Raw genomic sequence first — 57,671 nt, forward strand, 5'->3', positions numbered from 1 at the left:
CCGTGGTGTGGTAGAGGCTGGTCTTGCCGAAGTTGGCGATTCCGCCCCCGACCCCGCCAGCGACGTTGTGCTCCAGAAGGGACTTCTTGAATTCAGCGGAACCCCCCGCCTGCACCAGGACACCGGCGCCGTCGTTGACATTCGCGTCCCCGAAGGCATTGGTGTCGGCGTCGTTGCTGTCAACGTCTGCGTTGACGTCGGCTGCGTCGTTGCCGTTGCCGTTGCCGTTGCCGTTGCCGTTGCCGTTGCCGTTGCCGTTGCCGTTGCCGTTGCCGTTGCCGTTGGTGTCGGCCGTGTCGGTGGTGTCGGCGTCGGCCGTGTCGGCGTCCGCTGTGTCGGTGGTGTCAGCGGCTGCGTCGGTGGTGTCGGCGTCGGCCGTGTCGGCGTCCGCTGTGTGGGTAGTGTCAGCGGCTGCGTCGTTGCCGTTGGCGTCGGCCGTGTCGGTGGTGTCGGCGTCGGCCACGTCATTGTTGTAGCCAGCGTCGTCTGCGTTGGCGTCGGCATCCGCCGCGTCGCTGCTGTTGGCGTTGGCTGCGGCGGCGTCCGCGCCGTTTCCGTTGTCGTTGGTGGCGGCGGCGCCGGCGCCGTTGCCGTCGGCGGTGCCATTCCCATTGGTGGCACCAGTGTCGGCCTGGTCTGTCTCGCCCGCCGCGGTCCAGTTCGAGAAGCGCGCCCACACCGCCTCCGGTGTGTTCTCGCCCAGCTCGACATCGACGGTCTTGCCGCCCTTGATGGTCAGGCCCTCGACCTTCAGGTGGCCGCCACGGCCGACATTGAGGATCCGGAAGGACTCGGCCTGGGTGTCCCGGACGATCTTGGTGTTGTGGCCGATGAGCTTGATCGGTTCCTCGATCACCGGCAGGCCGTTGCCGAGGCCGTCGGAGCGGGTCAACGTGTAGGTGCAGTCCTTGGCCAGCCTGAGGGCGCCGCCCTGGTTGTCGTTGGCATAGATGATCGCCTGGATCAGCTTGTCGGTCTTGCAGGGCACCTCCCTTTCGCGCTCCCTCTTCTCGCGGTCCTTCTGGTCGTGCCGGCCGTCCCAGTCACCCTCGCGGCCCATGTCCCGGTCTTCGGCGGACTGCTCGCCGTCCTTGGTGACCTGGGCGGTGTTGCCGCCGGTCAGGTCCTCGGCGCCAGCGCCGACGCCGGTAAGGCCAACCATGGCGATGCCGACCGCGCCAGCGACGCCGCTGGCGAGCCAGAGCTTGCGCCGTCGCTTTGACGTCGCCTCCGGTTCGGCCGCGTTGTTATTCGGTAGGTAGTTGTACATCGGAGCTCTCTGCCCTCTCCTCGTACCAGACAGGGACGGTACGGTGCAAAACCGGCATCCCTACTACAAATCGGTTGTAGCTCCCAGAAGCACCGTATGAGAATCCTCTTCACCTTGAGGCTGTATCTGAGAAAAGTCCGTATTTGTGGTGCTGATGGCTGGATCGGGACGAGGTTCGGTCTCGGGGCTAGTGCGGCCAGGCATGGAGAGGCAGCTGACTTCAGGGCGTCGCACCCTGGGTGGCGCTGTTTGTGCGATTCAGGACGTTCGGAGACGGTGCGGGCTCCTCCGACCGGGTGGCGGTCGGAGGAGCCCGCTCTATGTGGTGGTGCTCTCAGCGGGAACTCAGCCGAAGCAGCGTTCCGGAGTGGCCGGGCTGCCCAGGTGGTTCGTTCGTTGGTTCTGCTCGACCGCGGACTTCCGATCGATGTCGACGTCGCCCTTGGTGCGGGTCGGCGCGCCGCCATGGTTGGTTGGCGTGGAGGATGGCCTGGGCCGGGGCCGACGTTGGCCCCGGTTGGTTGTGATCTCGGTGGACATCAGAGCACTCCCCTTCGACTCCCAGAAGGCCCGCACCGGCTGAAGGTGGTGTGACCTGCTACAAATCGGGCTCCAGCCTCTGATAGCCACTGTAAGTGAAGATCTGTCCTGGATGAGGATGTATCCGAAAAAGCTACTTATTCAAGGCGCGTGGGAGTGGGCGGCGCGATTGGAGCAAAACGGATGAAACGTGACATTAAGGAAAAAGGCCGCACCGATTCCGTTTCAGAGCCTAAAGGTCCAAACGAAAACGGTGCGGCTCGGGCTTGGCTGGCTAGGTCAGCCCGGCAGGTGTGGGCCCGCCTCCCGCTGCTCAGCCAGCCAGGTTTCCACGTCGTCAGCGGTCCGGGGGAGCCCGGCGGAGAGGTTCATCGTGCCGTTCGCCGTGATCAGGACGTCGTCCTCGATCCGGACGCCGATGCCGCGCAGCTCCTCCGGTACCAAGTCGTCCTCGGGCTGGAAGTACAGGCCCGGCTCCACGGTGAGCACGTAGCCCTCGCCCAGGATGCCGTCGCGGTACGCCTCACCGCGCGAGTTGGCGCAGTCGTGTACGTCGATGCCGAGCATGTGCCCGAAGCCGTGCAGGGTCCACCGTCGGTATACCGCCGACTTCTCGTCCATCGCCTCGTCCACGCTGATCGGTAGTAGGCCCAGCTCAGCCAGGCCCTCGGCGAGAACCCGCATACAGGTCAGGTGCACCTCCTTGAACGCCACGCCCGGCCGGATGAACTCGATGCCGGCCTGCTGCGCGGCGTACACGATGTCGTAGATCTGACGCTGTAGCGCGGTGAACCGGCCGCTCACCGGGAGCACCCGGGTCACGTCAGCGGTGTAGAGGTGGTCGTTCTCCACGCCCATGTCCATCAGCAGCAGGTCACCCGGACGGGTGGTGCCATGGTTGTGCACCCAGTGCAGGATCGTGGCGTGCTCGCCGGCGCCGACAATCGAGCCGTAGCCGAGGTCGTTTCCGTCGTGTCGGGCCCGCAGCGCGAAGATGCCTTCGAGTAGCCGCTCGGAAACTCCCCGGTCGGCCGGGAGCGCCCGCGCCACATCCTCGAAGCCGCGAACCGTGGCATCCACCGCGTCCTGAAGCTGGGCGATCTCCCACTCGTCCTTGACCAGCCGGAGCTCGGAGATCGCGCTGGCCAGCTCCTGGTCGCGGGGCGGCTGGCCCCGCTCCCGCCGGCCGTCGTACGGGCGTAGGGCCGCGTCAACCCGGGCGTCGAAGCCGCGCAGCACTCGGGTTCGGGCCGGGGCGAGGTCGGCCAGGGCGGCATCCAGGTCGGCGAGGTCGGCGGTGGGCATGCCCAACTCGTTCGACTTCTCCGCAAGGGTGGGCCGCCGACCAAGCCACAGCTCGCCGTGCCGGCTCCGGAAGAACTCGTCGGTCTGCCGGGACGCGTGTGGCCGCAGGTAGAGGAGGGGCTCGTGGCCGGAAACGGTCGGACGGAGTACGAGCACGCTGTCCGGCTCGTAGTCGCCGGTCAGGTACGCGAAGTCGCTGCCGGGACGGAATCGGTGGGCGGTGTCGTTGGCGCGTACCTGCTCGCCGCCGGTGGGGATCACCAGGGTCTCGCCGGGGAAGGCCGCGGAGAGGGCCGCCCGGCGCTTGGCGTAGTTGGGTGCCGCCGGGTGCGGGACGACCGGCAGCGCGCTGTCTCGCCAGCCCTGCCGCATGAACGCCAGGAGCGCCGCCGGGAATTTTGGATCATGCGACTCGGTGCCCCCTGGATCGCGGTGAATGCGTTCTTCGGTCATCTCCGCTCCCTTCGCGTTGTCGCTGGTCCCGACGGTAGCCGACATGGCCGGGCCAGCGGCTGAGGCTTGTTGCGCAGACGGCCGCTACGGCCGCGACGGGGGCGTGAAAAGATGACGACCATGTGCGGACTCCTGGCCTTCTTCAGCGCACGCGGGGACGCCGCGGCTCACCGCGACCACATCGCCAACGCGTTGGAATGCCTGCACCATCGTGGCCCGGACGAGACCGGGGTGGAAGTTGTCGGCGACGCATCTGGTCAGTACGCGGATGGGGTGTTCGCCCACAAGCGGCTGGCGATCATCGATGTGGCGTCTAGCCAGGAGCCGCTGCCCTACGCGAACGGGCGCTACCTGCTGACCTTCAACGGCGAGATCTACAACTATATCGAGCTGCGGGAGGAGCTGGCCCGCAACTACGGGGCGCAGTTCGCCACCTCCGGTGACGGGGAGGTGATCGTCGCCGGCTACCACTACTGGGGTGAGCAGGTGCTCACCCGGTTGCGGGGGATGTTCGCCTTCGTGATCTGGGACCGGCAGGAGCGGCGCGCCTTCGGCGCGCGCGACTACTTCGGGATCAAGCCGCTGCACTATCTGGAGTCGGCCGACGGCCTCTACCTCGCCTCGGAGAAGAAGGCCCTGCTGCCGTTCGCGCCGGCCAACTACCAGGGTGACGCCGGTATCGACACGGCCAGCCTCAGCCACTACCTGACGCTGCAGTACGTGCCCGAGCCCAGCACCCTGCACCAGGGGATCCGTCGGATCGGCTCGGGGGAGTACCTGACCTGGAGGCCCGGCAGCCGGATTGATGTCCGCCGGTGGTACCGACCGATGTTCCGGCCTGCTCCGGTGCCGGACGAGCAGAAGCTCTACCACGAGATCCGGGAGACGCTGCGGGACAGCGTCCGGATTCACATGCGATCGGATGTCCCGGTCGGTTCGTTCCTGTCCAGTGGGATCGACTCCACCGCGGTGGTGGCGCTGGCCCGGGAGTTCAACCCGAACATACTGACCTTCACGGTCGGCTACGACGTGCCCGGCTACTCGGAGATCGATGTGGCCCAGGAGTCGGCCCGCCACCTCGATGTCACCACCATTCCCACCAAGATCGGGCCGCAGGACATGATGGCGGCGCTGCCGAAGATCGTCTGGCACCTGGACGACCCGGTCGCCGACCCGGCGTTGGTGCCGCTCTACTTCGTGGCGCGCAAGGCAGCCGAACACGTCACGGTGGTGCTCTCCGGCGAGGGCGCCGACGAGTTTTTCGGCGGCTACACGATCTACCGGGAACCGCTCTCGCTGAGCTCGGTCAACGGCCTGCCCGACGGGGTGCAGAAGGGGCTGCGGGCGGTGTCGAAGGCGATCCCGCAGGGGGTCAAGGGCAAGAGCTTCCTGGAGCGCGGCACCACCCCGATCGAGGCGCGCTACTACGGCAACGCCCGGATGTTCACCGAGGAGGAGAAGCAGCACCTGCTGCGCCGCTACGACCCCTCGGTGCGCTACACCGACATCACCGCCCCGATCTACGCCGAGTGCACCGAACTCGACGATGTCACCAAGATGCAGTACGTGGACCTCTACACCTGGCTGCGCGGGGACATCCTGGTCAAGGTCGACCGGATCTCGATGGCGAACTCGTTGGAGGTACGGGTGCCCTTCCTGGACCGGGCGGTCTTCGACGTGGCGTCGAGGATCCCGGTCGAACTGCGACTGCCCCCGCGCTCCGACGCCACCAAGTACGCGATGCGTCAGGCGTTGCAGGGGGTGGTCCCGCCGGCCATCGTGAACCGCCGGAAGCTGGGCTTCCCGACCCCGACCCGGGTGTGGCTGCGGGGGGAGATGTACGAGTGGGCCCGGCACATGCTGGCCACCTCGGGCGCAGGTGACCTGATCGACCTGCCGTACGCGCTGCGGCTGCTCGATGAGCACAAGCGGGAGGAGGCCGACCACTCCCGCAAGGTCTGGACGCTGCTGATCTTCTGCATCTGGCATGCGATCTTCATCGCCAAGACGTTGGACCCCGGCATCCAGCGCAACCAGTCGGCCCTGCTGACGAAGCCGGTCGTCGGCAGTATGGTCCGCTGAGCGGGCTGGGCGTCGGGGTCGACCGCCCGGGTGCACCCGCGCGGGGCGCGCTTCTCCGGGCTCGTCGGGGCGGCTCCACGAGCCGCCCCGACGCCCTTCCGGGATGAGCTGCCCTCCTCCGCGGGGTCTCAGTAGGACAGCCCGGGGCAGTACACCCCGCCCTCTGGTGGGGTGTAGCTGCCCAGGGAGATCAGCGTCTCCAGGCGGAGTAGCGAGACCCCTCGGGTGCGGGCAGCCCAGCTGAGCAGGTCTGGTGCCAGCCGGCCCGGGATGCGCAGCCGGGGGGCCAGACCATGGGGATCCTGGCGGCGCATCAGCTCACCGGCCCCGGCGTACAGCGCCCGCGCCGCCGCCTCCGACGTGGCGGTCAGGTGGCCCAGGTCGGCCAGGCCGGTGGTGTAGCCGGCGAGCTCCCCGTTGGTCTTGTCCAGCACCACGTACGGCATTGACCACTCGAAGGCCCGCTTGGCTGCCATGTGGATCTCACTGTCCCGGGAATGCCCGTTGACTTTGCGGTACAGGGTTTGGCAGCTCGGAACATCCGCCTCGGTCATGGGACGCACCTCGAAGCCCGCCATGTTGCCGGGAGTCGGCGGGGCGTACCCCACCATCAGGGAGAGCTGTTCCTGCGGCACAAAGCCGAGCGATGAGTACAGCCGGTAGCCCCACGTGTTGTTGGTGACCTGGACGCCGCGCACGGAGGGCCAGCCAAGCCGGTCACTGGCGGCGATCATCGACTCCATCAGCTTCCGGCCCACCCCACCTCCCTGCGTGTCGGGGGCGACGCTCAACGGTCCGATGGCGGCGACCTCCTCACCCAGCACCAGGAAGTTGGAGCCCACTACCGATCCCGTCGCGTCGACCGCGACCTCACTCACGCAGCTCGGGGAGGCGAGTCGTCCCTGGAGCATCTCCAACACCGCCTGCTCAGACGACCATTCGGGTGGTAGGCCCAGCGAGGCGTTGGTGTCCTCGAATGCCTGGTAGCAGATCTGGGCCAACCGCGGCAGGTCGGCGGTGGTCGCCGGCCGGATGTGGAGGCGACCGCCGGCGGAGGCCGTCGCCGGGTGTGCCCCGGGCGGCGGGAAGTAGCCCACCCGGACGAAGAAGTCGACGTACTTCTCGAACAGGTCCTGGGTCATGGGCGGGCAGTCGATGCCGGTGCCGGCCAGCAGAGCGCGGGTCTCGGAGGTGTCGACCGTCAGGTAGTGATTACGTCCGCTGTAGATGGTGGACTCGAAGCCGTCGACCATCGCCACCATGGTGTTTTCGGGGTTGGACCGCACCCGCCTGACCCAGGGGTCCCAGCCAAACTCGTCGAGGCGATAGCCGCGCGCCCGCAACGTCTCCATCATCTCGACGAACGGCAGATGCGTGCCGTTGGCGAGGTGGTGGTTGCGGTTGACAGCGGCCGGGTTCCGGGACAGCCTAAGGATCGCCGAGCTGACATAGTCGACGGGCACGAGGTGGAAGATGCCGGCCGGGTCCGCCGGAACCGCCTCCGCCTGCAGGATGCCCTTCATGCTCAGCCACACGAAGTCGTGCCGCTGGCAGCGGCCCAGCTCCGAGTCGCCGGAGATCTCATCGATTCGGTAGATCGACACCGGCAGCCCGCGTTCCCGGGCGATGTCGATGATCTGCTCCGCGACCAGCTTGGTCTGTCGGTACCCGGAGGAGAGGGCCGCGGCGGGCCCCGGCGGGTCGGTTGACTTCAGGGCGACCCCGGGTACGACCTCGGCGGAGAAGACACCCGTGGACGACACGTGGTGGACCGGAACACTGCGATGCCGGGCGGCGAGCCGCAGTATCTCCTCGGTGCCGGTCACGTTCGCCGCCTTCAGCGAGGAGTAGGGGTAGAGACTGTTGACGGTGGCAGCCGCGTGGTAGACCGCGTCGATGCGGCGGGACAGCTCGTCGTACCGCTGCTCCGACAGGCCGAACCCAGGAGTGGCCAGGTCGCCGACCACCACGGACAAGCGGTTCGGATCGATCTCGTCCCAGAGTTGGTACCACTGGAGGTTGTCCCGCAGCCGGTCCAGCGCCGGCTTCTCGTCGGTGGACCGAACGAGGCAGTGCACCACGGCGTTCGTGCTCCGCATCAGGTCGCGGAGCAGGAAGGCGCCGAGGAAGCCGGTCGCTCCGGTGAGGAGGACCTCTCGCGGCTCGGTGGCGGCGGTGACGACCTCGTCCGCGCAGACGATGTCCGCAGCCAGGGTTACCTCGGCGGCGAAGTCCACCCGGTCCGCATCGTCGTCGGCCGCGTGGAGCACCCGGCTCAGCAGGTGGTCGGCGAGGACTGCCACGGTGGGGTACTCGAAGACCAGCGAGGCAGGGAGGTTGACCCCACTGAGGTCGCGGATCTGGTTTCGCAGCTCCACCGCGGTGAGGGAGTCGAAGCCCAGATCCAACAGGGACTCGTCTGGATCGAGCTCGTCCGGGTCGGCGTGACCGAGTACGGCGGCGACCAGAGTCTGGACGGTCCGGACCAGGTGCAGGAACTGCTCCTCCTCGGACAGGGCGCCGAGTCGGGCGGCGAGCATGGCGCCGCCCGCCACCTGCATGCCATCGGCTGCCGGCGCGGCACCGGCCGACGGCACGGTGTCGGTTGACCGCCGGGTGGCTGCTGGGCGGCGGGGCGAGTCGCCCCCACCGACCAACTCGCGGGGGGCCGGGCTGGTCGGCGGTGGCACGGCGGCCGGTGGTAGCCAGTAGCGCCGTCGTTGGAACGGGTAGGTGGGCAGGTCGACCTCGGGTTCGCCGGCCGGTGGGAAGAAGCCCTCCCACTCCACCGGCACACCGAGGGCGTGTAGGGCGCCCAGGGCAGCGACCTCGGCGCCCGACCGGCTGCGACGGCACAACGGCACCGCGTGGTGCTCCTCCGCGCCGAGGATCTCCCGCACCAGCACGGTCAGTACCCCGTCCGGTCCGAGCTCGACGAAGGTGTCGGTCCCCTGCGTCCGAATCGCGTGTACCGCAGGTGCGAACCGAACCGGCTGGCGGAGCTGTCCGACCCAGTACTCCGGCGTGAGTAGCTCCGGCCCGGCGGTCGCGCCGGTCACGGTGGAGACGATCGGGATGGCCGGTCGCTGGTAGGTCAGCGACTTCGCGACGGCGCGGAAGTCGTCCAAGACGGGATCCATGTGCGCAGAGTGGAAGGCATGGCTCACCCGGAGGCGGGTAGCCCGAACCCCGTGCTCGGCCAGCCGGGTGGCGAGCGCGGTCACGGCCTCCTCGTCGCCCGAGACGACGACCGACCGGGGTGCGTTGACCGCGGCGACTCCGATCCGCGCCTGCGCCCCGGCGAGCAGGGGCAGTAGCTCCTCCTCGGTGGCTTTGACCGCCAGCATCGCTCCGCCCGGCGGCAGCGCCTGCATCAGGGCGCCCCGGGCGTTGACCAGGTGGGCGGCATCCGGCAGCGAGAGCACCCCGGCCACGTGTGCCGCGGTGAGCTCGCCGATGGAGTGCCCAACGAGCACGCTCGGGTGTACCCCCCAGGAGCGCAGCAGGGCGAACTGGGCTACCCCCAGCGCGAAGAGGGCCGGCTGGGCGAGACCGGTTTGGTGGATCGCTTCGTCATCCGTCGTCCCGGCGGGCGTCAGTAGGGCCGACCGTACCTCCGGCGTCAGATAGCGGCAGACCTCGTCCAGCTTGTCGGCGAAGACGTCGAAACTGTCGTAGAGGTGGCGGCCCATGCCCTGGTACTGCGCGCCCTGGCCGGTGAAGAGCGCGGCGACGGCTCGACCGGGGACCGCGCGTGCCATCGTCAGCCCGGCCGCCGGGGTATCCGCGGCGAGGGCCTCCAGGCCGGCCAGGAGCTGCTTGGTCTCCGTACCCACCACGGTTGCCCGATGCTCCAGACCCGCGCGCGAGCGAGCCAGCGCGCGGCCCACGGCCACCGGGCTGAACTCTGGCGCGGAGCGCGTCATCGTGGCCAGCCGGGCGGCCTGTGTCCGCAGCGCCACCGGCGACTTGGCGGAGAGCAGCCAGGGAACGACGGCGGGGCTCCGGGACTCGGCAACGCTCGCCGACACCGGCGCCTCGACCGGGCTCTCCTCCACCACCACGTGCGCGTTGGTGCCGCTGATCCCGAAGGCGGAGATCCCGGCCCGCCGGGGCCGGCCGGCCACCTGCCAGGGCTGGGGCTCGGTCGCCAGGCGAACCTGGCCGGAGGCCCAGTCGACGTGCGGCGATGGTTGGTCGACGTTGAGCGTGGCCGGGAGAGTCCGGTGGCGCATCGCCTGCACGATCTTGATGAGACCGGCAGCGCCGGCAGCCGCCTGGGTGTGAGTGATGTTGGACTTGACCGATCCGAGCCAGACCGGCTGATCCGGTGCCCGCCCCTGCCCGTAGGTGGCGAGAATCGCCTCGGCTTCGATGGGGTCACCGAGCGCGGTTCCCGTGCCGTGCGCCTCGACCAGGTCGATGTCGGCGGGACCGAGTTGGGCGGCGGCGAGAGCCTGACGGATCAGCCGCTGCTGCGCCTGGCCGTTGGGGGCGGTGAGCCCATTCGACGTGCCGTCCTGGTTGACCGCGCTGCCTCGGATGACGGCGAGCACCTTCCGCCCCGCCCGGCGCGCGTCCGAGAGGCGCTCCAGCAGCACGACCCCCGCACCTTCGCCGAAGGCGGTGCCGTCCGCGGCCGCGGCGAACGCCTTGACCCGGCCATCCGCGGCGAGACCACGCTGCCGGCTGAACGTGATCAGATCGTCGGGGGTGGCCATCACCGTGACCCCGCCGGCGAGGGCGAGCCGGGACTCTCCGGAGTGCAGCGACTGACAGGCCAGATGGAGCGCCACCAACGAGGCCGAGCAGGCGGTGTCCACGGTGATGGCCGGACCCTCCAACCCGAGGGTGTAGGCGACCCGTCCAGACAGCACACTGCCGGAGGTGGCGAAGCCCAGGTAGCCCTCGTACTCCGAGGCCGGAGCGGCGAGGGAACTGTACGTCTGCCCCTTCGTGCCGATGAAGAGACCGGTCGGTGAGCCCGCCACCCGGGTGGGGTCGATTCCGGCGCGCTCGAACGCCTCCCACGCGATTTCCAGGAGGATCCGCTGCTGCGGGTCCATCGCGGTCGCCTCCCGCGGGCTGATCCCGAAGAAGGCGGCGTCGAAGCCGGCGGGGTCGGCGAGAAACCCGCCCCGGGCCACGTAGCTGGTGCCGAGGTGGTCCGGGTTCGGGTCGATGAGGGTGTCCAGCGGCCAGTTCCGGTCCTCCGGGAGCTCCGAGGTGGCGTCCCTTCCTTCGGCGATCAGCGTCCAGAGCTGGTCGGGATCCTCGACTCCGCCCGGGAAGCGGCAGGCCATCGCGACGATGGCGATCGGCTCGTCGGCGTTGGTCCAGCCGGCCCGCTCCGGAGTAGCGGTGCGTTCGGCCGGCGCGTTCGTTCCGCTCACCTCGGCGACCAGCCGGGCCGTGAGGGCGGTGGGCGTCGGATGGTCGAAGACGACGGTCGCCGGCAGCCGTAGCCCGACTCGTGCGCAGAGCCGCTGACCAACTCCGACGACGGCGAGGGAGCCGAGCCCGAGGTCGACGAAGGGCTGGTCCGGTCGGATCTGCTCGGCGGTGTCCAGCCCGACGGTGCGGGCTACCTCGCTGCGAACCAGTTCCAGGACGTTTCGGGTTCGCTCGCTCGGCGGCATCTCCCGCAACTGCGCTGCCAACGCCGTACCGTCGATCGGCCCGGCCCCGTCGGCCGTTCCGTCGGCCGTTCCGTCTGGGGTGGCTACACCCAGCAGCTGGGGGCTCGCCTCCGCCAGCAGGTGTCGGGTGATCTTGCCAGTGCTGGTCCGGGGGACGCGGTCGATGGCGTAGAGCTTCTCGGGCACCTTGAAGAAGGAGAGCAGCCGTCGGCAGCGCGCGAAGACCGCCGCCGTGTCCACGCCTTCCGGGCCCGGCACCAGATAGGCCACCGGCACCTCACCGAGCACATCGTGTGGCTCGGCGCCCACCGCCACGTCGGCTACCCCGGCGACAGCCCGCAGCACCTCCTCGACCTCGGCGGGGTGAATGTTCTCGCCCCCACGGATGATCAGCTCCTTGCGTCGGCCGGTCAGGGTCAGGTGCCCCCGGGCGTCCCGTCGCCCAAGGTCACCGGTGCGGTACCAGCCGTCGCGCAGGACCGCGGCGGTGGCATCAGGCTGCCGGTGGTATCCGAGCATGAGGTTCGGTCCGGCGACCCAGACCTCGCCCTCCTTCCCGGTCGGCACCTCCTGGTCGGTGTCGGGGTCGACCAGGCGGATGTCCACGCCGGGCAGCGGCGGCCCCACGGAGCCGGGGACCCGCTCCCCGAACGGTCGGTTCGAGGTGATGGCGCCGGTCTCCGAGGAGCCGTACTGGTCCACCAGGGGCACGCCGAACGCCTCCTCGAAGCGGCTGCCCAGCGCGGCGCCGCTCGCCGATCCCGCCACGAAGCCGAGTCGTAGCGCGGAGAGGTCGGTGGTGGCGTCGGTGCCCTGGTCCAGCAGGTAGTGGTAGGTGGTCGGCACCCCGGCCAGGAACGTGATCGCCTCCTCGCGCAGGAGGTCGCGCACCTCGGACGGCGCGAAGCCGCTCATCAGCCGCGCACTTGCCCCAACCGCCGTCACCCCCAGCACGCACAGGTTCTGCCCGAGGCCGTGGAACAGCGGCATCGGCCACAACAGATGGTCTTGCTCCGACAGCCCCAGTACCGGCGCATGGCCCGCCGCTACCAGCCACAACGAACTGCGCAGCGAGTACAGCACCCCCTTTGGCCGGCCGGTGGTCCCCGACGTGTAGAGCATCCACGCCGGGGCGTCCAGTGGGGCCTCGTCGGGAGCCGGCCCGCTCAGCTCGGCGCCCATCAGCTCCTCGTAGCCCACCGTCCCCGCCGCGGCGTGCTCTGCTGCCTCGGCCTCGCCGGTGCGGATGATTCGTGGCGGCTGACCCGGGTGGTGCCGCCGGCTCACCTGGTCGAAGCGGGCCGGGTCGCACACGATGACCGTCGGTTCGGCATCGTCGAGGAGGTGGTCGATCTCAGCCGCGGAGGACTGTGGGTTGAGCGGCACCGCGATGCCGCCGGCCCGGATCACCGCGAGGCAGCTCTCCACCGCCTCGACGCTGTTACCCATCAGGATCACGGCTCGCCCACCGGTCGCCAACCCCAGGGCGGCCAGGTGCCCGGCCAGTCGGGCGGTCCGCCGATCGAGGTCGGTGTAGCTGACGCCACGCTTGCCGTCGGCGAAAGCGATTTTGTCTCCGCGCTGGACGGCGTGTCCGCCGAGTAGCTCGGACAGCGGCCGGATCAACTCGCTACGCATGTCTTCGTACCTTTCGGCTTCGTACTCTGGGGGTAGGTGTGGGGCGGATGACATCGGCCAACGGAGGGCACCGGTCCAGGTGGGGCGCCGGTCAACGGACGGTGTCGGTCAACGGATGACGTCGGTCAACGGATGGCGCGGATCGTCCGGGTCGGGCAGGAGAACTCCAGCGAGCCGTCGGTGCCCGCCAGGCTCCGCAACGCGCTCCGGGCCACCTCGGTCGCCTCGGCCCGCCGCTCCTGCGGCACCAGCTCCCACAGCATGCGCGGGGTGACCGTCCAGGTCCAGGCGAGATAGTCGTCGATCGACTCGAAACGGGACTCCGCCGGTACGTGTCGAATCTCGACGTCGGTGAAGCCCGCCGCCAGCACCGCTGCGGCGGTCGACTCCTCGGAGACCAGCGGTCCGTTGAGGCCGAGGACCAGCCGCCACGGATTGTCCACGCCCGCCGGCAGATAGGCGGACAGCACCTCGGCCAGAATCTCCGCCGATTCCCAGCCGGCGGCGAGTCGGCCGTTCTCCGTGGGGAAGGTCGTCGCGACCAACCGTCCACCGCTGCGCAGCGCCGCCGCGGCAGCGGCCAACGCCTGCTGCGGCGCCGGTAGCAGGAACAGGACCATGCCGGTGCTGACGGCGTCGAAGGGCTGGTCAACAGTGAAGCTCTGGGCATCACCGAGCCGCACCTGCGCCCGGTCGGCCAGGCCGCGGGCCGCGAGGTCGGCCCGACAGGCCTCCACCATGCCCGGTGCCTGGTCGATGCCGAGCACGAAGCCCTCGGCACCGACCTGGGCGGCGATGGGAAACAGGCAGGCGCCACGGCCGCAGCCGAGGTCGAGCACCCGCTCACCCGGGTTGAGCTCCAGCCGGTCGGCGACCATCTTGCCCAGTGGGTGGAAGACGACTTTGCCCGCGGAATCGTACTGGTCAGCGGACTTGTCGTAGGCGTCCCGGACCCGGGCGGTGAGGTCGCTCTCCTCGGTCATGACTTTCTCCTTGTCACTGGCGGTGGCTACGGGCGATGGGGGATGGCATCGTCCTCATCCGCGCGGGCCGAGGCCATCGGTCGCACCACCGTGCCGAGACGGAGCTCCGCGCAGTGCGGCTGGTCGTCGGGTCGCCACCACAGCTGCTCCGGCGTGGGCAGCATCTCGGAGACCACGACGTCGGCCGAGGTGAGACGGGCGAGGTCGAGCACCGCCATCGGGTCGGCGAAGTCGACATACAAGGGCTTCGGTTCGGCGGGATGCCGGACATAGACGTGGCGTGGCAGGCGGTGCTGCGCCCGGACGCGGTGGAGCGCCAGCCACTGCCCGTACGCGTCGTCGGCGCGTTCTGGGAGCCGTACCCGCCACCGGGCGCGTTGCAGCACGACGCCGGCGACGACGATGCGCGGCGTGTAGGTGCCGAGGTCGATCGAGACCGGGCCGAGCGCCGGGCGGGAGAGTGCCCGGTGCAGGGTGGAGGAGAGATCTCCGGGCCACAGCAGCCGCCGTTCGCCATTGATCAGGACGGCGTCTGCCGTGGCAGGGACGTGTGCCTCGGCGATCGGCACCACCTCGGCACGGTCCTTACTGGACAGACCGCTGAGTTCGATCGCCACCCCCGGTAGCTCCGGGGTGACGTGGGCGCTGCGGCGGCGGGAGACGATCGTCGCGGCCGTCTGCGGCGAAACCGCCTGTTCGACCCGGGCCACGAAGTCCGCCCAGAGCCCGTCCGGATCGCTGTGCAGGGGTCGCTCCAGCCCGCCGAAGATGGAGCTGCAGTCGTCGTGCAGCTCCGAGAGCACCCAGGTGGCGGTGGCGGGGTCCGGGCCGGCGACCATCAGGTCGGGGCTGGGCAGGCAGGCGTCATCCGGGTCGAGGGAGACCAGCTCCCACAACGGGGCGAGGGCCTCGGCGAGTTCGTGTGGGTCGAGCTCGACGACCGGTGGACGGTCGGCGACCACCGTCAGGTCGCCGACGGCCTTCGTGGTCAGCTCGTGCAGGATGGCATCCAGCTGGTCCCGCCGATCGGTACGGGCGGGAATCTCCCGGACGGCGAGGGCCGCGAGCGGGGCCGACGTGCCCCGCAGCGCGGTACACAGCGCGTCCCGGGCGTCCTCCCGGGCGAGCAGGGCGGCCAGGAAGGTCAGCGGGAAGACGGCCTCGGTGACCTGACGGATCCGGTCAACGATGGGCGCGCCGAGGCTGACCTGCTCACTCAGCGGACTGGACCGGTCCTCGTGGAACAGTTCCCGGTCGGCGTAGTGCTGTCCACTGTTGCGGGAGGCATCCCCACCGGCCCGGGCGCTGGCCTGCTGCGCCGCGGCGAGCTGCGGGGCGCGGTCCGGCCACCCGGCCTGGGCGTATCTGTCCCGACAGTCGGCGAGCTCGACAACCGTGGGGGTGGGGTGCTCGCCGGCGAGCCGGGTCAACGCATGGAGCTCGGTGGCCGGAAGACGCCAGGGCGAGACGGTCAGCGCCGGCCCCAGCGCCCGTACCAGCCGCGCCAGGCGTTCGTCGGACTGGTCCGTGGTCCCGGTGGCGGCCAGTAGGTCGGCCAGGTGGGATCCGGGGCTGGCCGTTGCCGCCTGCCACAGCGCCAGCGCGGCGGCGGCGACGGTGAAGCGGCGGCCGTCCACGACCCGTTCCAGCACGTGCTCCGGGCCGGGCTGGCGGAACAGGGGACTGGGCCAGGCGCGCTGGGTCCGCAGCGGAGTGTCGCCGGCGGCCTGCTCGCGGAGCTGCTCGACCAGCCAGGCGCTGGCCTCCACCACGACGCGCTCGGGCCCGGGTGTCCCAATCCGAATCGGCTGGTCCTGTTCCGGACGAAGCTTGCTGAACAGCACCGGGCCGAAGAACGAGACCGTCTCGCACTTGGTGGCGAAGCGGCGAAGGTAGCGATGCAGGGTGTCGAGCCGGCGGCGCAGCGCCCGCGGTAGGTCACCACCCGCCGCCGAGCTGTCCCAGCCGGAGTGCTCCAGCGGCGGCGTCCGCAGCGCGGAGTGGAAGAAGCCCGGATTCGACACGAACACGGCGTGCCGGAAGGCATCGGAGCTGGCGGTCTTCGCGGTGCCCAGCCGAGCCTGGCGCAGCGCGGCGTCGAACTCCGCGCGGACGGTCGCCAGGTGTTCGGCGTGGGTGTCGACCAGGGTGTTCCACCGCGAAGCCCACTGCGGCATTCCCGTGGCCGCCAGGATCTCGACGCCCCGCTCGTCCAGCCGCGCCCCGGCCGCTATCCGCCGCCGACAGCTCTGCAACGCGCGCAGGGACCGCTGGCGGGGCTCGAGCTCCCGGACGGCCTCGCGCGCGGCGGGCCAGTGTTCGTGCATGAAGTGGAGCCGGGCCGCCTCGACCTCCTGCTCTGCGGCGAACACCCGGTCGCCCGCGGCGATGAGGGTCGCGGTGGCGAGCCCCGCCACCAGCTGGACCGGAAAGCCGGTGCTGCGGAGCAGCGCCGACGGTACGGCCTCGACGGCCAGCTCTCCTCGCCCGGCTGGCACCGTCCAGGTCAGTGCTGCCATCTCGAGCCTCCTGACTGGTCTCGCTTTCGGTTGCCGGCTCGGGTAGGAACGAAGGGAGCCGGGTACGTCACCGCGGCCCGGCCGGTGCGACGGGAGGGAACATGCCGCGGATGAGGCTCAGCCCCGAGATCCGACGTCGGTGTTCGGACGCTGTTGACCAAGCCGAGGATCGTCTGCTCGCTCTGTCGCGCAGCTTGCACGCGGAGCCGGAGACGGCGTTCCGGGAGCATCGCAGCGCGGCCAAGGTGAGCGGTCTGCTGCGCGACGAGGGCTTCGCGGTGGACATCGGGGTCGGTGGCCTCGAGACCGCCTTCACCGCCCGCTACGGCGACGGTCCGCTGGTGGTCGGGCTGTGCGCCGAGTACGACGCGCTGCCAGAGCTCGGCCACGCCTGCGGACACAACATCATCGCCGCCTCCTCGGTCGGCGCGGCCCTGGCGTTGCGTGCGGTCGCGGCGGAGCTCGACCTCACGGTCGTCGTGGTCGGCACGCCCGCCGAGGAGGACGGGGGCGGCAAGATCACTTTGCTGGAGGCCGGCGTCTTCGACGAGGTCTCGATGGCCATGCTGGTCCACCCCGCGCCCGAGGACAACTGCGCACCTCGTCCGTTGGCGCTGGTCGAGTTGGAGGTCACCTACACCGGGCGGGAGTCCCACTCCGCGCTCGCACCGCAGCTGGGCGTCAACGCCGCGGACGCGTTGACCATCGCCGAGGTCGCCGTGGGGGTCGGGCGTCAGCACCTCGAGCCGCGCCAACAGGTGCACGGCATCGTCACCCACGGCGGTGATGTGCCGAACGTGGTCCCGGCGCACACCCGTGCCCGCTACAACCTGCGGGCGGCCGACATGGAGTCCCTGAGCCGGCTGGAGTCGCGGATCCGGGCCTGCTTCGCCGCGGGCGCCGTCGGCAGCGGCTGCACCCACGAGGTCAGCGCCACCCCCGCCTACGCGGAACTGGTGCACGACCCTTTCCTGTCCGAGGCCTACCGGTCGGCGGCGACCGAGCTGGGCCGCCCGCTGGTCTCCCCCGAGCAGGAGCGGGAGATGCCCACTGGCAGCACCGACATGGGCAACGTGAGTCGCGCCCTGCCCAGCCTGCACCCGAGCATCGGCATCGACAACGGCGACGCCGTGAACCACCAGCCCGAGTTCGCCGCGGCCTGTGTGGCCCCCGGTGCTGATCGGGCACTGCTGCAGGGTGCCGTCGCGCTTGCCTGGACCGCCGCCCAGGCCGCCCAGGACCCCTCGGCCCGGCAGCGACTGCTGGACCTGCACCGGGCGCGTGGCATGTCGACGGCGAGCCCACGGTAGCGGCGGGCACCCACGAGCGGATCGACTTCGGCTCATGGCAGTCGCACCACCGTGTCGCCCGCGTCGGTTTCGACCCGCACTGTGGTGATCTCGGGGCCCGCGTCGTTGTGGACCGCTACCGCGAGCCCCGCCAGGCCGGGCCACCGTGGCGCCCACTCCCGCTCCCGCGCCGGGCCCGTCACCAGACCCGCGAGCGCGGTCGGCCGCACCCGGTGCCCGGCTGCCCGCAGGTCACCCGCCACCCGATCCGCCCGATCCGCGGGATTGCCGTAGCTCAGGAAGAACGGCAGCACCCGGCTGCGCCAGGACAGGTCGAACGCGGCCTCCGCCCACGGCACCCGCTGGCCGTCAGCGCGTACCGACTCGCCCCGCAGCAGGCCGGGGTCGGTGCCGGTGACCTGTTCCACCCGCTGCGCGGTGGCGGCGATGTCGTCGGTGAGCACCGCCCAGTTGAGGAAGGTCGGCCCGTCTGCGGTCCGCTCCAGGAAGGCCCGGCCGAAGTCAGTGCCGCCCAACTCCCCCTCGTTGTCGGTGACGAGAAGCTCCAGATACTGGACGTCGGGGGTGTCGAACGGCACGACCCAGCTCGCGGTGCCGTCCGGGTTGGGGCTGCCGTCGGTGACACCGAAGCCGTACCGCTCCCACAGCAACTCCCTAAGCGGGGTGATCGTGCGGGCGCCGAGAATCACGTGGTCGATGCGCATCACGCGGTGCCTCCCTGTGCGTGCGTCGGGCACATGCGGTACGGCAGCGCGTCCCAGTCGGCGTCGAGCAGCCCGGCCGCCATCCCCTTCGCGGTGGTACGGGCCGAGAGCAGCCCGTGGCCGGCGTGTCCGGCCGAGATGAAGATTCGGTCCTGACCCGGCAGTGCCCCGGCCAACGGTCGGCCTGTGTCGGATACCGGCCGCAGCCCCGCCCGCAGCTCCAGTGGGACGGAGGCGGCGAGGCTGGGCATGGCGGCGGTGGCGAACCGCAGCAGCGCTCCGACGCCCTGGGCGGTGACGTGGTCGGCGAAACCGGCATCCTCCTCGGTTGCGCCAACGAGGATGTCGTCGCCAACCCCCGGGGCGAGGTAGTAGGCGGAGGAGAGGATGCTGGTCAGCTTCTCGTCGGTGCGCAGCACCACCATCTGACCCCGTTGCGGCCGGATCCCGGTGGACTCGGCCAGCCCGGTGCCGGAGCTCCACGCGCCAGCGGCGATCACCACCCGGTCGGCGTGCAGTGTCTCCTGGTCCGTGCGAATCACCACCCGGTGCCCGTCCTCGCGCACCGCGCGTACCCGGCACTCCTGTCGCCAGCTGACCCCCTGCTCTCGGCAGCGGCCGCGGACCGCGGCCAGATACCGCCGTCCGTCGATCATGAGCCCGCCCTCGGCGTGCAGGTAGTGTCGGCTGGCGGGGAGCTTCAGGCTGGTCGCGACAGCGGCGAGGTCGTCGCCGCTGACCCGCGCCCCGGCCCCCGCCTCCGTCAGGAGGTGGCCGTAGGTTTCGATGTCCTGCTCGCGCAGGGCGCGCAGAATCGGCCGTACCATGCTGAAGGTGCCGAACTCCGGCTCCAGGCGGGCCACGTCAGCGTCCAGGTCCAGCTTCGCGCTTCGCAGCCAGGAGTAGAACTCGTGGTCGTCCAGGTAGCGGAGGGAGGGCACCGCCACCCCGGCCGCGCGATGGGTCGCGTGTCCGGGCTCGGCGCCGGCATCCAGCACCAGGACCGAGGCACCCTGGCTGCTCAACTCCTCCGCCAGGCACGCACCGACTATTCCGCCGCCGACGATGGCGAAGTCAGGAGTTGACGGTAACGACTGCATGTCCGGCACCTTCCAGTTCGGCTGCGCTGGCGAGTACCAGCGAGCGGGTGGTCACGTCGCTGTCGCCGTAGACAGCCGTTCGGGGGCCCGTCAGACCGTGGGCATGACGGAGTAGGTGGATGGGCTTGCCGTGCAGCACGACCACGAAGCTCTCCTCGGGGCGGTCCACCGGCCGGGCCACACAGTGGACCCGGATCGTGCCGTCGCCGTGGTAGCGCTGAAGCCCTTCGACACACCACTGCAGCTCGATGGCGTCCGGCGGTGTTATCGCAGCGGGTCCGTCGAGTTCGAGCCGGACGATCGGGGGCGGGCCGCAGGCGGCGGTGTCGTGATCCCAGACCGCCCGGCCCGGCGGCACACCGTCGCGCCACTGCCCGGGGGGACAGATCCGGCCGGCGTCCACCAGCGTGCTGGCCTTGGCCGGGTCACCGAGGTCGTCCCGGTCGTACCCGGACGGCACCACGGGGAGATCTCGGATGGTCAGCGCGGGTAGCACCCGGCGCCCGGCGAGTTGCGCCGCGGTCTGCCGGCCCTTGCGCGAGGAGAGGGAGAACGCTGCCCCGGCCACGAGCACGGCCGCGGGCGCGGGGCGCAGGATGAGCGGGCGACCCCGCCAGTCCGCTGGCGGTGCGGCGGCGGGTGGGTGCGCCAGCAGCGCCAGGTCCTGCCCCGCGACGGCCGAGACCAACTCCAGCGGTGTGCCGGGACCGGCGGTGCCGAGCACAACCGGCCCGCCCGCGGTCTCGATCCGGACCAGCAGGTCGCTGCGGCCCGGCACCGGCAGGTCGGCATCGGTTCGCCACTCGTGGATCGTGGCGACGGCGCTCTGTAGCCCGTCGAGGGCGCCACCGATCCGGGCGGTGGCGTCGGTGAGCAGCAGCGCTACGTTCTTGGCTGCCGCATCGGCGGCGGATCCGCCCACCCGCTCCGAGCAGAGCACCCGTCCGGAGGTGTCCCGGCGAAGCTGCACGAGGTCCAGCGACACGGTCAGCCGGGGGCCGGCGGAGGTGGGGGTGAGCAGCCCGGAGGCGCGCAGCCGAAGCTCAGGCATGACGCACCGCCCGGATCCCGACCGATCCTGCGGGCAGCCGGAGGCCCGCGTTGGCGAAGGACACCAGGACCGGATACTGGCCCAGCTTGCCGCAGCCACCGGTGGCCCGGAGGTACCCCTCTACCTGGTGTGCGTAGGGCCGTAGGCGTGCCAGCGCCCGCGCGCCGTCGCCGACGATGCGGAGGGGGCCGAGCCGGGCGGTGGTGCCGTCGGCCCGGTGCAGTACGGAGATCGGCGCGTGGAAGACGAACGCACCCGAGGCGATGTTCATCATCTCCAGCCGCAGCCCGCGGGGAGCGATCCAGTCTCCGGCCGGCTCCTCGACCTCGACCCCGGGCTCCAGTACCGCCGCGGTGTGCGTCATACGTGGGATCGCGGGGTGTCGGTAGTTCTGTCGGCGTCCGTGGCCGGTTCTGGTGGTGTTCAGGCGCTGGGCCAGGGCCAGATCGTTCATCGGCCGACCGACCACGCCCCGGTCGATCAGGCGGGTGGTGACCGAGTCGGCTCCCTCGTCGTCGAAGGCGCTCCGATAGCCGCCGGCGGCGAGGTGGCCGCCGTCGAGGAGGGACAGCCAGGGTGGGGCAACCCGTTGCCCGAGCTGTTGGCCCAGGTAGCTGGTGCCGGAGGCGACGACGTCGGCCTCCATTGGGTGTCCGACGAGCTCGTGGAAGAACGCCCCGGCGAACCCCGGCAGCAGGACGAGGTCGGCGTTCGCGGGTAGCTCCTCGGCCAGCGGCAGACCGAGCCGGCCGCGCATCTCGGTGGCCGTCTGCCTCGCCGCCCGCGCCAGCGTGCCGGGATCGTCGATCGGATTCCACCGGACAGACTGCGTGTGCCGGGTGCCGTCGTCGCTGGTCAGGGTGAGCAGCAGCGTCGCGACGAAGCGGTGGGTGGAGCGGACCTGGTCCGGGTCTCCGGCCGCGACGTGCTGCTCCGCGACGCCGAGAACGAGCTCGGCGCCGGTCTCGGCGGCGATTGTGGTAAGCAGGGCGCGGTGCTGCGCCGTCACCTCGAACACCGGTCGGCCCTGGACCTCGCGCAGGACATCGGCGGCCGGCGCGGTCGGCCCGGCGCAACCGGTCCCGAGCAGCGCGTCGCCGTCGGTGAACCGGTGTTCGGTGCAGCCGTCCCCGAGGTGCCGCTCCACACTCATCCCGCGGACGGCCGAGCGTTGGCTCGGGAACGAGCCGTCCGGTCGTACGTCGACCCGCAACCGTAGGGAGTGTTCGCTGAACCAGACCGTCGGCGTCATGCCTGCCCACCTTCGCCGACGACCTGCATCCGCAGCTCGCTGGTGTAGCGCCGCCCCTCGGCGTCGCGGAGCCACAGCCCCTCCGGTCCCGGTGCCATCCGCTCCACGTCGATCTCGTCGCAACCCCGGGTGATGTGGTTGACCAGGTCGGCTGCGAGTGGGGAAGCGAGATCGATCAGGTATGGCTTGCGTTCGTGGGCGCTGCGGCCAAAGAGGAACCGGACGTTGGTGTCGCGGGCCAGCCGACGTAGCCCGAGGAACCGGGTGTGCGGCTCCGCCGCCGCCAACGTCTGGGTCGGTACCCGCCAGCGGGCGCGTTGCAGGGTCACCGCCCCCAGTACGACCTCGGGCAGTGCGCCGCCGGTGGCGGTACGGAAGGTGGGGTGCAGGACCTGCGGGTGCGACAGCGCGGCGATCGGCGCGTACTTGACGAAGTCGCTGAGCGGAACGTACGCGGTGACGTTGCGACCGTCTGGATCCCGGAGGGTGACCGCGTCGGAGGTGATTGAGACCCGGAGGTCTTCGGGTTTGAGCAGGTCCGCTCGGCCCTCGTCGGTCCAGGAGAGCGGACGCATCGCGACCTCCCGGCCGGGGAACCGGTAGTAGCCCTTGTTCCGGCGACCGAGGTCGAGGCCGACCAGGTCGTCGGCCCGCCGGGCGACCCATTCGGCGGCGGCTGCGCCGAACCGTCGCGGATCCGGATGCATGGTGGCGAGCCAGCTGTCGACCAGCAGGTGGTGGTGGGCGCGGGACAGCACCAACGGTGCCTCGTCCAGCCCCGCCACGTCCGCCGCCGCAGGGCAGAGGTCGATGACGGCGTACCGCTCGCCGGCGAGGGCGTTGGCCTGACCGATGAGCTGGGCCAGCTCGGACCGCCAGTCCTCACCCGGGTAGCTGGGCGCGTAGGTCGCCTGGTAGGTGCTGGTGGAGTCGGATTGATCCGCGGCGGCCCGGGTCGCGTACTCGAGGAGGTTCAGTTCGATGTCCTGGCCGTTGCCGGTGAAGCTTTCGCGGACGGCCTCGGCCGCCGCGGCCTGGGTGGCTTGACCGTGCGTGACGCAGGCCTCCAGGAGCGGGGTGAGCTGCTCCTCCCAGCGCCGAATCAGATCGGCCCCGATGGTGAGGGCGAAGGGGGAGGCGCACTCCTCGAAGAAGACCGCCCGGTCGGCGTAGGCGGCACCCGCACCTCGGCGGGCCGGCCTGCCGGTGATCTCGGTGAACCGGGTCTCCAGCGCCGCGACCGTGGTGACCTTGCTTTCCAGCGGCTGTTGGACCAGCTCCGCGAGGAGCGCGGCGAGATCGTCGAGGCGGGCGAGCCATTGGGCTCGGGCGGGTGTGGCCGGTAGCGCGGCGAGTTGTTCGCGCAGGGTCGTGAGGGGATCCAGGTCGTAGTCGCCGCCGCCGAGTCCGATCGTGAGGTGCTCGGTCGCCACCAGCTTCATCAGCGTCCGTACCACCTCGACGGCGGGGCGGCCCGAACGGTGGATCAGCTGCCGCACGGTCGTGCCGCCCGGGAGCACCTGGGCCAGGATCGGCTCACCCGGGTCGGTGCCGCGGCCGGTGCGGTGGAATCGGAGGTGCGGCAGGATCGCGGAGTCCCGGGCGATGGCCAACGCCAGGGCCCGCGCCGCCCAGTGGGACAGAAACACCCGGCGCGTACGGGGAACGTCTCGGCGGAGCTGGGCGTCGCCTCCGGGGCTCACCGCGCCGTAGGCCATTGGGCCGAAGAAGCTGACCGTTTCGTTCTTGGCGCAGAACCGTTGCACGTAGGTGTACATCTGTCGGCGTACCCGCCGCCAGCGTGAGTTCAGTGCGCCCTGGTACGCCAAGAACGGTTGCAGCATGTTGCGGTAGGCGTCCGGGTTGGACAGGAAGACCGCCTCGGATACCTGGGACGTTGCCAGCAGCTCCCGGAGTTCTTTGCCGACCTGCTCGTCCGCTGCCTGGTAGGCGCGGACGTACTGGGCCAGTGCCTCCCCCCAGGCATCGACCGCCGCCCGCCAGTCCGGCCCGGCAGCCCGGGGCAGCTGAGCGACTCGGCCGTGCAGCACGTCTGCCCGGATCCCGGCGGCTCGATCGCCGGCGAAGTGCGTCGAGACGCCGGCCAGGAGGACCTCCTCCCGCCGGACCACCTCGTCGGCCAACTCCAACAGGTCGCCGGAGGCGCCCAGCTCCTCCAGCCAGTCGAACGGCATTCCCGCGTGGCGCACGATGAACTCGCGGCCAATGCGCCAGTTTCTTGTCATTGTGGACTCCGGATTGCCCCGGCCCGGACCAGCTGACCGGACAGTTTTGTACGGACCGTGTCACTGAGGTGCTGCCATACGGCAGCGTCGCCGCTCGCCAACCGCCGTACGACCGGCGTCAGTCTCGGGTGCAGCCGAAAGGCGCTACCCGTGCGCAGGTTCACCACGAAGGATCCGGGTCCGCGCCCATCTGGCCCGGCCCCGCTGGCCTCGACGACCGCGGCGGAGGGTTCCCATGTGGTGGGGGGCTGGATTCCGGGCGCGAGCGCGCAGCAGGCGAGCCGACCGGGATACAGCTCGGTTTCGGCGCCGAACTCGGCGGTCAGGGTGCTGGTGATGCGCTGCCGGTCGGTGTCGTCGAGCGACCCCGGCCCGTGAAAGCGATCCCAGCGCGGGAGATCGTGCCGCGGCGAGTCCTGCCGGGTCAGCGGCACCCCACCCCACGTCGTCGATCTGCGCGGACCGTTCCGGCTGGTCAGCCGGAACGGGCTCAGACCCGCCAACCGGGGTCCGGGCCCGGAGTGCAGCCGCCGGGCGGCGGTCGTGGTCGCGTCGGCGTCCAGCCCGGGAGCGCCGACCAGTAGCTCTACGGCCAGCCGGTCGTCGCCGACGAACCGGCGTACCGTCTCCAGGTCGGTATCGATGCCACTCACCCCCGTCACCGCCGACCAGGCGGAGAAACGGGCCACGGTCAGCGCCACCCCGCGGCAGTCCCGCCAGGCCCGGGCCGGCAGCAGCACGGCCTGCTCGGGGGCGAGCCAACCCGCCCAGGCCTGCCCGGGGTGCCACTGGTGGGCGTCGCGTACCCAGCGGATGTCTTCGCCCACCGGGGCCCACTCTCGCCGTAGGCGCCAGGACGGCGTCCAGTCCTCGAACTCGGCGCCGGCGAACGGTGCGAGCGCACGCAGTGCCTTCCGGTGCGCGGCGGCGAATCGCCCGCAGAGGGTGACTCGGTGCGGACCCAGTGCCACCGCCAACGCGGCGGCGGCTGGAAGCTGCTGGTCGGTTTCGACCAGCAGGTGCACCCGAGCCCCCGGTGCCCAGGCTCGGGCCCGGTCGGCCTCCGGTGCGAACAGGGCGGTCCGGGCCGCGGCGGACACCACGTCGGCGCCCGACTCGGTGGTTCCGTTGACCAGTTCGACATCGTCTACGGCCAGACGGATCGTCGGGTCTGCTTCGGCGGTCAGTCGCAGGGCCAGACCCGTGGCCCGGAGCCGGCCCCAGTCGTCGCGCCCGCGGCCCAGGATCGTCGCGGCGGCGGCGGCGAAGAGCGCCTTGGTGGCCGCTTCCGCGGCGGCCACTCCGGGTGTTGGCCGTGCCGCGGACTCGACCAACGCGTGTAGGCTCACCGGAGCGCAGAGCCGGTCGAGGAATTCGGCATTGGCGTCGAACAGCTCGTCCCCGGGCCCCAGGACCGGTTCGAGGCTCAGGTCGTACAGGGGAGGCAGGATCACTCGGCGCATCACTGTCCACCACCTCGCAGGTAGACGCAGCGCAACTCCGAGGCGAACCGCAGCTCACCGTCGCGAAGCCAGGCGTCGGTCGGCGCGGGCAGGGCCTCGGTGACGGCGAGGTGGTCGTCGGTGGCCGCCAGCCGCGCCATCCCCTTCAGCAGGTCGGGGCTCGCGGTGTCGACATACACCGGCTTGCGCTCGGCCGGCGACTTGACGAAGAAGCGGTTCGGCAGGGCGCGTTCGGTGACCAGCCGGGCGGCACCGAGCAGCAGGTCCAGGTCCCGCTGGCCGCGGAGCGACGTCTGCACCTCGGCGCTCGGCACCAGCCAACGGCGCCGGGAGAAGACCGCGTTGCCCCAGCGCAGCCGGGGCAGGTACGGCAGCGTCGGTAGGACGGCGCGACGAATGCGGGGCAGTGCGAGCGCGGTGTGCACCGCCGTGTCGAGCTCGCCGTTGTGCAACAGCAGGCTTCGCCCGGGGAAGCTGGCTCCCCGAAGCACCACCTGCTCCCCGTCACTGTCGAGCCAGAGTTCGTCCAGGCCGATCCGGTGCCGGCCGGCCGTCGCGGAGCCACCCAGCTCGAGTACGACGCCGGGGAACTCCAGCGGCGGTAGCCCGGTCGTCCGCCGGGAGATCACGTTGACGGCTATCTGGTCGCCGAGAGCTCGCCGGACGGCGGCGTCGCGCTCGGCCAGCAGCGTCGCCGCATCCGGGTGAAACTGAAGGGCCCACGGGGTGAGTAGCGCCGCGTCGTGGATGTCGCCGAGCACCAACGGAGTCGTACCCGGGTCGTAGTCGGCCAGGTTGGCCGTACCGATCAGGACGTCGATGGAGCACAAAACTGGTGCGGCGGGGGCGGGCACGGTGGGCACGGTGGGCAGCAGGCCGGCGACGTCAAGCTCACTCGCCTCCGGTCCGGCTTCGCCGACGACGCGGGCCAGTTCCGTGCTGAGCTGACCGCCGTACTCGATGGACATGTCCGCGCAGATGCTCAGCGCTCGCAGCAGCGGAGTGCGGCCGGGGCCGAGCCGCCGCGCCACCGCCCGGTTGGTTTGCACCCGGGTCAGCTCCGCCTCATGTGCGAGCAGGTCGAGTACGGGGGCTGCCGCCGCCCGCAGGTCGTGGGCGAGCTGCCCACGCAGCTCCAGTTGGGCGGTCCCCACCGCGGCCTCGTGGATGATCACCCGGTCGTTGTAGAAGCGGCTGCGGTTGGTCGGCCCACCGGTGGGGAGCAGGGCCTCCACCTCGGCCTGGATGGCCAGCTTGCGCTCCGGCGCGGTCCAGGGATAGCTGTCGAGGAGGTCGAGCACCTTGACCAGCAGCGAGCGGACGGCCGCCGCCCGGCTGGCGGCCTCGGCGCCGGCCTCGTCGATCCGCTCCAGGGTCCAGCGCAACGGGTCCACCGTCGTCGCCGGCGGGCACCAGGAGTGCGTCAGCACCCCCTTGGCCACGGCCGTGCGGAACAGCCCAACCGTACGGGTCACCTCGTCGCCGGCGGCCGTGGCGAGCTCAGCGATTGTGCGGTCGCCGTCCACCGCCCGGATCAACTCGGCCGACGGGTCGTCTCGGCGCGGGGGACGTGCCGTGGTCTTGCGCATGGGGACCAGGTGCGTCACCAACGCGTCATCACCGATGATCATCGTCTGGACGGCGTCGTTGACCCGGGCGGCGCAGTGCGCCTGGCGAACCCGGATCTCCCGGTGGCCCGCCCACGACAGGGTGGTTGGAGCGTCCGAGTCGGCGTCCACCCGGCCGTAGTTGATCGGCCCGAAGAAGCTCATTGTCTCGCTCTTCGCAGCCAGGCGCTGCGCGTACGCGGCGAGCTGGCGGCGGATCCTGCCCCCGGTCGCCCCCCGGACCAGATCCCGGTGGACGGCGGGGGAGGAGCAGACGATGGCATCGTTGATCCGCGGGTCGGTACGGATCTCCGCGAGCGCGGCATTGACCTTCGCCGCGTCCGCTGCGACGGTCGGCTCCAGTTGGTCTCGGGTCCGTGTCACCTGCTCGGCGATATCGTTCCACTCGGCGAGCCAGTCGCGGTCGAAGACGTCCGACGGGGGTAGCGGGCGGACGTTGCGTAGCTTGCTCTGCTGGCCTCGGGTGAGGCGAGCCGAAGCCCGCATCCGTGCGGCCACCTCGGCGGCCCGCCGCTCCAGAGTGGCCAAGTCGCCGAGCAGCGCTGCGGTCTGGAGATAGGTCAGGGACTCGATCAGTTGCCAGGGGAAGCCGGCGCTGCGCAGCACGAGGGTTGGCAACAGTTCCCAGCTGGGATCGGCCGGGCCGGCACTGGTGGGGACGGTCACGACGAAGCCCTTCTCATAGCGATCCGGAACTCGGCGGTCACAGGTTTGTCGCCGTGGCGCAGCCACAAGGCGTCTGGCGCGGGCCGCATCTCGGCCAGCGAGACCTTCCCGTCGCCGGCCAAGGTCAACGCCAGCAGCGCGTCCACGGCCAGCGGATTGTCGAGGTCAACCCCGACCGGCTTGGGTTCGTGCGCCGCTGAGACGAAGCAGAAGCGGGGAAGTCCGTGCCGGGCGCGTAGGGACTGCACCGCGAGGAAGGCCGTTGCGGCGTCCCGGACCTCGGCGACGCCAAGGTCAGCGGCGCTGAACCACCAGCGGGCCCGCTGCACGATGACCTCCCCCACGCGGATTCGGGGCGCGAAGTCACCGAACCGGATCAGGGGCAGGGCCACGCCCGGTGCGGCGAAGGCCCGGAGGTGGACGTGGTCGTCCTCGCCGGCGTAGAGGGTCAGCTCACCGTCGGGTGCGCGCAGCCGCGGCACCCCGTTGACCAGGACAGCGGTCAGGTCGGAGAGCGCCACGGTGCGCTTGCGGTCGTCGGTGGCCACGGAGGTGACCTCGACGAAGCGTCCCGGAAACCAGTCGGCGACCAGGCCCTTGTGCCGCCGTCGACGGATGACCGTGGCGAGCTGGTCGGCGCCGCCCCACGGCTGGAGCCCAGCGGTGAAGTCGGCCAGCATCCGCTCCTGATCGTCGCAGAAGAGCCCCTGCGACCCCCAGGCGAAGACGTAGGGGTGCAGCTCCCCCAGGACCAGCAGGTCGCCGCCGTCCGGCTGCCGTTCCAGCATGAGGTCCGGGCTGACGAACCGGTCCCGGCCCGGGCTGGGCGCCAGTGCCGCCAGAGCGGCGGAGGACAACCGGGCCTCCTGCCCGCGCAGGCCGGCGCGCACCAGCTCGGTGTAGGTCTGGGTGAACTCCCGCACCGGGTCGGAGAGCGCCGTCAGCGCCCCCGACTCAACCGCTGGTAGCACCCGGCGGATCAGCTCGTCATAGGGCAACGAATCGGTCCCCGTCTCGCTGATGACCGTCGCGCACAACCGTGCGGCGACGTGTTGCTGGAGCTCGCCATAGCGGGCCGCGACGTCCAGCACCGGGGTGAGCTGCTCCTCCCACCGCCGGGCGACGTCGCCGCCGACCAGCACCGGAGACTGGTCACCCTTGGCGTCCAGCGACACCACCAATCGGTCGGCGTACATCTGGCCGCCGGCCCGACGGGCCTCGGTCGCCGTCAGCGTCGAGAAACCCGCCTCCACCTCGGCCAGCACGGCCGCCCGGTGGTGGTGGCCGGCAGCGGCCGCGTACCGGTCCGCCAGGGCGGCGAGTTCGCGCAGCCGCGCCGGCCACTCGGTGCCACCGGCGTGCTGCTGCGCGAAGCCCACCAGCCAGTCCAGCGGACGGGCGGTGGTGGACGGCGGCTCGGGCCACAGCCGTACGGCGCCGACCTGCCGAAGCCGATCCAGGATCGCGCGTGCCTCGGTGACCTCCATGCCGGCGAGGTCCGCGAGGTCCCGTACCGAACGGTGGTCGTTGACGTCGCGAACGAGTCTCCAGTGAGTGCCGGAGAGCCGGATCCGGCGCCCGGCACTGGTCTGCACGGTGCCGGTTCCGGCTGCGGCGTCCGCTAGCCGACGGCAGGCCGGCACCCAGGTCACCGGCAGCTGGTCGCGGACGGCGGGATCGGCGCCGAGGTTGCGGGCCAGTTCGCACACGGCCCAGAACGCGGTCTGCGCCTCCGTGGTGTGGACCCCCGACCCGGTCTCGGGGCCCAGCTCGATCCCTTCGACCGCGTGGTCGATCCGTCCGTGCACCAGCGGACCGAAGAAACTTGTCGTCTCGTTCTTCGCGGCCAGGCGCTGGCCGTAGAGGTAGGCGCGGCGGTAGAAGGAGCGGTCCTTGGCCCGGTTCCGGTTCGCACCGTCACCCCGGGTGGCCCACCCCTGCCGCCAGCGCACGACCTCGCCGTAGAACGAGGGCGAGAGCTGAAGCAACGCGTCGCAGACTCGATCGCTGGCCAGCAGCGCGCGCACCCGGCCCGGTCGGCGCAACGCCTCCTGGGCGAGGACAGCGGTCAGCTGTTGGCCCGCCTGTTCCAGCTCGGCCTGCGCCGTGCCGTAGGCCATCGCCGCTGGAACCAGGTCTGGGCCCAGCTGCTCGGGGTTCACCGACAGGCCACGTCCCGCCCGGCTGCGGGCCCGGGACAGTGCCCGAAGCCGCGACCGGTCCGTCTGCCGGTCGGTCCGGGCGACAGCCCGGGCGATGCCCTCGATCAAGTTGGTGCGGCACTGTCCGAACTGTCTCGCCGCCGTGCGGTACTCCGCGGCGCCCGTTCGCGTTGGTTCATCGGCCAGGTCGGTCAACAGCTCGATGCCGAAGCCCGCCCGACGGAGCAGTAGCCGGGGGTAGAGCTGCCAGGGGGTTGGTTGCTCAGTCATCGTCAGTCCTGAAAGTTGATCAGGTCGAAGGGACGGTTGAGCTTCGTGCGGGGCTTCGGCAGGAGCTCGGCCAGCTCCGCGGAGCTGGACACCGCCTTCGCGAGGGCCGTCGCCTCGACCGGACGGGTCAGGCTCAGTGCCGCGTTCGCCACGGTGTCCGGGACGTCGGCGCCGGCCCCACCCGTCATCACCTGTCCGGCCTGGGCGAGGGCGATCCGGTAGGGGTCACCGAGCAGTCGAGCGTCCTGCTCGGCCAGCTCGTACTCCGCGACCGCGGCCTCGCGGTCACCCGCTGTGGCGTGCAGCATGCCCAGCTCGAGGCGGACCTCGGTCTGATGGAAGATGTCGTTGAGTCCAGCGGCGTTGGTGAGGGTCGTGTCGATTTCCTCGATCGCCGTTTCCCGGTCGCCGACCAGCAGCCGCAGCCCGGCGCTGCGATACGAGTGGTGCTTGGCGAAGCCCGCCGTTGCGGAGCCGGTGGCCTGCCGGAACTTGTCCCAGGTCGCCAGGGCCGACGAGTGCTTACCGGCCTTCTCCTGCAACACACTGATGTTGGAGTACAGATTGATGCGCAGGTGGGCGGAGCTGGCATCGTTGAGGCCCGCGAGGCAGGCGAGTGCCTTCTTTTCATGCTCGAACGCCGAGCCGAGTCGTCGCTCGGCGAAGAGGGTCAGCCCGCGCAGGTTGTGCAGCCAACCCCGCTCCCGGCGGACGCTGTCGGCCTCGTTCGGGCGTTCCCGGACGACCTCGAACCCCTGCTCGACCTCGGCCACCGCCTCGCCCAGGCGGTTCTTGCGCTTGGAGAGGGTGAGGGCGGTGTACAGGTGGGACTGGGCGCGGATCTCCGGAGAGAGGTCGTCGTCGTGTTCGCGAATGGCGCGAAAGGCGGTGACGGCCGCGTCCTGGTCCCCGCGGAAGCCGGCCTGGATGCCGACTACCTTGAGGAGGAAGCCGCGGATATCAGCGGTGCTGCGCAGGATTGTGGTTTCGAACTCGATGGCATGGACCAGGCTGTCCTCGCGTTCCGCCTTGGCCAGCAGCTCGGGAAGGGCCGGCGTGGGGACTCCGGGCAGGAGCTCGATCGCCTCGGTGGCGACGACCGCCATCCCTTCCCAGTTCGCGGAGAAGAAGGCCCGCCGGCAGTAGGCCATGGCGGCGGCGACCCGGTCGACGGCGCTGCTGTCCTTGTCGCGTGCCCGCTGGTAGAGCTTGCCCTCTTCGGAGACGGGCACCATCGCGGTGGCCGCACCCGAGGGTAGGTCCAGCACGAGATCGTCGACAGTGATGGGCAGATCCATGCGACGGAGGCAGCGAGCCCGCTCGGCCCGGTAGTCGGCGTGCGGTCCGAGCGGCACGCGGACCGACTCTGGCCGATCCAGCAGCAGTGCCGCGCCGGGGTGGACCCGCGAGTGCTCCACCGCCCGCATCAGCCCGCGCAGGGACGACAGGTCGGTGCCGCCGGCGCCGCTGACGAGCAGTGGACGGCCCAACTCCGCGGTGCCGGCGCAGAGCGCGGCGGCGGCGACCGAGAGGACTCGGTACACCTGCTCGCTTTCCCGGTGCAGCCGCCGCTCGGAGGCGGCGAGTGCGATCTCGCCAAGTGGCAGCGGGTGGTCCTGCGGCTGGTCGTCGGGGGCCAGCTCCGCCCACTCAGCGGCGTGGCGGTTGGGTAGGTCACCAAAGCTGGCACCTGCCGCGCGGAGCGCGGCGATGCATTCGCGCAGCCCGACATAGGAGCTGGCGGGGCCGGTGTTGATATCCACCCGGAGGGCGGCACCGGCGGCCACGGTCACCGGCGCCACTGGATGGCCTCACTCGTTGCGAGGGCGAGCGGTGCGATCTTGTTTTCCACCTCGTCGAGGTCGAAGTCGACGTTGTCCAGGTCGTCGAGCCCCTCCACGTCGGGATCGATCGGCTGGGCGCTGGTCTGCTGGCTGTCGCGGGACGTGGCTGTCGCGGCGTCAACCGGCAGCGGCGGGTTGTCGACGGTGCCGTCGGCTACTTCCGCGGTTGCGACGGAGCGGTCGTTGTCCAACATGTTGTACTCCACTTCGGATCGGGCCGGCAGTCAGGCTGCGATGGCTCGGGCGAGGGCGAACTCGACGACCTGCTCTCCCATCAGGGACAGCTGGGCGGAGATGTGCGAATCGGTGCTGGTGCCGTCGGAGGCGAACGTGACGTTCTCCGTGTTGACCGCGACGCCGAGCGGCGTGGGCCAACCCCGGAGTGCGTGTACCACCGTGCGGAGGCTGGTGAGGGTGGTAGCGGCCTGGGACCCGCGCGCAGTGACCAGACAACCGACGGCCCGACCATGCAGATAGGGGCGAGGCGCGTCGTTCAGGTCCTCGATGTAGTCGAGGGCATTCTTGACCAGGCCGGAGATGCCTCCGTGGTACGCCGGCGTTCCGATCACGATCCCGTCGGCCATGCGTACGGCGTTGACGAGTTGCCGAGCCGCCGCCGTCCGCCGGCTCTCGCCGGGCAGGTACAGCGGTAGCTGTAGCGCGGTGGCACCGAGCAGGTGCGTCCGGGCCCCGGCCTGCTCGGCGGCGGACAACACCGCCCGGACTGCCTGCTCGGTGGAGGAGCCGGGGCGCATGGTGCCGCCGATGCCGACGATGAGGGGGCCGGTGCGGCTTCGGACCCTGCTCGTGCCATGGCTGGTGCTGGTTAGCTGGAGCACGTTCACACCTCTCTTTCGTCCCGCGCGGACTCGAAGCCGCGAGCTGTCCGGTGCGATGGGATGCGTCGTCGATTCATTCGTCGTCCGCTGTGCGGTTCCCCCATAAGAGAGGGCCCAAGGCGGGTCTGATGCATGCGATCCATGTCGCGAACGTGACGTATCAGACCGGAGCGTGACTGTGCGACTACTCACTCCGCTGTGCGGTAGCTGAGGGTTCGCGGGACCAGCCAGGTAGTGATGGCCCACCCGCAGGGCGGGCTGGGGCTCAGCCCGGGGAGCCGACGGCCGGGCAGCAGGGCGGGCTGGTCAGCGTGGCCGGGGCTGGGGGAGGTCGGTCAGCCGGCGCCGAAGCAGACGAACGAGGCGGCGGTGGCGGTGCCGGCGTCCAGGCCAGCACCGAATTCCGCCTGCGCGCCGGCGAGGGCGAGACCCGGTGTATCGCCGGTGGCCAGCCGTCGATGTATCTCCACCATCAGCTCCTGCGCCGCGGAATCCAGCGCCGGCAGGACACTGGCCAGTACCGTCGCCGTTCCCAGCTGGAGCAGCGCGGTCGACAGCCCCATCAGCTCCTCACCCGGGTGCACCGCTGAGAGCCCCACGTCGCAGGCGGAGAGCACCACTGTGCCCGGCGCGCAGGCGAGCCGCTCCAGGTCGTAGACGGTCAGCGGGCCATCGGCGAGGCGTACGTGCGAGAACATGGGGTTGTCGGTGCGGAACCGGCCGTGTGCGGCGAGGTGGGCGAGGGGAGCACCATCCAGCGCCGCGAGCGCTGCCTCAGCGGTTGCGTCGGGGCCGAGGAGCATCTTGACGGGAGCGAGTGTCCCCGCCAGCCGCTGTACCTCTGCTTCGGCGTAGGCGAGGCCGGGGCCGGCGACCAGCACCGGGTTCCGTTGGTGGGGCGGAGCGGTCGTGGTGGGGTGGGCGGCCTGGCGGCGGGCCGACGCGGTGAGCCACTCCGATGCTGACGGCACCACTGTGACCGGTCGCCCGGCGCAGGTCGGTAGCAGCGCCCAGGGCATGGCGTGCAGTGCGCCGACCGGCACCAGGACCAGCCCGCCGGCGCCGAGCCACGGCTGGATCGCGCCGAAGATCAAGTTGTCCAGCTGGTGCACCGCGAATCGGGCCGCGGTCGCTGCCGCCGCCCGGGAGTCATCGGTGCCACGGCTGGTCAGGATGCGTCGCAGCGCAAACCGCAGTGCCTGGAGCTCGTCGGTGACGGTGGCGAGCGCACCCAGCGCCCGGGTGTGAAACCGGCCGCCGTGTACCACGACGATGTGTAGCGTGCCGTCAATGTCGATCAGCTCGACCAGCGTCTGGTCGGCCAGCTCGACCGCGATTCGGTCCAGCGATATTCCGTTCGCCGTACCAGACTCGGTGCCGCTGGCCTGCCAGCTACGGGTCCGGATCCGTTCCTCGATCATCCGCTGTCGACGCAGCAGGGTCGATCCCAACGTGGCACTCGTCTGGTTGGCTTCGTCGACGGTGCGGCGCAGCTCGGCCAGGTCGGCGGCGAGCCCGGCTTCGTCCGGTGGGCGGGCGGGGGGTAGCCGCAGCGCGGCGGCCCGCCACCGCTCACTCCAGCGCAGGACCGCCCGAGCCTGGCCGCCCCGAACCGCGAGTCGAAGGCCGGTGCTGGCCAGTTCCAGGGCGTATGCCCCGGCCAACACTCGCAGCTCTGTGGCGCCGAGGGCTGCCTGGTAGCGGTCCAGCAGTGCCATTCCCGCGTTGAGCGCCCGGCGCGCCCCGGCGGTGTCGCCGGTGGCGATTCGGCGGAGTGCCTCGGCATGCCAGGCGCGAGCCCGGAGCTGAGCCGGCCCGCGACGACTGGCGGCGCGGATGGCGCTCAACTCCCCGGCGATGGCTGCGGCCTTCGCTCGTTGCCCGGTGCGAAGCGCCCGATCAAGGGCGACTCGGGCGGCGTAGAGGCGGGCGTCGAGTGCGGGTATCGGCCAGCTACTCGCCGTCAGCGCAGTGGCAACGGAGCGGGCCTGCCGCAGGTGCGCCGGCTCGTCCGGCGAGCTGGCCCGCAGCTTGACGTATCGGGAGAGCGCCGCCCAGGCCGGTCGGTTCTGTCGACTGAACAGGCGGTACGCGGCCTGGGCCTGCTTCGAGGCGGTCGGTAGGTCGGCCTCGGCCAACGCGACCTCGGCCAGCATCAGCCGGGCCTGCGCCTCGTAGAGCCCCATTCGGCTCGCCCGGGCCGCGTCCAGGGCGGCCTCGGCCGCCGCGCGAGCCTCCGGCAGTAGCCGGGCTCCCAGGAGTACCTCGCCTCGATCCATCAGTGCGATCGCCGGGCGGGTGGTCTGGGCGAAGTACTGGTCGGCCAGGTCGTACCAGCGCAGCGCGCCAGGAATGTCACCCGCGCGGGACAGTACGAAGCCGAGATTGTGGCGGACCTGGGCGAGAGCCAGCTCCTGGTCGAGCTCCGCGTAGCCCTGCTCCGCGGCCCGCAGGTCAGCCTCGGCCTGGCGCAGGCTACACCGGTAGGCGTGCAGCACCCCTCTGTTGGTGAGCGCACGGGACTGCCACAGCCGGTCCCCGCTTCGTCGGAACGCGGCCAGCGCGTCGGTGTAGCCGGCCATCGCCTCGTCGAAGCGGCCGAGGCGGTCGAGGATCAGCGCCCGCTGCATCTGTAGGCGTGCGGCGGGCAGCCCGCGAAGCATCGGTGACGCGGCGTCGATCTCTCGCAGCGCCTGTTGCGGTTGGCCGGCCTCGGCCAGGACCAGCGCCAGGCTCATCCGGGCTTCGGCGGCGCGGACCGGGAGTTGGGCGGCCTCGGCCACGCGGCGTGCCCGGCGCAGGTGGCGGAGCCCGTGATCTGCGTTGTGTTGCTCCCGCGCGGCGAGACCGAGTGCCCGCAGCGCCACTGTCTCTTGGTCGGGATCCGCACCCGCACGGGCAACGGCGAGCGCGGCATCGGCCAGCTCGGCGGCGCGAGCCGGGTCGGCGGTGACGAGGCGAAGCGCCCTGCCTGCTGGACTGTCATCCATCTGGTCAGCGCTGCCCATCACCTAAGGAGTCTGGCACAGCGGTGAACGACCGAAAAGCCGTGCGGCGAAGCTTCCGTTTCGTCCACTGTGGTGATCCCCAGCTCGGATGGGTATCAGTCAAGTTCCTGACTCAACTCGCTGTCCACAATTTGTATCAGCGAGCGGTGCACCACTCTCTCCTGTGCGAACACCCGCCTGTCGGTCCCTGACAGGCGGGTGTGATCGAAGCCCCTACCGAAGGAGAGATGGATGCCTCCGTCCTCGGAACGCGTCAACCGATACGCCGCCCGCCGTCGGGCGCGGCTGGAGCGCCTTCCAAAGCTCGCGCACACCGCTGTCGGCGGTAGCGCCCGGGCATGGTTCGTCGCCGACGAGTTGTTGGTCGTTGACGACAACCGCCGGGCGGCCGAACGCTATCTCGGCCGTGCGCGGGCCGCGCAGCCTGGCTCCGGCGACGAGGAGCTGCTGCCGGGCCTACGTCGCTACCGGGCACCGGGGCTGGACGTGCCGGCTGCGGTCCGCGAGCTGCGCTCGGGTCGGCCGAGCGGCAACCAGGTGGTCAGCCCCAACCACGTCTTCCTGTCCAGTCCGTTCAACCATGGCGGTCCGTTCGGTCCGCCGGCGCCCGTGGCCGCATCAACATTGAAGATGCCGGCCGAAACCGATCGAGTCGCGGTATCCATCGTTGATACCGGCTTCTGGACCGAGACCCCGCTTCCGGCCGGCTACCTTGCCGCGGACGGCGTGGAGGTGGAGACGGAAACCGATGTCGATGAGGATGGGCTGCTCGACGGCGATGTGGGGCACGCCAACTTCATCGGTGGTGTGATCGCGCATCACACCGACCGGGCAGTGTTACGGGTGATTCGAACACTGGACACCTTTGGTGTCTGCACGGAGGACGAGCTGATCGCCTCCCTTGGCCGGCTACACCCGGACACCAAGGTGATCAACCTTTCCCTCGGTGGTTTCACCGCCGACGGATCCGCACCGCTCGGCGTACGCGCCGCGTTGGAACAGGCCCTGTCCGGGATCGACCGGGTGGTGGTCGCCGCCGCCGGCAACGACGGCAACCGCAGCGACCCGTTCTGGCCCGCAGCGTTCGCCGGTGCCGGTGAGTCGTGGAGTGAGCAGGTCCTGGCGGTCGCCGCGCACGACGGCAGCAGCCTCTGCTCCTGGAGCAACGCCGGACCGTGGGTCAGCGTCGTCGCGCCGGGCGCGGACGTTCGAAGCACCTACATCGACCACGCGCTGTTCCCGGAGGGGTGGGCACAATGGAGCGGAACCTCCTTCGCCGCGCCGCGAGTGGCTGCCGAACTCTCCGCGCGGATCGACTCGGAGGTCGGCGCGGTGGCCGCTGCCAACCAGCTAATGGCCGACCTGAGGACGGCCAACCAGCGGTTTGGAGGCCACCTCGGGCTGATCTGATGCGTTCAGGTAGCGCTGTACGATGCTTGTCTATGAGCGACGACGACGCAGGTCGGCTGGTGCGTGCTGCTGCCAATGGTGATCAGGCGGCGTGGGAGGCACTGGTCGACCGGTACGCGCGGCTGGTGTACACGGTGGCGCGGGGATTCCGGCTCGACGATGCTGACGTCGCGGATGTTAGCCAGGCGACCTGGTTGCGGCTCGTGGAGAATCTAGACAAGCTACGTGATCCTGGATCGGTGGGGGCGTGGCTTGCCACCACCGCGCGTCGGGAGGCCCTTGCCTTGCTGCGCAACCGGTGGGAGGTGCCGCTACCGGAGTTCACGAGGTCAGAGCTTATGGACGAGTCGCAGCCGGAGCCCTGGCAGCGGCTGGTCGCTGAGGAAACTGATGCGGAGCTGTGGCATGCGTACCGTCAGTTGCCGATACGCTGTCAGGAGCTACTGCGGTTGCTGGTGTTCGAGCCGGTGGGCAGCTATGCGATCGCTGCTGCGGCGCTCTCGGTGCCCATCGGCAGTCTTGGCCCTTCTCGCGCCCGGTGTCTGGCGACGCTTCGGTCACTGCTGAATCAACCAGCACCGCAGCGACGTACCTAGGGAGCGTGCGTGCGCATGAGTGACGACCGATTAACCACATCAGATGAGGAACTGCTTGTCCGACTGGGGAGCCTGCTGGCTGAGGTCGATTCGGTTCCGGAGTCGGTACGCGCCGCCGCGGTCGCCAGCTACAGCTGGCGCTCGCCCGATTCCGAGCTTGCCCAGTTGGTGGAGAGCATGTCCGGGGCGCCCGAGGTTCGCGGCGACGAGGCGCGGCTGCTGACCTTTCGCGCAGAGTCGATCACTATCGAGGTGGAGGTCATCCCCGTTCGTGATCGGCTCCGGATCGTCGGTCAGCTGGTGCCGCCGCAGCCGGCTCGGGTTCAGGTAGAGCAGCCGGGTTCCGAGTCGACCGTCGGCACCGAGGCGGACGGTCTGGGACGGTTCATGCTGGACGACACCGCACCGGGACCGGCTCGGTTGGTCTGCACCCTGGCTGACTCCGCTCCGGTCTGCACCGAGTGGACCACCTTGTGATCCGGGTGGTCAGGTCCTAGCGACGGTCGGCACCGCCCTGCTCTGCAGACCAGGGCGGTGCCGACCGTCGCCGGTGACAGCCGGGGGTGGACCGCGGGTTCAGCTGCTGCTGCAGGTCACGCTCGGTGACGTGTTCGGGCCGGCGAGGAAGCCGAACGTGGTCCTGCCTCCCGGGGCCACCGTGCCGTTGTACGACGCGTTGGTCACCGTTACCGCCGATCCCGAGTTGGTGTGCGCGCCATTCCAGAGCTGGGTGATTGACTGACCGCTGGGCCAGGTCCAACTCGCCGTCCATCCGGTCCAGGTGGTGGCGGTGTGGTTCATGATTTCGACCTCCCCCTGGAAACCGTCCGGCCACGCGTTGATCACCTTGTAGACCGCCATGCAGTCGCCGCTGGGCGGCGGTGTGGTCGGGCTCGGTGGTGCAGTGGTGGGGCTCGGTGGCGGGAAGGTGCCACCGGGGCCGATGCCGGTCACCTCACCGTTGCCTCCGTCGAACGTGACGTCCGAGCAGCCGAAGAAGTTCTCCGGGCTGTCCGAACGGACCCAGCGGGAGTAGATGAGGTGTCGGCCGCTCTTGTCGGCCGGCAGCGTTCCGGTGAAGTAGTAGTGCCCGTCGTTGGTGCCCGGACCGCCACGCTGGGGTGGGTTGGTGATGGTCAGGAACGGTTGCTCCTCCAGGTCGCTCCAGGCCAGCGGGCGGGTGGGGCTCCAGCTGTCCTTGGTGACGTAGAAGTAGAACGTCCCGGGGTGGTGCGCCCAGTTGCTGTAGCGGAACTCCATGCTCTGGCCAGCGGTCAGATGGGTCAGTGGCCAGTCGTCGCGGGCCAGGTCATAGCCCAGGAGTCCGGAGTTTCCTCCGCTGCACAGCTGGCCGTCGGGAATGAATCCGACGGTACGACCGGCGGCGTCGGAGCGCAGCACACTGAACCAGTTGTAGAGCGAGTTGGCCCCACTCTGGTCCACCGCCGCCGAGCAGGCGGGTTGTGCGGTTGGATTTCGCCGGTGGGGCTCAGCCCGTCCCGCCAGCAAAGAAAGGTACGGCTGCCGGGGACCATGGCGGCGCCGTGTGCCGCCGCCGGCTCCGACCTGGTGGTGAGCACCACGACGGCTGCGAGCAGGGTCATGGCCGCGGCGAGGAGTGCGGCTGTTCGGGTTCGATGGGAGGACACGGGATCTCCTGACTCGCGGGGCACCTACCGCCCCGCGCAGGTGACGGGCGCGGGGCGGCACCCGGCCGGCCCGCGGCGACGAGCGGTCACGGTGTAGGCGGCGTGCGCAGGAGTGACGGGCACGCGAACCTGCGATCCGTCATTGGACCGATGCCCTCGCGTGGGTACCCGAGCGGACGACGCGAAAGCCCTGCGTCGTCCGGCGCCGTTATCGCAACATGGTGAAGTACTCGATCGCAATAGTCCGCAGCCAATGTCCTTTTCAGTTGGCGCAGTTCACGGGACCGTTGGCGCGAACTCACGCGGCAGCGAGTGGTCGATCAGGGGCGCTGGGGACGGGCCAGGGTGAGTGCCGCGGTGAGCGACAGTGCGGCGGAGGCCGCGAGCACCGCTGCCATCGGTACGGCACTGCCTTCCCCGCCCAGCCCGACCAGGGGCGCGGCGAGCGACCCGATCACCGACTGGAGGGCACCCATCAGCGCCGCCGCGGTCCCGGCGTGGTGTGCGTGTCGGTCGAGGGCCAGGGTCGTGCCGTTCGGCATCACCATGCCCAGCGACGCGATGAAGACCAGCAGCGTACCCGTGAGGAGTAGCTGGCTGGTGGCGATCGCGCCGGCCAGCACGCCCGTGGCCGCCACCGCACTCACCCCGAGGGTGCCGACCAGCAGGGTGCGGGGCGAGAACCGGTCCAGCAGGCGGACGTTGGCCTGCCCGACCGCCACGAAGGCCAACGCGTTGAGGCCGAACAGCAGACCGAAGGTGCTCGCCGAGAGGTGAAACACGTCCTGGAAGACGAACGACGAACCCGAGATGTACGCGAACAGCCCGGCGAAGGCGAGCCCCTGGGTCAGCGTGTACCCCAGGTAGACCCGGTCGGTGAGAAGTTCGCGAAGTGACCGGACGGTGCCGCTGAGACCGTCGCGGCTGCGCCGGTGCGCGGGCAGGGTCTCGGGCATCCGGGCCGCCACCACGGCGGTGAGCAGTGCGCCGACGACAGAGAGGAGGACGAACAGGGTCCGCCACGATCCGAATCGCAGCACCAGGCTGCCGACGGTCGGCGCCGCGATCGGGGCGAGACCGAAGACCAGGGTGAGCCGGGAGAAGTACTTCGCTGCCGCCCGGCCGGAGTACAGGTCGCGGACGACGGCACGGGTCACCACGGCGGCCATACCGCCGGCGAAGCCCTGGGCGAACCGCAAGACGGTGAACGCCGGTGCGCTGGGCGCCGCGGCGCAGGCCAGGGCGAGCAGGGTGTACGCCGCGAGGCCGATCAGCACCGGTCGGCGCCGCCCCCAGCGGTCGCTGAGCGGGCCGGTGACGAACTGTCCGAGGGCGAGCCCAACCAGGCAGGTGGTGAGGGAGAGCTGGATCTGGGCCTGGCTCGCGTCCAGGTCGCGGGCCATGGTGGGGAGCGCCGGCAGGTACATGTCCAGGGAGAGCGGGCCGATCGCGGTGATCGCCCCGAGGAGGAGCAGCAGACCGAGCCCACCACCGACTCCCGCTGGCTGCGGTTGGCCGGCGGGAGTCGTGGCGGCGGGTGCGGTCAATTGTGCGTTCTGCGTCACTGAGGTCCCCTGGGGTTCGTCTGGCAACCGGGTAACCTTAGCTCTGTATCCAGAGTCTTTCAGGTGAGGTGGGTGACACTGTGGCGACCGAGGACGTGACGGCGCGGCCGGTGCCGGGCCTCGACCCTGCTTCGACGGCGGCGCTGGGTGCCGTCGTTGGCGAGCTGCACCGCCGGCTGCGGCGCGTGGCCGCCCGGCACGCCAACTGCCTCCCGTTGCCGGAGGCCCAGGTCGAGCTGCTCCTGCTGGTCCGGGCCCACCCGGATGTCAGCGTGAAGGATGCCGCGTGTCGCCTGCGCGCGGCGCCCAACACGGTGAGCACCCTCGTCCGGGACCTGGTGGCTGCCGGACTGCTGCACCGTGAGTGCGCTCCGGCCGACCGCCGTACCGCCCGGCTGCGCCTCACCGACGCCGCCCGCGCTCGGATCGCCGATCACGAACAGCAGCGCGCCGCCCTGCTCGGCGCCGCGGTGTCCCGGCTGTCTCCCGAGGCGCGCGCGGCGGTCGTGGCGGCCACCCCGTACCTGACCCGCCTGGCAGACCTGCTGGACGACCCGGACCCTTGCGGCTAACTCCCGGTCAGAGCTCGCCGTTGAGTTCGGCGTAGCCGCGGCGGGTGGCGATCAGCGCGGGACGGGCGCCGAAGGGCGCCTCGGCGGCCACCCGCTCCGCTGGTGTCCCACCGGCATGGCCGCCCCGGATCAGCCAGGCCAGGTCGCTGAGCAGGCCGTGCTGAGCGTGCACAAACTCGTGGTCGACCAGGTCTCCGTGTCCCGGTACCACCACCGTGCTCGGGGTCGTCATCCGCAGCAGCTCGGCGACCGCCTCCGGCCACCGCAACGGGTATGAATCCTCGAACGCCGGTGGGCCACTCTGCTCCACGAGGTCACCGGCGACGAGCACCTCCGCATCGGGTACGTGCACCACCAGATCCGCGGCGGTGTGCGCCCGCCCCAGGTGCTGCAGGACAACCTGGCGGCCACCCACGTCGAGCACCTCCCGCCGGTCTACCAGGTGGCTCGGCGCCAGTACGTCGGCGCCGAGCAGCTCCTCGGCGAGGTGGGGCTGCTCGGCGCGCATCTCCGCAGATGCCTCCCGGCGCAGCCTGTCCGGTTCGCGTAGGGCGGCGGCGGCGAGCGGGTGCGCGTAAACCGGGCAGGGCGGGTCGCCGGCCAGAGTCGCGTTGCCGAAACAGTGGTCGAAGTGGTGGTGTGTGTTCACCAGCACCCACGGGTGTGCGGTGACGGCCCGCGCCGCCCGGGCCAACTCCGCCGCCTGGCTGGCCGTGGAGAGGGTGTCCACGAGCAGGGCCGCGCCGTCGCCGACGAGCAGCGTCACGTTGACCTGCAGCAGCGGCTCGCGTAGCACGTGCACCCGGTCGGCGACCTCGACGAAGCGGAGGGTCATGACGAACCCCCGGCCCGCTCGATGAAGCGCTGCCGGTCAACCAGGAGCCGCTCCACCCGCCCCTCGGCGACGGTGGACCCACCCTCGGTGACGGAGATCGCAAAGAGCAGCCGCCGACCGTCGACCTCCGTCAGCCGGGCTCGCGCCACCACGGTCCGGCCGACCGGGGTGGCAGCGCGGTGGTCCAGCTCGATTCGGACTCCCACGGTCGTGGTGCCGTCGGGCAACTGGCGGGCGATCGCCGCGACCGTCGCCGCCTCGGCCAGGGCAAGAATTCGCGGCGTGCCCAGGACCGGCACGTCGCCGGAGCCAATGGCCTGGGCGGTGTCGGCATCGGTGACGATCAGCTCCACCCGGGCGGTCGAGCCCGGGGAGAAGGGCTCCTGCATGGTCACCAGCCTATGCGCCGGGTGACGGGCCGGCCACGCTTGAGCCGAACCACCCGGAAGCATCCGGAGTGCCTCCTGCGTCGGCTGCTGCGTCACCGTCGCTAACCTGGACCGCGATGTCTGCTCCAACCGATCCCCAACAGCCTGCCCAAACCGATGCGCCGGTGGTGGTCGACGGCGGGCGCCGTCGCGTGATCACGATGTCGGTGTGGGGTGTCGCCTTCGTCATCGGCTGGCTCGCCATCGGCCTGCCCACCGATCCGGCATACGCCTTCGTCTGGATGTGGGCGGCGACCATCGCCTGGAACTCGACCCGGCCCTGGCGCAGCCACCTGCGCTTCGCCCGCGACTGGCTGCCGGTGGTGCTGCTGCTGGTGCTCTACAACCTCTCTCGGGGCTTCGCCGACAACGGGGCGATACCGCACGCCTACGAGCTGATCGTCGCCGACCAGGTGATGTTTGGCTGGGCTACCGGCGGTCAGGTGCCCACGGTCTGGCTCCAGCAGCACCTGTTCCAGCCCGAAGTGCGCTGGTGGGACGTGTTGGTGAGTTGGGTCTACTTCTCCCACTTCGTGGTGGCGTTGGCTGCCGCCGCGGTGCTCTGGTTGCGGGACCGGCGGCGGTGGGCGGCGTTCATGCGTCGCTGGGGTTTCCTCTGCGCCACCGGCCTGGTGACATACTTCCTCTACCCCGCCGCGCCACCGTGGTGGGCGGCGCAGAACGGGTTGCTGGAGGAGGTGGCCCGGATCTCCACCCGGGGGTGGAAGGCCTTCGGGCTGCACGGCGCGGGGAACCTGCTCAACGCCGGTCAGCTCGCCTCGAATCCGGTCGCCGCGATGCCGTCGCTGCACACCGCGTTCGCACTGTTCGTGGTGCTGTTCTTCCTTCGTACGACGCGGAAGCGGTGGTGGCCGCTGCTGCTCGCCTACCCGCTGGCCATGACCTTCACCCTGGTCTACTCCGGGGAGCACTACGTGATCGACGTCCTGGTCGGTTGGGTATACGTGGGGATGGCCTTCCTGGCGGTGGGCCTGGCCGAGCGATGGTGGGCGGCCCGACGTGCCCGGCGCGCCCCAGACCTGCCGGCTGTGGCGGCGCCGGCCAGCGCGGCCCAGCCCGATTCGGCGCCGGCCGGCGCCGGGCCGCCCGATTCGGCGCCGGCCGATGCGGCGGTGGCCGCGGGCCGCTGATCGGCGCCGAGCTTCGCGACCTGGGCCAGCCGCTCGCTACTGCGGTCGGCTGGCACGGCGAGCCTGGTGCGCGCGTGCTGTCAGCTCGGCGGCCAGGGCCCACGCCTCGGCGACCCCTCGGTCCCCGGCGGCGGCCCCGGCGCCGCCGGCGGTGTCGGCGTGCACCGTCGCCAGCCCCAACCGCCGCTGCACCGGCCCCTGCACCACTCGTACGCTCTGGATCCGCGCGTACGGCACGACCACGATCTGGCGGGTGAGCAGGCCGGAGCGGACCGCGAACACCCGCTCGTGCAACCCGGCACCGAGTACCGGCTGACTCAGCGGGTTCAGCCAGCGAGCCCGGGGCGGAGGTGCGGTCAGCGGCAGGTCGTCGAGGCGTACCCCGGGCAGCACCTCGGCGAGGATCGCCTCGGCGACTGGTTGCTTGCCGACCGGGAGGAGTTGGTCTGGTCGGTTGCGCCCGTCGGCTTCCCCCGTCGAGTAGCCGGCGACCTCCAGCCGCAGCCGCAGCCAGCCCTTCGCCCGCCACAGCAGCGGCCAGGTCGCACCGACCGTCTGTACCCGGTGCAGCGGCACGGTCTGCGCCCGCGTCTCCAGCAGACCGTTGCGGATCCGCAGGGTGTCGGCAGCACGAGCCAGCTGGAAGTTCCAGTCGTCGAGCACTCGGCGGATGGGCTGGAGCAGCACCCCGGCCATCGCGGTCAACGTGCTCGCCACCGCGACGAACGACCAGGAGTCCCCGGAGAGGAACTGCGTCGCCACGAAGGCCACCCCGAACGGGATCATGAAGGCCTGTGGGGTGAGTAGCTGGCTCAGGAGCAGGTCCTCGTTCCGGACCGCGTGCAGCGGTTGCCCGGGCGGAGCCGACTCCGGGCGGACCAGCGCTGCGTCCGGTGCCGGGGCGGTGGCCTCCGGTTGCGGACCGGCCAGGGTGAGTAGCCGCTGTCGCAGGGCGGCGGCGTCGGCCACGCTCAGATAGGCCAGCGGCGCCTCGGTCTTGCCGCCACCGACCACCTCGAGGCGCAGTTCCGCCAACCCGGTGAGCTGGGCGAGTAACGGTCGGACCACCTCCACGGCCTGGAGCCGCTCCAGCGGGATCGCCCGGGTACGCCGCCAGAGCAGGCCCTCGTGCACCCGGAGCTCGCGATCCACGATGTGATAGCCGGTGTTGTACCAGCTGACCACCGCGAGCACGGTGGCGCCGAGCGCCAGCACCACCGCCAGCACCGCGAACCAGCCGACGCCGACCCGGGACAACGTGGACCAGGAGAGCCCAGCGATGACCACGACCAGTGACTTGGCGCCGTGCAGGGCGGGGGAGAGCGGGTGTAGCCGCTGCCGGCGCTCGGTGCTGCGCGGGGGCACCGGTGGGGTCGGCATGCCGGGCGGTGGGTACCAGCCGGGGTGCGACGGTGGGCTGGGCGGATATCCGCCGGGGTGCGGCGGGGGCATGCCGGGCGGTGGGTACCAGCCGGGGTGCGACGGTGGGCTGGGCGGATATCCGCCGGGGTGCGGTGGCGGGGTGGATGGATACCCGCCGGGGTGCGGCGGTCGGGTCTCGTCTGGGTCTCGCGCGGCCGGCTCGCTCACAAGCCCTCCGCCCGGTCGCGGCCGAGCGCGGTGAGGCGGTCACGGAGTCGGGACGCCTCCGCCGGGCGGAGCCCCGGCACTCGAGCGTCGGTGGCCGCCGCCGCCGTGTGCAGTTGGACGGTAGCCAGGGAGAAGGCTCGCTCCAGCGGGCCGGCGCTGACATCAACGAACTGCATCCGCGAGTACGGGACGATGGAGAGCCGGCGCACCAGCAGTCCGTGTCGGACCAGAAGGTCATCCTCGCGTTCGGCGTACCCCCACGCGCGGACGGCCCGCACGATGGTCACCGTCCGTAGCGCGGTCAGCAGGAGCACCCCGGCGAGGACCACCCCGAACGCCCCCAGGCCGCTGACTGCCCACCCCACTGCCACCCCGGCCAGCACGATGACGATCAGCACAGCCAGCCGCAGCAGCTCAACCCAGATCAGGTCCGTGGAGACGGACTGCCAGCGGACGGTCTCCGGCCAGGGCTCAAGCGGACCGGGGGGTGGACCGGTCGGGGGCGGGGCAGCGGGCGGGTGCCCGGCCTGCTCGTCGCCGGTCACCGTGCGGTTCCGTTGTGCGCGTTCACGAGTCGAGAGTAGGCGATTCGGCCGTCGGAACAACCTCGCGGAGGAAGCCCCGGGCGCCGAGGAAGTCGCCGAGCGTCACCCGGTGCTCGGCACAGGCGAGCCAGGTCTTACGTCGCGCCGCGTCGTGTAGGCGGGCGTTGTTCCACCGCAGCGCCCACTGGGCGGGGGCTGTGCAGCCACGAGCTGAACAGACCAGGGCGGGGTTTACCGGGGTATCCATCCCGGCCAGTCTAAGGTGGCCGAGGAAGAGTTTGAGCGCCGGGCGACCACGGGGGGAGCCGCCCGGCGACGGGATGAATCGTACACGTCCCGTACCGATCGCTGTCCACCCCGCTGCCGGGCGAGTTCGGTGGATCGGCGCGCGGGGCGGGAGGACGGGGGCTCGCGCCGCCGCGTACCGCCACCGGTCATGTCAGTCTTGTACCGCACCACGCCCGAGTACCGATCATGCTGTGGAGGACCGGTGGCCCAGCCGAGCACGCCCGATGCCAGGACCTCCGACGGGTCGACCCCGCCGTCCCCGCAGAGCACTCCGGCCGCGGACGCCACCCTGCTGGAACGGGCGTTGTTCGAGGTCAAGCGGGTGATCGTCGGGCAGGACCGGATGGTTGAGCGGATGGTCGTCGCGCTGCTCGCGCGGGGGCACTGCCTGTTGGAGGGGGTTCCGGGCGTGGCGAAGACGCTCGCCGTGGACACCCTCGCCACGGTGGTCGGCGGGTCGTTCGGCCGGGTGCAGTTCACGCCCGACCTGGTGCCGGCGGACATCATGGGAACCCGGATCTACCGGCAGTCGAGCGAGAAGTTCGATGTCGAACTGGGGCCGGTGTTCGTCAACTTTCTGCTCGCCGACGAGATCAATCGGGCACCTGCAAAGGTGCAGTCGGCGCTCCTGGAGGTGATGAGTGAGCGGCAGGTCTCGATCGGCGGCGAGACGCACCGGGTGCCGGACCCGTTCCTCGTGATGGCCACCCAGAACCCGATCGAGCAGGAGGGTGTCTACCCGCTGCCGGAGGCGCAGCGGGACCGCTTCCTCATGAAGATCGTCGTCGGCTACCCGACAGCCGCCGAGGAGCGGGAGATCGTGTACCGGATGGGTGTGGCACCGCCGAAGCCCGACTCGGTGTTCACCCCCGCTGACCTGGTCGCGCTACAACGCAAGGCGGACCAGGTCTTTGTGCACAATGCGCTGATCGACTACGCGGTCCGGCTGGTGCTGGCCACCCGGAGCCCCGCCGAGCACGGCATGCCCGACGTCGCCCAGCTCATCCAGTACGGGGCGAGCCCGCGAGCCTCACTCGGCCTGGTCCGCGCTACCCGAGCCCTGGCCCTGCTGCGCGGTCGGGACTACGCGCTACCCCAGGACGTGCAGGACATCGCGCCCGACATCCTGCGGCATCGGCTGGTGCTGAGCTACGACGCGCTCGCCGACGAGGTGCCGGCCGACCATATCGTCGGCCGGGTGCTGGCGACGATCCCACTACCCTCGGTGGCGCCGCGCCAGCAGGCCAGCCCGGCCCCGGCCGTGGTGCCGCCCGGTGCTGGCTGGCCTGGGCAACAGCCGTGACCCCACCCGCCCGTCGGTCAACCGACGCCACCGGCCGTGATCCCATCGACCCCACCGCTCGTAAGCGCACCGAGGCCACCCTGTCGCGGCTGCACCTGCTCGTCACCCGCAAGCTCGACGGTCTGCTCCAGGGCGACTACGTCGGCCTGCTGCCCGGTCCGGGGAGCGAGGCGGGGGACTCCCGCGAATACCGTCCGGGCGACGACGTTCGGCGGATGGACTGGCCGGTCACGGCGCGTACCACGATGCCGCACGTGCGGCGCACGGTTGCTGACCGGGAGCTGGAGACGTGGCTTGCGGTGGACCTCTCGGCCAGCCTCGACTTCGGCACCGGCCGCTGGCTCAAGCGGGACGTGGTGGTGGCCGCCGCCGCGGCGCTGGCGCACCTGACCAGCCGGGGTGGCAACCGGATCGGTGCGGTGATCGGCACCGGGAGCGAGCCGGCCGCCGCCGGTCGGGACGCGCCGGCGGCCGGGCCCGGCCGGTTCACCCGGCTGCCCGCTCGCTCGGGTCGCCGGGAGGTGCAGGCCCTGGTCCGGGCCGTCGCCGGCACCCAGATCCGGCCCGGCCGCGGCGACCTCGGCGCCCTGGTCGACCGGTTGAACCGGCCGCCGCGGCGGCGTGGTGTGGCGGTCATCGTCTCCGACTTCCTGGCGCCACCGGCCCAGTGGGCCCGGCCGCTGCGCAAGCTGCGGGTACGCCACGACGTGCTGGCCATCGAGGTGCTCGATCCGCGGGAGCTGGAGCTGCCCGATGTGGGCGTACTGCCGGTGGTTGACCCGGAGACCGGCGAACTGCACGAGGTGCGGACCGGCGACCCACGGCTGCGCCGCCGCTATGCCGAGGCGGCTGCCGCCCAGCGGGCGGAGATCGCCGCCGCGCTGCGGGCCGGAGGCGCCGCCCACCTGAGACTGCGCACTGACCGAGACTGGCTGCTGGACATGGTGCGCTTCGTCGCCGCGCAGCGGCACACCCGCACCCGGGGGGCGACACGATGATTCGTTTTCTGCAACCGTGGTGGCTCCTGGCCGTACTGCCGGTCCTCGCCCTCGCCGGGCTGTACGTGTGGCGGCAGCTGCACCGCCGGGCGTACGCCATGCGGTTCACGAATGTGGAGCTGCTGCGTACGATCGCGCCGAAGGGCCTCGGGTGGCGCCGGCACGTACCGGCGACCGCGTTTCTCCTCTGCCTGCTGGTGCTCGCCACGGCGCTGGCCCGGCCGTCGATCGACACCCGGCAGCCCCTGGAACGGGCCACCGTCATGCTCGCCGTCGACGTCTCCCTGTCCATGCAGGCCGACGATGTGGCCCCGAACCGGCTGGCGGCGGCCCAGGAGGCGGCGCAGCAGTTCATCGCCGAGCTGCCGGCCAGCTACAACCTCGGGTTGGTCTCGTTCGCGAAGGCGGCCAACGTGCTGGTGCCGCCGACCAAGGACCGGCAGGCAGTGGTCACCGCCATCAACGGCTTGGCACTGGCCGAGTCGACGGCGACCGGGGAGGCGGTCTTCACCTGTCTGGAGGCGATCCGGTCGGTGCCGGCAGACGGCGCGACGGGGATTCCGCCGGCCCGGATCGTGTTGCTCTCCGACGGCTACCGCACGTCGGGCCGGTCGGTTGAGGAGGCCGCCGCGGCGGCGCAGGCCGCGAACGTGGCGGTCTCCACGATCGCCTTCGGGACCGACGGCGGTCAGGTCGACATCGGTGGCCAACGCCAACGGGTGCCGGTGGACCGGCTCGCCCTGGCGGATCTGGCGGAGACGACCGACGGGTACTTCTACGAGGCGGCCTCGGTGAGCGAGCTGAAGCAGGTCTACCAGGACATGGGCTCGTCGATCGGGTTCCGGACCGAACCCCGCGAGGTCACCCAGTGGTATGCCGGGGTCGCACTGCTGCTGGCGCTCTGTGCCGGGGCGACCAGTCTGTTGTGGTCGTCCCGGATCGTGTGACGCCGCCGCTGCCGGCGGCCTCCGGACCGAACCGGGATCCGGCAGCGGTCAGTGACCGCCGCCCGCCAGGACGAAGAGGACGGCCACCCAGACCGCGGCCAGGGTGAAGCCCAGGGGGGCGACGTAACGGCTCATGGGAATGGCTCCGGTGGCGACTGGGCGCGGGCGTCGGGGCCCGCGGGAGGGTGGTCAGAACGCGCACACAAAGTCGTGGCCGGCAGCTCCGATCGTCACCCGGTGATCGGCCCGGTGGTGGGCCGGCATCGGTGGCGCGAGGGAGCGGGTCTGGTCAGCCGTGCTAACGGGACTCAGCGGGGCTGACGGTCGGCCCGGCCACGACTCGGAGGATCGCTATCTCGCACAGCGATCACCTCCTGCGGTCGACGGGGCCCAGGGATGCGAGTCATGAGGCAGGCTCGCAAACGGCGTCATCGTACACCCTGGTCGGTGCGGCCTCGAAGTGGGACGGGGCGGGGTGACAGTCGCCGGGGGATTGAGGTGGGTTTCGCCTTGTCGGTGCCGTGGCGCGTTAGCGCTTACCTGCCGGTAACCCCTAGGCTCCGACGCGACGTGGAGATCTTCTGAGCTGAGGGGGAATCGTGGCCCGTACCGTGCTGGTGACCGGGGGTAACCGCGGCATCGGTCTGGCTATCGCTCAGGCCTTCGTCAAGCAGGGTGACCGGGTGGCGGTGACCTATCGGAGTGGGGTGGCGCCCAGCGCCGACTCGGGGGCCGGTGCCGGCCGCCTCTTCGGCGTTCGCTGCGACGTGACGGATTCTGATTCGGTGGACGCGGCGTTCACCGCCATCGAGGCGGAGCTCGGCCCGGTCGAGGTGCTGGTGGCCAACGCCGGCATCACCGATGACACGCTGCTGCTGCGCATGTCCGAAGACCAGTTCACCCGGGTGCTGGACACCAACCTGACCGGCGCGTTCCGCTGCGCCAAGCGGGCCTCTACCAAGATGCTCCGGGCCCGGTGGGGTCGAATGATCTTCATCTCGTCGGTGGTCGGGCTCTACGGCAGCCCGGGGCAGGTCAACTACGCCGCCAGCAAGGCCGGCCTGGTCGGCGTCGCCCGTTCCATCACCCGGGAGCTGGGGAGCCGCAACATCACCGCGAACGTGGTGGCGCCCGGCTACGTCGAGACCGATATGACCGCCGCGCTACCCGAGGACCGCAAGACCGAATACCGCAAGGCCATCCCGGCTGGCCGATTCGCCGCCACGGACGAGGTGGCCAGCGCCGTCACCTGGCTGGCGGGGGACTCCGCCGGCTACATCAGCGGTGCGGTCATCCCGGTCGACGGTGGCCTCGGCATGGGGCACTGAGAGGAGACATCGACATGTCAGGACTGCTCGCCGGTAAACGGCTGCTGGTCACCGGCGTCATCACCGACGCCTCGATCGCCTTCTCGGTGGCGCGGCTCGCGCAGGAGAATGGTGCGCAGGTGGTGCTCACCGGCTACGGTCGGCTCTCCCTGGTCGAGCGGATCGCCAAGCGGCTACCCAAGCCAGCTCCGGTGATCGAACTGGACGTGACCAATCGCGAGCACCTCGCCGCGCTCGGCGACCGGGTTCGGGAGCACGTCGACGGCCTCGACGGGATCGTCCACTCCATCGGCTTCGCCCCGCAGAGCTGCCTCGGCGGCGGCTTCCTCGACGCGCCGTGGGAGGACGTCGCGACGGCCGTGCACGTCTCGACCTACTCGTACCAGGCCCTTGCCACCGCGGCACTGCCGCTGATGGCGCCGGGAGGCTCGGTGGTCGGGCTCACCTTCGACGCCACCAAGGCGTGGCCGGTGTACGACTGGATGGGTGTCGCCAAGGCCGGCCTGGAGTCCGCCAGCCGCTACCTGGCACTGCACCTGGGTCCGAAGGGCATCCGCAGCAACCTGGTCGCGGCCGGGCCGCTGCGTACCGTCGCGGCGAAGTCGATCCCCGGCTTCGAGCAGTTCGAGGACGCCTGGTCGGCGCGGGCGCCGCTGGGTTGGAGCCTCACCGACTCCGAGCCGGCCGCCCGGGCCTGCCTGGCGCTGCTCTCCGACTGGTTTCCGGCGACCACCGGCGAGATCGTCCACGTCGATGGCGGCTACCACGCCATCGGCGCCTGATCCTTGGGACGGCCCCTGCCGCGGCAGGGGCCGTCCCAAGGTCACCGGGGGGCCGGGGCCGTCGTCTGGCCACCGAGCCGTCGGGGAAGAATGGGGCCATGGCGTACGACGCGGTGGTGCTGGTTTCTTTCGGCGGGCCCGAGCGGCCCGAGGACGTGATGCCGTTCCTGCAGAACGTGACCCGGGGCCGGGGTGTGCCGCCGGAGCGGCTGGCCGAGGTCGCCGAGCACTACCAGCACTTCGGCGGGGTGTCGCCGATCAACCAGCAGTGTCGGGAACTGCTCGCCGCGGTTCGGGACGACTTCGCCGCCAACGGTGTTGACCTGCCGGTCTACTGGGGCAACCGGAACTGGGACCCGATGCTCGCCGACACCGTGGCGCAGATGCGCGACGACGGAATCGAGCGGGCCCTGGCCTTCGTGACCAGCGCCCTCGGTGGGTACTCCTCCTGCCGGCAGTACCAGGAGGACATCGCCGCCGCCCGCGCGGCGGTTGGCCCGGACGCTCCGGTGATCGAGAAGCTCCGTCAGTTCTGGGACCACCCCGGGTTCGTCGAGCCGCACGCCGATGCGGTGCGTACGGCGTTGGCCCAGCTGGACCCGGCACGGCGGGACAGCACCCGGATCGTCTTCACCGCCCACTCGGTCCCCACCGCCGCGGCGGCGGCGTCTGGCCCGCACGGTGGCCGGTACGAGGCGCAGTTGGCAGAGACCGCACGGCTGGTGCGCGCCGCCGCCGCCCCCGACCTGGCCCACGACCTGGTGTGGCAGAGTCGTTCCGGGCCCCCACAGGTATCCTGGCTGGAGCCGGACGTCAACGACCACCTCGCCGAGCTGCCCGGGCAGGGGGTCACCGGGGTGGTGATCAGCCCGATCGGGTTCGTCTCCGACCACCTTGAGGTGGTGTGGGATCTGGACACCGAAGCCCGGGAGACCGCCAGGCAGCTCGGTCTGGACTTTGTTCGTGCCGCCACGCCGGGCACCGATCCCCGGTTCGTGGCGATGGTGCGCGAACTGGTCCGGGAGCGTACCGATCCGGCTGGCGCGACGCTGCGCCGGCGCCTCGGCGACCTGCCGATGTGGGACACCTGCCCGACAGCCTGCTGCGTCCCGGCCCACCGCCCCTCCTGACCGCTTCGGCGGCCCGACACCAGGGATCCGAGATGAACGATCGTAAGCCTGTCCAGAGTTGGCTCACCGACATGGACGGGGTGCTGGTGCACGAGGGGCAGCCGGTGCCCGGCGCGCCCGAGTTCATCGCCCGGCTGCGCTCCTCCGGCCGGCCGTTCCTGGTACTGACCAACAACTCCATCTACACCCCGCGCGACCTGCAGGCCCGGTTGGTGCGGATGGGGCTGGACGTGCCGGAGTCCGCGATCTGGTCGTCCGCGTTGGCCACCGCACAGTTCCTGGCCGACCAGCGGCCGGGCGGCACCGCGTACGTGATCGGCGAAGCCGGGCTGACCACGGCGCTGCACGCGGTCGGCTACGTGCTCAGCGACTTCGCGCCCGACTACGTGGTGTTGGGGGAGACCCGTACCTACAGCTTCGAGGCGATCACCAAGGCGATCCGGCTGATCAACGACGGGGCCCGCTTCATCTGCACGAATCCCGACGTGACCGGCCCGTCGATGGAGGGGGCGCTGCCCGCCGCCGGTTCGGTGGCCGCGATGGTGTCGAAGGCGACGGGCGTGGAGCCGTATTTCGTCGGAAAGCCGAACCCGATGATGATGCGGTCGGCGTTGAACACGATTGACGCGCACTCCGAGTCAACGGCGATGATCGGTGACCGGATGGACACCGACATTCTCTGTGGGCTGGAGGCGGGGCTGGAGACAATCCTGGTGCTCACCGGCATCAGCAGCCGGACGGAGGCCGAGCGCTACCCGTACCGGCCGTTGCGGATCGTTAATTCGGTGGCCGACCTGATCGACGAGATCTGAGGTCCGGCCGCCGGGGTGATGGCCGGCCGGTGCTGTGGCCCGGAGCTGGCTGTGGGGCCGGCTACGGGCGTAGGGGGGCGTTGCAGGCGGCGGCCAGTGCCTGCCGGCAGGCGCTGGTCAACGGGCGCAGCGCCGCGTCGCGCTGCTGGGCCTCGTAGTTGTTGACCGCGCCCCCCGGCGCGGCCTGCCCCGCCAGGGCGAGCACCCGATCCAGCACGGCGGCGCGGGCGAAGAGCCGGCGGGCGCGGGGGTCGAAGCCAGGGGGCAGGTCGGTGGTGCCGTCGGGGCGCCGCAGCGCCTCCAGCGCCCCGGCCAGTTCCGGCCGCCACTGGGCCACGTCGAGCCGGGTCAGCGTGGCGGTGGTCTCGGCGAGGGCGGCGGCCAGTTCCGCCTCGGCCTCCGCCGCCCCGGGGAGGGTGAGCGATGCGGCCGGCGCGTCGGCCGGCAGCGGGTAGATCCGCCACAGCACGGTCTCGAAGACGTCCCCGGAGCCGGAGGTGTGCGTGCGCAGGTGTGGGACCAAGCCGAGCGAACCGGCGACCACCCCCTCGCCGGCGAGCAGGGCGGCACCGGCGAAGTCACCCGGGCCAGGCAACCCGCGCGGGTCACCGGGCGCGGGCAGCACCAGGCGGATCACGTCGGGGGAGAGCTTGGCGAGCGTGGGCAGCGCCTCGGGCAGGGCGACATCGGTCCAGGTCCCGGGTGCGTCGGCGACGAGATGCTCCTCGTCACCGGAGATGGCGTCGGCGACCTCGTCGAACGGCACCAGCCCGGCACGCCACGCGCGCACCCAGGCAACGAACCGGCTGGACCGGCGTGGCGCGAGGGTGACCGCGCCCGCTGCGGGGGTGGACATGCCGAAAGGGTACGTCCTCCCGCCCACCTCTGTCTCGGCTGCCGCTCCAGCCGTCCCGCACCCCACCGGCGTGCCGGGTCGGACGTGCGGCCCGATGGGGCTAGCTTGATCGGCATGGCGGGGCGTTACGACCATGACGTGTTGGCGGGAGACTGGCGGCGGCGCCGGGTCACCCCGGAGGTGGCCGCGGAGCCCGACCTGGTGGTCGAGGACGCCGACTCGGGGTTTTGCGGCGCGGTGGTCGGGTTTGAGGCCGGCGCGGTGGTGCTCGAGGATCGGCACCGACGGCGGCGTACCTTTCCCCTGCTGCCGGCGGCATTCCTGCTCGATGGTGAGCCGGTGACGCTGCGCCGCCCCTCCCGGGCAAAAGTGCCGGCCGCTCGGCGGCGGACCGCCTCCGGCTCGATCGCCGTCGACAACGTCCGCGCCCAGGTGGCGAAGGCGAGCCGGATCTGGGTGGAGGGGGTGCACGACGCCGCGTTGGTGGAGCGGATCTGGGGCGACGACCTGCGCGTCGAGGGCGTGGTGGTGGAGCCGCTGGACGGGATAGACGATCTCGACGCCCGGGTACGCGACTTCGCCCCCGGCCCGGGCCGGCGGCTCGGCGTACTTGTTGATCACCTTGTCCCCGGTTCCAAGGAGAGTCGGGTGGTGGCCCGGGTGACCTCGCCGCACGTACTGGTGACCGGGCACCCCTACGTGGACGTGTGGCAGGCGGTACGGCCGGCCGCACTGAACATCTCTGCCTGGCCGGTGGTGCCGCCCGGGCAGCCCTGGAAAGAGGGGGTTTGTGCGGCGCTCGGGGTGGCCGAACCCGCCGAGTTGTGGCGGCGGATTCTGTCCCGGGTGAACTCCTTCGCCGATGTCGAGACGCCGTTGATCAATTCAATGGAGCGGTTAATCGATTTCGTCACCGAACCGGCCCCCTGAGCCTGGCGGCCCCCTGAGCCCGGCGGAATCCCGACCCCGGGTGGGCTTGCCGGAGTCCGGCGGAGTGTCCTGGCTGACCCGGTTTCGGTTGGCGGACCCGACTTGGACGCGTGCGAACCACTGCCGCAGGGCTACGGCGAGTTGGCGATTCGATGACACGTGCACCGGCGTGTCACGATCGTGGTGTGGACGCGGTGCTGTGGATTGTCGTCGGGGCGGTGCTCGCCATCGCCGAGATCTTTACGACGACGCTGTTCCTGATCATGTTTTCGGTCGGGGCGTTCGCGGCTGCCGGCGCAGCCGCGCTCGGGGCGCCCGTGGAGATCCAGGCGGTCGTCTTCGCCGTGGTCTCGGCGCTGACCGTGCTGGGTGCCCGCCCGGCGTTGCGGCGTCGGGCTACCCTCGCCTCGACCGAGGATCGAACATTCGGTGTCGGAGCGATCGAGGGAAGCACGGCCCTCGTGCTGGAGCGGGTCGACGCCGACAACGGGCTCGTCAAAATCGACGGCGAGCTGTGGCAGGCCCGTTCCTATGACGCGACCCAAGTCTTCGCGCCGGGGGACCGGGTGCAGGTGATCCAGGTGCGTGGCGCTACCGCGCAGGTGTGGCGGGATGATGTTTCCCGGCCCGGCGAGCTACCTGAGACGAAAAGGTGAGTAGATGGACTTCCTGTTGCCGGTCCTGTTGATAGCTCTGGCGATCATTGGCGTGGTGACCCTGGCCCAGGCGGTGCGGATCGTGCCGCAGCAGCGCCAGGACGTGGTGGAGCGGCTCGGCCGCTACCAGCGCACCCTCAACCCGGGGCTGAACATGCTGGTGCCCTTCATCGACGCGGTACGCACCAAGGTCGACATGCGCGAGCAGGTGGTCAGCTTCCCACCGCAGCCGGTCATCACCTCGGACAACCTGGTCGTCTCGATCGACACTGTGCTCTATTTCAAGGTGGTGGACTCCTTCCACGCCACCTACGAGATCTCGAACTTCCTGCAGGCCATCGAGCAGCTCACGGTGACCACACTGCGTAATGTCATCGGCTCTCTCGATCTGGAGCGGGCGTTGACCAGCCGGGAGGAGATCAACCGGCACCTCTCCGGCGTGCTGGACGAGACCACCGGCCGCTGGGGCATCAAGGTGACCCGGGTGGAGATCAAGGCGATCGAGCCGCCGCCGAGCATTCGGGACTCGATGGAGAAGCAGATGCGCGCCGAGCGGGACCGTCGGGCCGCGATCCTCACCGCCGAGGGGCACAAGGAGTCGCAGATCCTCACCGCCGAGGGTGAGAAGCAGGCGGCGGTGCTGCGCGCCGACGGTGACCGGCAGGCCCGCATCCTGGAGGCCGAGGGGCAGGCGAAGGCGGTCCGTACCGTCTTCGACGCCATCCACCAGGCGAACCCGAGCCAGAAGGTGCTCGCCTACCAGTACCTGCAGGCGCTGCCGCAGATCGCCAACGGCTCCGCCAACAAGGTCTGGATCGTCCCGGCCGAGTTGACCAAGGCGTTGGAGGGCATGGGCGGCGCGTTGGGAGGCCTGAGCCAGATGGCCGGTGACGCACCGTCACCGGAGGCATCCGACGGGGCCAGCCAGGTCGAACGGGAGGCCGATGAGGCCGCACAGGCCGCCGCGGCTGCCGCGCGGGAAGTCCACGACGAGGTACGCGTCGCCGAGGCGCAGGCCGCCGGGAGCGCGGAGCCGAAGGGGCTGCCCGCACCCGAGCCGGTCCCCGCGGAGAGCGTGCTGAACGACGCCACCGACCAGCGCGAGCGGGGCTGACCGTCGACATCGCGCGATAACGCGAGAACACCTCATGGGGCGCTCCGGTGCCTGCCACCATCGGTCGTAAGGCGGGTGGTGACCAGATTTCGGGGCGCCCCGGCGCGTCCCGCACCGCTCGGGCGGAGCGAGGTGACGGATGAAGAAGGCGGACAGGCAACGCCACTCCTCGGCGTCGGAGGTCGGGGCGCACGACCCGGTCGCGCCACTGGGA

Annotated in this window: 42 protein-coding genes and 2 pseudogenes (1 of these 44 running past the window's edge); 18 read left to right on the top strand and 26 right to left on the bottom strand. The window is 71.0% G+C overall.

Translation table 11 applies throughout. The annotated features are described in order from the left end of the window. From K228_RS0112630 to K228_RS0112640, 3 genes and pseudogenes are all read right to left on the bottom strand, one after another. Window positions 1-1,270: pseudogene (locus K228_RS0112630) on the bottom strand (hypothetical protein); the annotation flags it as partial. A gap of 345 nt (window positions 1,271-1,615) precedes the next feature. After that, a complete protein-coding gene (locus K228_RS0112635; RefSeq protein ID WP_025618771.1) occupies window positions 1,616-1,810 on the bottom strand; it encodes a hypothetical protein in 195 nt (64 codons plus the stop codon). 279 nt (window positions 1,811-2,089) lie between these two features. Beyond that, window positions 2,090-3,568: an aminopeptidase P family protein gene (locus tag K228_RS0112640; protein WP_025618772.1), complete on the bottom strand. Its 1,479-nt coding sequence runs from the start codon at window positions 3,566-3,568 to the stop codon at window positions 2,090-2,092. A gap of 120 nt (window positions 3,569-3,688) precedes the next feature. Between K228_RS0112640 and asnB the strand changes: the two genes are divergently transcribed. After that, entirely contained in the window at window positions 3,689-5,650 is a 1,962-nt protein-coding gene (gene asnB, locus K228_RS0112645; RefSeq protein ID WP_033776850.1) for an asparagine synthase (glutamine-hydrolyzing), read from the top strand. Between the two features lie 128 nt (window positions 5,651-5,778). On the opposite strand, the gene K228_RS0112650 is transcribed toward asnB, so the two are convergent. From K228_RS0112650 to K228_RS0112660, 3 genes are all read right to left on the bottom strand, one after another. Beyond that, window positions 5,779-12,927, bottom strand: a complete 7,149-nt coding sequence (locus tag K228_RS0112650) for a type I polyketide synthase (protein ID WP_025618774.1) — start codon at window positions 12,925-12,927, stop codon at window positions 5,779-5,781. Between the two features lie 125 nt (window positions 12,928-13,052). Continuing rightward, window positions 13,053-13,910 (bottom strand): SAM-dependent methyltransferase, encoded by an 858-nt coding sequence (locus K228_RS0112655; RefSeq protein WP_025618775.1) that lies wholly within the window; start codon window positions 13,908-13,910, stop codon window positions 13,053-13,055. Window positions 13,911-13,936: 26 nt separating this feature from the next. After that, complete coding sequence (locus K228_RS0112660) at window positions 13,937-16,429, bottom strand: lantibiotic dehydratase (protein ID WP_025618776.1); 2,493 nt, start codon at window positions 16,427-16,429, stop codon at window positions 13,937-13,939. Window positions 16,430-16,530: 101 nt separating this feature from the next. Between K228_RS0112660 and K228_RS0112665 the strand changes: the two genes are divergently transcribed. After that, complete coding sequence (locus K228_RS0112665) at window positions 16,531-17,739, top strand: amidohydrolase (RefSeq protein WP_025618777.1); 1,209 nt, start codon at window positions 16,531-16,533, stop codon at window positions 17,737-17,739. Between the two features lie 32 nt (window positions 17,740-17,771). Here the strand turns inward: K228_RS0112665 and K228_RS0112670 are convergent, their stop codons facing one another. The 12 genes from K228_RS0112670 to K228_RS0112725 form a co-directional block, all read right to left on the bottom strand. Then, a complete protein-coding gene (locus K228_RS0112670; protein ID WP_025618778.1) occupies window positions 17,772-18,443 on the bottom strand; it encodes a VOC family protein in 672 nt (223 codons plus the stop codon). Next, window positions 18,443-19,543 carry an NAD(P)/FAD-dependent oxidoreductase gene (locus K228_RS0112675; protein WP_025618779.1) on the bottom strand — a complete coding sequence of 367 codons (1,101 nt, stop codon included), beginning with the start codon at window positions 19,541-19,543 and terminating at the stop codon, window positions 18,443-18,445. Before K228_RS0112675 ends, K228_RS0112670 begins: the two co-directional genes overlap by 1 nt. Then, window positions 19,518-20,594, bottom strand: coding sequence for a hypothetical protein (locus tag K228_RS0112680; protein ID WP_025618780.1), 1,077 nt, complete (start codon window positions 20,592-20,594; stop codon window positions 19,518-19,520). Before K228_RS0112680 ends, K228_RS0112675 begins: the two co-directional genes overlap by 26 nt. Beyond that, on the bottom strand, window positions 20,587-21,846 hold the full coding sequence (locus K228_RS0112685) for a metallopeptidase TldD-related protein (protein WP_025618781.1): 1,260 nt from the start codon (window positions 21,844-21,846) through the stop codon (window positions 20,587-20,589). The genes K228_RS0112680 and K228_RS0112685 overlap by 8 nt, the downstream gene beginning before the upstream one ends. Then, window positions 21,843-24,092, bottom strand: a complete 2,250-nt coding sequence (locus K228_RS0112690) for a lantibiotic dehydratase (RefSeq protein WP_025618782.1) — start codon at window positions 24,090-24,092, stop codon at window positions 21,843-21,845. Before K228_RS0112690 ends, K228_RS0112685 begins: the two co-directional genes overlap by 4 nt. Further along, window positions 24,089-25,558 carry a hypothetical protein gene (locus tag K228_RS0112695; RefSeq protein WP_025618783.1) on the bottom strand — a complete coding sequence of 490 codons (1,470 nt, stop codon included), beginning with the start codon at window positions 25,556-25,558 and terminating at the stop codon, window positions 24,089-24,091. The genes K228_RS0112690 and K228_RS0112695 overlap by 4 nt, the downstream gene beginning before the upstream one ends. Beyond that, window positions 25,555-27,849: a lantibiotic dehydratase family protein gene (locus K228_RS0112700; protein ID WP_025618784.1), complete on the bottom strand. Its 2,295-nt coding sequence runs from the start codon at window positions 27,847-27,849 to the stop codon at window positions 25,555-25,557. Before K228_RS0112700 ends, K228_RS0112695 begins: the two co-directional genes overlap by 4 nt. Further along, window positions 27,846-30,281, bottom strand: a complete 2,436-nt coding sequence (locus K228_RS0112705) for a lantibiotic dehydratase (RefSeq protein ID WP_025618785.1) — start codon at window positions 30,279-30,281, stop codon at window positions 27,846-27,848. The genes K228_RS0112700 and K228_RS0112705 overlap by 4 nt, the downstream gene beginning before the upstream one ends. 2 nt (window positions 30,282-30,283) lie before the next feature. Continuing rightward, window positions 30,284-32,083: a hypothetical protein gene (locus K228_RS0112710; protein ID WP_025618786.1), complete on the bottom strand. Its 1,800-nt coding sequence runs from the start codon at window positions 32,081-32,083 to the stop codon at window positions 30,284-30,286. Continuing rightward, the gene (locus tag K228_RS0112715) at window positions 32,071-32,331 is read right to left on the bottom strand and encodes a lymphostin biosynthesis Trp-donating RiPP (RefSeq protein WP_025618787.1); all 261 of its coding nucleotides are present in this window, start codon (window positions 32,329-32,331) and stop codon (window positions 32,071-32,073) included. The genes K228_RS0112710 and K228_RS0112715 overlap by 13 nt, the downstream gene beginning before the upstream one ends. Before the next feature lie 18 nt (window positions 32,332-32,349). Continuing rightward, window positions 32,350-32,970 (bottom strand): NADPH-dependent FMN reductase, encoded by a 621-nt coding sequence (locus K228_RS0112720; protein WP_025618788.1) that lies wholly within the window; start codon window positions 32,968-32,970, stop codon window positions 32,350-32,352. Window positions 32,971-33,299: 329 nt separating this feature from the next. Continuing rightward, window positions 33,300-35,972: a CHAT domain-containing protein gene (locus K228_RS0112725; protein ID WP_025618789.1), complete on the bottom strand. Its 2,673-nt coding sequence runs from the start codon at window positions 35,970-35,972 to the stop codon at window positions 33,300-33,302. A gap of 231 nt (window positions 35,973-36,203) precedes the next feature. Here K228_RS0112725 and K228_RS0112730 point away from each other — a divergent pair, with 231 nt between their 5' ends. The 3 genes from K228_RS0112730 to K228_RS0112740 are packed head-to-tail and all read left to right on the top strand — an operon-like array spanning window position 36,204 to window position 38,455. Further along, complete coding sequence (locus K228_RS0112730; protein WP_025618790.1) at window positions 36,204-37,382, top strand: S8 family peptidase; 1,179 nt, start codon at window positions 36,204-36,206, stop codon at window positions 37,380-37,382. 32 nt (window positions 37,383-37,414) lie between these two features. Further along, window positions 37,415-37,978: an RNA polymerase sigma factor gene (locus K228_RS0112735; protein ID WP_025618791.1), complete on the top strand. Its 564-nt coding sequence runs from the start codon at window positions 37,415-37,417 to the stop codon at window positions 37,976-37,978. A gap of 15 nt (window positions 37,979-37,993) precedes the next feature. Further along, on the top strand, window positions 37,994-38,455 hold the full coding sequence (locus tag K228_RS0112740; protein ID WP_025618792.1) for a hypothetical protein: 462 nt from the start codon (window positions 37,994-37,996) through the stop codon (window positions 38,453-38,455). 99 nt (window positions 38,456-38,554) lie between these two features. On the opposite strand, the pseudogene K228_RS25570 reads toward K228_RS0112740, so the two are convergent. Both K228_RS25570 and K228_RS0112750 read right to left on the bottom strand, forming a co-directional pair. Then, a pseudogene (locus K228_RS25570) lies at window positions 38,555-39,582 on the bottom strand (lytic polysaccharide monooxygenase auxiliary activity family 9 protein). A 365-nt stretch (window positions 39,583-39,947) separates the two neighbouring features. Beyond that, window positions 39,948-41,192, bottom strand: a complete 1,245-nt coding sequence (locus tag K228_RS0112750; RefSeq protein WP_025618793.1) for a multidrug effflux MFS transporter — start codon at window positions 41,190-41,192, stop codon at window positions 39,948-39,950. A 68-nt stretch (window positions 41,193-41,260) separates the two neighbouring features. On the opposite strand from K228_RS0112750, the gene K228_RS0112755 reads away from it, so the two are divergent. Next, a complete protein-coding gene (locus K228_RS0112755) occupies window positions 41,261-41,764 on the top strand; it encodes a MarR family winged helix-turn-helix transcriptional regulator (protein WP_025618794.1) in 504 nt (167 codons plus the stop codon). A 7-nt stretch (window positions 41,765-41,771) separates the two neighbouring features. Here the strand turns inward: K228_RS0112755 and K228_RS0112760 are convergent, their stop codons facing one another. Together K228_RS0112760 and K228_RS0112765 are read right to left on the bottom strand one after the other, a co-directional pair. After that, on the bottom strand, window positions 41,772-42,599 hold the full coding sequence (locus tag K228_RS0112760) for an MBL fold metallo-hydrolase (RefSeq protein ID WP_025618795.1): 828 nt from the start codon (window positions 42,597-42,599) through the stop codon (window positions 41,772-41,774). Further along, complete coding sequence (locus K228_RS0112765; RefSeq protein ID WP_025618796.1) at window positions 42,596-42,988, bottom strand: thioesterase family protein; 393 nt, start codon at window positions 42,986-42,988, stop codon at window positions 42,596-42,598. Before K228_RS0112765 ends, K228_RS0112760 begins: the two co-directional genes overlap by 4 nt. A gap of 116 nt (window positions 42,989-43,104) precedes the next feature. Here K228_RS0112765 and K228_RS0112770 point away from each other — a divergent pair, with 116 nt between their 5' ends. Continuing rightward, complete coding sequence (locus K228_RS0112770; RefSeq protein ID WP_033776854.1) at window positions 43,105-44,178, top strand: phosphatase PAP2 family protein; 1,074 nt, start codon at window positions 43,105-43,107, stop codon at window positions 44,176-44,178. A 36-nt stretch (window positions 44,179-44,214) separates the two neighbouring features. Here K228_RS0112770 and K228_RS0112775 read toward each other — a convergent pair whose 3' ends face one another. The 3 genes from K228_RS0112775 to K228_RS27070 are packed head-to-tail and all read right to left on the bottom strand — an operon-like array spanning window position 44,215 to window position 46,560. Further along, on the bottom strand, window positions 44,215-45,768 hold the full coding sequence (locus K228_RS0112775) for a PH domain-containing protein (RefSeq protein WP_425414518.1): 1,554 nt from the start codon (window positions 45,766-45,768) through the stop codon (window positions 44,215-44,217). Next, on the bottom strand, window positions 45,765-46,313 hold the full coding sequence (locus K228_RS0112780) for a PH domain-containing protein (RefSeq protein ID WP_025618798.1): 549 nt from the start codon (window positions 46,311-46,313) through the stop codon (window positions 45,765-45,767). The genes K228_RS0112775 and K228_RS0112780 overlap by 4 nt, the downstream gene beginning before the upstream one ends. A 22-nt stretch (window positions 46,314-46,335) precedes the next feature. After that, on the bottom strand, window positions 46,336-46,560 hold the full coding sequence (locus tag K228_RS27070) for a hypothetical protein (RefSeq protein ID WP_080671590.1): 225 nt from the start codon (window positions 46,558-46,560) through the stop codon (window positions 46,336-46,338). 243 nt (window positions 46,561-46,803) lie between these two features. Between K228_RS27070 and K228_RS0112785 the strand changes: the two genes are divergently transcribed. The 7 genes from K228_RS0112785 (at window position 46,804) to K228_RS0112820 (ending at window position 53,901) form a co-directional block, all read left to right on the top strand. After that, entirely contained in the window at window positions 46,804-47,904 is a 1,101-nt protein-coding gene (locus tag K228_RS0112785; RefSeq protein WP_025618799.1) for an AAA family ATPase, read from the top strand. Beyond that, window positions 47,883-48,902: a DUF58 domain-containing protein gene (locus K228_RS0112790; protein WP_025618800.1), complete on the top strand. Its 1,020-nt coding sequence runs from the start codon at window positions 47,883-47,885 to the stop codon at window positions 48,900-48,902. The genes K228_RS0112785 and K228_RS0112790 overlap by 22 nt, the downstream gene beginning before the upstream one ends. Next, window positions 48,899-49,849 (top strand): VWA domain-containing protein, encoded by a 951-nt coding sequence (locus tag K228_RS0112795; RefSeq protein ID WP_025618801.1) that lies wholly within the window; start codon window positions 48,899-48,901, stop codon window positions 49,847-49,849. Before K228_RS0112790 ends, K228_RS0112795 begins: the two co-directional genes overlap by 4 nt. Before the next feature lie 599 nt (window positions 49,850-50,448). Next, the gene (fabG, locus tag K228_RS0112805) at window positions 50,449-51,177 is read left to right on the top strand and encodes a 3-oxoacyl-ACP reductase FabG (RefSeq protein WP_025618802.1); all 729 of its coding nucleotides are present in this window, start codon (window positions 50,449-50,451) and stop codon (window positions 51,175-51,177) included. Window positions 51,178-51,191: 14 nt separating this feature from the next. Then, window positions 51,192-51,959: an enoyl-ACP reductase FabI gene (gene fabI / locus K228_RS0112810; protein ID WP_025618803.1), complete on the top strand. Its 768-nt coding sequence runs from the start codon at window positions 51,192-51,194 to the stop codon at window positions 51,957-51,959. Window positions 51,960-52,057: 98 nt separating this feature from the next. Then, a complete protein-coding gene (locus K228_RS0112815) occupies window positions 52,058-53,089 on the top strand; it encodes a ferrochelatase (RefSeq protein WP_025618804.1) in 1,032 nt (343 codons plus the stop codon). Continuing rightward, a complete protein-coding gene (locus K228_RS0112820) occupies window positions 53,038-53,901 on the top strand; it encodes an HAD-IIA family hydrolase (RefSeq protein WP_029723543.1) in 864 nt (287 codons plus the stop codon). The genes K228_RS0112815 and K228_RS0112820 overlap by 52 nt, the downstream gene beginning before the upstream one ends. A gap of 61 nt (window positions 53,902-53,962) precedes the next feature. Here K228_RS0112820 and K228_RS0112825 read toward each other — a convergent pair whose 3' ends face one another. After that, a complete protein-coding gene (locus K228_RS0112825; RefSeq protein ID WP_025618806.1) occupies window positions 53,963-54,757 on the bottom strand; it encodes a hypothetical protein in 795 nt (264 codons plus the stop codon). A gap of 114 nt (window positions 54,758-54,871) precedes the next feature. Between K228_RS0112825 and K228_RS0112830 the strand changes: the two genes are divergently transcribed. The 4 genes from K228_RS0112830 to K228_RS0112845 all read left to right on the top strand — a co-directional run. Further along, complete coding sequence (locus K228_RS0112830; RefSeq protein WP_025618807.1) at window positions 54,872-55,687, top strand: DUF3097 domain-containing protein; 816 nt, start codon at window positions 54,872-54,874, stop codon at window positions 55,685-55,687. Window positions 55,688-55,872: 185 nt separating this feature from the next. Further along, a complete protein-coding gene (locus K228_RS0112835; RefSeq protein ID WP_025618808.1) occupies window positions 55,873-56,343 on the top strand; it encodes an NfeD family protein in 471 nt (156 codons plus the stop codon). Between the two features lie 4 nt (window positions 56,344-56,347). Next, window positions 56,348-57,457: an SPFH domain-containing protein gene (locus K228_RS0112840; RefSeq protein ID WP_025618809.1), complete on the top strand. Its 1,110-nt coding sequence runs from the start codon at window positions 56,348-56,350 to the stop codon at window positions 57,455-57,457. Window positions 57,458-57,596: 139 nt separating this feature from the next. Further along, a protein-coding gene (locus K228_RS0112845) for a hypothetical protein (protein ID WP_025618810.1) crosses the window boundary here: on the top strand, window positions 57,597-57,671 show its 5' end (the start). The gene runs 747 nt beyond the window's last position; only the first 75 of its 822 coding nucleotides appear in the window; its start codon is at window positions 57,597-57,599; the stop codon falls past the right edge of the window.

It is taken from the genome of Salinispora cortesiana (genome assembly GCF_000484695.1).
GTDB lineage: Bacteria > Actinomycetota > Actinomycetes > Mycobacteriales > Micromonosporaceae > Micromonospora > Micromonospora cortesiana.

Excerpts from the sequence above, each read along its gene's own strand:
- K228_RS0112635 (WP_025618771.1), bottom strand. The coding sequence starts at position 1,810 with ATGTCCACCGAGATCACAACCAACCGGGGCCAACGTCGGCCCCGGCCC.
- K228_RS0112640 (WP_025618772.1), bottom strand. The coding sequence starts at position 3,568 with ATGACCGAAGAACGCATTCACCGCGATCCAGGGGGCACCGAGTCGCAT.
- asnB (WP_033776850.1), top strand. The coding sequence starts at position 3,689 with ATGTGCGGACTCCTGGCCTTCTTCAGCGCACGCGGGGACGCCGCGGCT.
- K228_RS0112650 (WP_025618774.1), bottom strand. The coding sequence starts at position 12,927 with ATGCGTAGCGAGTTGATCCGGCCGCTGTCCGAGCTACTCGGCGGACAC.
- K228_RS0112655 (WP_025618775.1), bottom strand. The coding sequence starts at position 13,910 with ATGACCGAGGAGAGCGACCTCACCGCCCGGGTCCGGGACGCCTACGAC.
- K228_RS0112660 (WP_025618776.1), bottom strand. The coding sequence starts at position 16,429 with ATGGCAGCACTGACCTGGACGGTGCCAGCCGGGCGAGGAGAGCTGGCC.
- K228_RS0112665 (WP_025618777.1), top strand. The coding sequence starts at position 16,531 with ATGCCGCGGATGAGGCTCAGCCCCGAGATCCGACGTCGGTGTTCGGAC.
- K228_RS0112670 (WP_025618778.1), bottom strand. The coding sequence starts at position 18,443 with ATGCGCATCGACCACGTGATTCTCGGCGCCCGCACGATCACCCCGCTT.
- K228_RS0112675 (WP_025618779.1), bottom strand. The coding sequence starts at position 19,543 with ATGCAGTCGTTACCGTCAACTCCTGACTTCGCCATCGTCGGCGGCGGA.
- K228_RS0112680 (WP_025618780.1), bottom strand. The coding sequence starts at position 20,594 with ATGCCTGAGCTTCGGCTGCGCGCCTCCGGGCTGCTCACCCCCACCTCC.
- K228_RS0112685 (WP_025618781.1), bottom strand. The coding sequence starts at position 21,846 with ATGACGCCGACGGTCTGGTTCAGCGAACACTCCCTACGGTTGCGGGTC.
- K228_RS0112690 (WP_025618782.1), bottom strand. The coding sequence starts at position 24,092 with ATGACAAGAAACTGGCGCATTGGCCGCGAGTTCATCGTGCGCCACGCG.
- K228_RS0112705 (WP_025618785.1), bottom strand. The coding sequence starts at position 30,281 with ATGACTGAGCAACCAACCCCCTGGCAGCTCTACCCCCGGCTACTGCTC.
- K228_RS0112725 (WP_025618789.1), bottom strand. The coding sequence starts at position 35,972 with ATGGGCAGCGCTGACCAGATGGATGACAGTCCAGCAGGCAGGGCGCTT.
- K228_RS0112730 (WP_025618790.1), top strand. The coding sequence starts at position 36,204 with ATGCCTCCGTCCTCGGAACGCGTCAACCGATACGCCGCCCGCCGTCGG.
- K228_RS0112735 (WP_025618791.1), top strand. The coding sequence starts at position 37,415 with ATGAGCGACGACGACGCAGGTCGGCTGGTGCGTGCTGCTGCCAATGGT.
- K228_RS0112740 (WP_025618792.1), top strand. The coding sequence starts at position 37,994 with ATGAGTGACGACCGATTAACCACATCAGATGAGGAACTGCTTGTCCGA.
- K228_RS0112760 (WP_025618795.1), bottom strand. The coding sequence starts at position 42,599 with ATGACCCTCCGCTTCGTCGAGGTCGCCGACCGGGTGCACGTGCTACGC.
- K228_RS0112765 (WP_025618796.1), bottom strand. The coding sequence starts at position 42,988 with ATGCAGGAGCCCTTCTCCCCGGGCTCGACCGCCCGGGTGGAGCTGATC.
- K228_RS0112770 (WP_033776854.1), top strand. The coding sequence starts at position 43,105 with ATGTCTGCTCCAACCGATCCCCAACAGCCTGCCCAAACCGATGCGCCG.
- K228_RS27070 (WP_080671590.1), bottom strand. The coding sequence starts at position 46,560 with ATGGATACCCCGGTAAACCCCGCCCTGGTCTGTTCAGCTCGTGGCTGC.
- K228_RS0112795 (WP_025618801.1), top strand. The coding sequence starts at position 48,899 with ATGATTCGTTTTCTGCAACCGTGGTGGCTCCTGGCCGTACTGCCGGTC.
- fabI (WP_025618803.1), top strand. The coding sequence starts at position 51,192 with ATGTCAGGACTGCTCGCCGGTAAACGGCTGCTGGTCACCGGCGTCATC.
- K228_RS0112815 (WP_025618804.1), top strand. The coding sequence starts at position 52,058 with ATGGCGTACGACGCGGTGGTGCTGGTTTCTTTCGGCGGGCCCGAGCGG.
- K228_RS0112825 (WP_025618806.1), bottom strand. The coding sequence starts at position 54,757 with ATGTCCACCCCCGCAGCGGGCGCGGTCACCCTCGCGCCACGCCGGTCC.
- K228_RS0112830 (WP_025618807.1), top strand. The coding sequence starts at position 54,872 with ATGGCGGGGCGTTACGACCATGACGTGTTGGCGGGAGACTGGCGGCGG.
- K228_RS0112840 (WP_025618809.1), top strand. The coding sequence starts at position 56,348 with ATGGACTTCCTGTTGCCGGTCCTGTTGATAGCTCTGGCGATCATTGGC.